Annotated in this window: 45 protein-coding genes, 1 rRNA gene and 1 pseudogene (1 of these 47 running past the window's edge); 29 read left to right on the top strand and 18 right to left on the bottom strand. The window is 74.1% G+C overall.

Annotation, left to right across the window (positions count from 1 at the left end; translation table 11 throughout):
* Positions 1 to 78: ribosomal RNA gene (gene rrf / locus OMK64_RS21270) — 5S ribosomal RNA — on the top strand; the annotation flags it as partial.
* A gap of 225 nt (positions 79 to 303) precedes the next feature.
* A complete protein-coding gene (locus OMK64_RS05025) occupies positions 304 to 729 on the top strand; it encodes an HIT family protein (protein ID WP_272726989.1) in 426 nt (141 codons plus the stop codon).
* A gap of 60 nt (positions 730 to 789) precedes the next feature.
* On the opposite strand, the gene glgB is transcribed toward OMK64_RS05025, so the two are convergent.
* From glgB to OMK64_RS05040, 3 genes are all read right to left on the bottom strand, one after another.
* The gene (gene glgB / locus OMK64_RS05030) at positions 790 to 2982 is read right to left on the bottom strand and encodes a 1,4-alpha-glucan branching protein GlgB (RefSeq protein ID WP_272726990.1); all 2193 of its coding nucleotides are present in this window, start codon (positions 2980 to 2982) and stop codon (positions 790 to 792) included.
* Between the two features lie 323 nt (positions 2983 to 3305).
* Positions 3306 to 4157 (bottom strand): LacI family DNA-binding transcriptional regulator, encoded by an 852-nt coding sequence (locus OMK64_RS05035; protein ID WP_272726991.1) that lies wholly within the window; start codon positions 4155 to 4157, stop codon positions 3306 to 3308.
* Positions 4158 to 4188: 31 nt separating this feature from the next.
* Complete coding sequence (locus OMK64_RS05040) at positions 4189 to 6720, bottom strand: glycoside hydrolase family 2 protein (protein WP_272726992.1); 2532 nt, start codon at positions 6718 to 6720, stop codon at positions 4189 to 4191.
* A 289-nt stretch (positions 6721 to 7009) separates the two neighbouring features.
* Between OMK64_RS05040 and OMK64_RS05045 the strand changes: the two genes are divergently transcribed.
* Entirely contained in the window at positions 7010 to 9136 is a 2127-nt protein-coding gene (locus OMK64_RS05045) for an alpha-galactosidase (protein ID WP_272727092.1), read from the top strand.
* 20 nt (positions 9137 to 9156) lie between these two features.
* On the opposite strand, the gene OMK64_RS05050 is transcribed toward OMK64_RS05045, so the two are convergent.
* From OMK64_RS05050 to OMK64_RS05065, 4 genes are all read right to left on the bottom strand, one after another.
* Positions 9157 to 9765 carry a hypothetical protein gene (locus OMK64_RS05050; protein ID WP_272726993.1) on the bottom strand — a complete coding sequence of 203 codons (609 nt, stop codon included), beginning with the start codon at positions 9763 to 9765 and terminating at the stop codon, positions 9157 to 9159.
* A gap of 86 nt (positions 9766 to 9851) precedes the next feature.
* Positions 9852 to 10676 carry a carbohydrate ABC transporter permease gene (locus tag OMK64_RS05055; protein WP_272726994.1) on the bottom strand — a complete coding sequence of 275 codons (825 nt, stop codon included), beginning with the start codon at positions 10674 to 10676 and terminating at the stop codon, positions 9852 to 9854.
* Positions 10673 to 11647 carry a carbohydrate ABC transporter permease gene (locus tag OMK64_RS05060; RefSeq protein WP_272726995.1) on the bottom strand — a complete coding sequence of 325 codons (975 nt, stop codon included), beginning with the start codon at positions 11645 to 11647 and terminating at the stop codon, positions 10673 to 10675. The genes OMK64_RS05055 and OMK64_RS05060 overlap by 4 nt, the downstream gene beginning before the upstream one ends.
* An 11-nt stretch (positions 11648 to 11658) precedes the next feature.
* A complete protein-coding gene (locus tag OMK64_RS05065; protein ID WP_272726996.1) occupies positions 11659 to 12984 on the bottom strand; it encodes an ABC transporter substrate-binding protein in 1326 nt (441 codons plus the stop codon).
* A 207-nt stretch (positions 12985 to 13191) separates the two neighbouring features.
* On the opposite strand from OMK64_RS05065, the gene OMK64_RS05070 reads away from it, so the two are divergent.
* Positions 13192 to 14430, top strand: a complete 1239-nt coding sequence (locus OMK64_RS05070; protein ID WP_272726997.1) for an ROK family transcriptional regulator — start codon at positions 13192 to 13194, stop codon at positions 14428 to 14430.
* A gap of 44 nt (positions 14431 to 14474) precedes the next feature.
* Here the strand turns inward: OMK64_RS05070 and OMK64_RS05075 are convergent, their stop codons facing one another.
* The 5 genes and pseudogenes from OMK64_RS05075 to glgX form a co-directional block, all read right to left on the bottom strand.
* Positions 14475 to 15824, bottom strand: a complete 1350-nt coding sequence (locus OMK64_RS05075; RefSeq protein WP_272726998.1) for a maltokinase N-terminal cap-like domain-containing protein — start codon at positions 15822 to 15824, stop codon at positions 14475 to 14477.
* Positions 15824 to 17602: a maltose alpha-D-glucosyltransferase gene (treS, locus tag OMK64_RS05080; RefSeq protein ID WP_272727093.1), complete on the bottom strand. Its 1779-nt coding sequence runs from the start codon at positions 17600 to 17602 to the stop codon at positions 15824 to 15826. The genes OMK64_RS05075 and treS overlap by 1 nt, the downstream gene beginning before the upstream one ends.
* Positions 17603 to 17664: 62 nt before the next feature.
* Positions 17665 to 19626, bottom strand: coding sequence for an alpha-1,4-glucan--maltose-1-phosphate maltosyltransferase (locus OMK64_RS05085; RefSeq protein ID WP_374694059.1), 1962 nt, complete (start codon positions 19624 to 19626; stop codon positions 17665 to 17667).
* 334 nt (positions 19627 to 19960) lie between these two features.
* Positions 19961 to 21583 (bottom strand): annotated as a pseudogene (locus OMK64_RS05090) (FAD-binding dehydrogenase); the annotation flags it as partial.
* Positions 21584 to 21623: 40 nt separating this feature from the next.
* Positions 21624 to 23840 carry a glycogen debranching protein GlgX gene (gene glgX, locus OMK64_RS05095; RefSeq protein WP_272726999.1) on the bottom strand — a complete coding sequence of 739 codons (2217 nt, stop codon included), beginning with the start codon at positions 23838 to 23840 and terminating at the stop codon, positions 21624 to 21626.
* Between the two features lie 131 nt (positions 23841 to 23971).
* On the opposite strand from glgX, the gene OMK64_RS05100 reads away from it, so the two are divergent.
* A complete protein-coding gene (locus OMK64_RS05100) occupies positions 23972 to 24769 on the top strand; it encodes an electron transfer flavoprotein subunit beta/FixA family protein (RefSeq protein WP_272727000.1) in 798 nt (265 codons plus the stop codon).
* 62 nt (positions 24770 to 24831) lie between these two features.
* The gene (locus tag OMK64_RS05105) at positions 24832 to 25827 is read left to right on the top strand and encodes an electron transfer flavoprotein subunit alpha/FixB family protein (protein ID WP_272727001.1); all 996 of its coding nucleotides are present in this window, start codon (positions 24832 to 24834) and stop codon (positions 25825 to 25827) included.
* A gap of 93 nt (positions 25828 to 25920) precedes the next feature.
* Here the strand turns inward: OMK64_RS05105 and OMK64_RS05110 are convergent, their stop codons facing one another.
* Positions 25921 to 26769 (bottom strand): hypothetical protein, encoded by an 849-nt coding sequence (locus OMK64_RS05110; protein ID WP_272727002.1) that lies wholly within the window; start codon positions 26767 to 26769, stop codon positions 25921 to 25923.
* Between the two features lie 36 nt (positions 26770 to 26805).
* On the bottom strand, positions 26806 to 27792 hold the full coding sequence (locus tag OMK64_RS05115; protein ID WP_272727003.1) for a phosphotransferase family protein: 987 nt from the start codon (positions 27790 to 27792) through the stop codon (positions 26806 to 26808).
* A gap of 118 nt (positions 27793 to 27910) precedes the next feature.
* Between OMK64_RS05115 and OMK64_RS05120 the strand changes: the two genes are divergently transcribed.
* From OMK64_RS05120 to OMK64_RS21020, 6 genes are read left to right on the top strand one after another with little or no spacing between them, the layout of a single operon-like run.
* The gene (locus tag OMK64_RS05120; RefSeq protein WP_272727004.1) at positions 27911 to 29113 is read left to right on the top strand and encodes a cysteine desulfurase family protein; all 1203 of its coding nucleotides are present in this window, start codon (positions 27911 to 27913) and stop codon (positions 29111 to 29113) included.
* Positions 29113 to 30252, top strand: coding sequence for a tRNA 2-thiouridine(34) synthase MnmA (gene mnmA, locus OMK64_RS05125; protein ID WP_272727005.1), 1140 nt, complete (start codon positions 29113 to 29115; stop codon positions 30250 to 30252). Before OMK64_RS05120 ends, mnmA begins: the two co-directional genes overlap by 1 nt.
* A complete protein-coding gene (locus OMK64_RS05130; RefSeq protein ID WP_272727006.1) occupies positions 30249 to 31277 on the top strand; it encodes a uroporphyrinogen decarboxylase/cobalamine-independent methonine synthase family protein in 1029 nt (342 codons plus the stop codon). Before mnmA ends, OMK64_RS05130 begins: the two co-directional genes overlap by 4 nt.
* A complete protein-coding gene (locus tag OMK64_RS05135; protein ID WP_272727007.1) occupies positions 31274 to 31699 on the top strand; it encodes a hypothetical protein in 426 nt (141 codons plus the stop codon). The genes OMK64_RS05130 and OMK64_RS05135 overlap by 4 nt, the downstream gene beginning before the upstream one ends.
* A 45-nt stretch (positions 31700 to 31744) precedes the next feature.
* Positions 31745 to 34198 (top strand): NAD-dependent DNA ligase LigA, encoded by a 2454-nt coding sequence (gene ligA / locus OMK64_RS05140; protein ID WP_272727008.1) that lies wholly within the window; start codon positions 31745 to 31747, stop codon positions 34196 to 34198.
* Positions 34195 to 35478, top strand: a complete 1284-nt coding sequence (locus tag OMK64_RS21020; protein ID WP_272727009.1) for a GNAT family N-acetyltransferase — start codon at positions 34195 to 34197, stop codon at positions 35476 to 35478. Before ligA ends, OMK64_RS21020 begins: the two co-directional genes overlap by 4 nt.
* Positions 35479 to 35518: 40 nt before the next feature.
* On the opposite strand, the gene OMK64_RS05150 is transcribed toward OMK64_RS21020, so the two are convergent.
* Positions 35519 to 36700, bottom strand: coding sequence for an ROK family transcriptional regulator (locus tag OMK64_RS05150; RefSeq protein WP_272727010.1), 1182 nt, complete (start codon positions 36698 to 36700; stop codon positions 35519 to 35521).
* A gap of 107 nt (positions 36701 to 36807) precedes the next feature.
* Between OMK64_RS05150 and OMK64_RS05155 the strand changes: the two genes are divergently transcribed.
* The 10 genes from OMK64_RS05155 (at position 36808) to OMK64_RS05200 (ending at position 47525) form a co-directional block, all read left to right on the top strand.
* Positions 36808 to 38358 (top strand): sugar ABC transporter ATP-binding protein, encoded by a 1551-nt coding sequence (locus OMK64_RS05155; protein ID WP_272727011.1) that lies wholly within the window; start codon positions 36808 to 36810, stop codon positions 38356 to 38358.
* Positions 38355 to 39428 (top strand): ABC transporter permease, encoded by a 1074-nt coding sequence (locus OMK64_RS05160; protein WP_272727012.1) that lies wholly within the window; start codon positions 38355 to 38357, stop codon positions 39426 to 39428. Before OMK64_RS05155 ends, OMK64_RS05160 begins: the two co-directional genes overlap by 4 nt.
* A gap of 66 nt (positions 39429 to 39494) precedes the next feature.
* Positions 39495 to 40544, top strand: a complete 1050-nt coding sequence (locus tag OMK64_RS05165) for a substrate-binding domain-containing protein (RefSeq protein WP_272727013.1) — start codon at positions 39495 to 39497, stop codon at positions 40542 to 40544.
* 104 nt (positions 40545 to 40648) lie between these two features.
* Complete coding sequence (locus OMK64_RS05170; protein ID WP_272727095.1) at positions 40649 to 41830, top strand: Gfo/Idh/MocA family protein; 1182 nt, start codon at positions 40649 to 40651, stop codon at positions 41828 to 41830.
* 2 nt (positions 41831 to 41832) lie between these two features.
* The gene (locus tag OMK64_RS05175; protein ID WP_272727014.1) at positions 41833 to 42834 is read left to right on the top strand and encodes a sugar phosphate isomerase/epimerase family protein; all 1002 of its coding nucleotides are present in this window, start codon (positions 41833 to 41835) and stop codon (positions 42832 to 42834) included.
* A gap of 163 nt (positions 42835 to 42997) precedes the next feature.
* Positions 42998 to 43420, top strand: a complete 423-nt coding sequence (locus OMK64_RS05180; RefSeq protein WP_272727015.1) for a pilus assembly protein CpaE — start codon at positions 42998 to 43000, stop codon at positions 43418 to 43420.
* 48 nt (positions 43421 to 43468) lie between these two features.
* Positions 43469 to 43768, top strand: a complete 300-nt coding sequence (gene gatC, locus OMK64_RS05185) for an Asp-tRNA(Asn)/Glu-tRNA(Gln) amidotransferase subunit GatC (protein ID WP_124343015.1) — start codon at positions 43469 to 43471, stop codon at positions 43766 to 43768.
* Positions 43765 to 45273, top strand: coding sequence for an Asp-tRNA(Asn)/Glu-tRNA(Gln) amidotransferase subunit GatA (gene gatA, locus OMK64_RS05190; protein WP_272727016.1), 1509 nt, complete (start codon positions 43765 to 43767; stop codon positions 45271 to 45273). Before gatC ends, gatA begins: the two co-directional genes overlap by 4 nt.
* On the top strand, positions 45270 to 46766 hold the full coding sequence (gene gatB, locus OMK64_RS05195) for an Asp-tRNA(Asn)/Glu-tRNA(Gln) amidotransferase subunit GatB (protein WP_272727017.1): 1497 nt from the start codon (positions 45270 to 45272) through the stop codon (positions 46764 to 46766). Before gatA ends, gatB begins: the two co-directional genes overlap by 4 nt.
* A 210-nt stretch (positions 46767 to 46976) precedes the next feature.
* Positions 46977 to 47525, top strand: coding sequence for a GNAT family N-acetyltransferase (locus OMK64_RS05200; protein WP_272727018.1), 549 nt, complete (start codon positions 46977 to 46979; stop codon positions 47523 to 47525).
* Positions 47526 to 47543: 18 nt separating this feature from the next.
* On the opposite strand, the gene OMK64_RS05205 is transcribed toward OMK64_RS05200, so the two are convergent.
* Positions 47544 to 48137, bottom strand: a complete 594-nt coding sequence (locus OMK64_RS05205) for a TetR/AcrR family transcriptional regulator (protein ID WP_272727019.1) — start codon at positions 48135 to 48137, stop codon at positions 47544 to 47546.
* 95 nt (positions 48138 to 48232) lie between these two features.
* Between OMK64_RS05205 and OMK64_RS05210 the strand changes: the two genes are divergently transcribed.
* The 3 genes from OMK64_RS05210 (at position 48233) to OMK64_RS05220 (ending at position 51157) form a co-directional block, all read left to right on the top strand.
* Entirely contained in the window at positions 48233 to 49297 is a 1065-nt protein-coding gene (locus tag OMK64_RS05210; RefSeq protein WP_272727020.1) for an ABC transporter permease, read from the top strand.
* A 73-nt stretch (positions 49298 to 49370) separates the two neighbouring features.
* The gene (locus OMK64_RS05215) at positions 49371 to 50243 is read left to right on the top strand and encodes an aminoglycoside phosphotransferase family protein (RefSeq protein WP_272727021.1); all 873 of its coding nucleotides are present in this window, start codon (positions 49371 to 49373) and stop codon (positions 50241 to 50243) included.
* Between the two features lie 71 nt (positions 50244 to 50314).
* Complete coding sequence (locus OMK64_RS05220; protein WP_272727022.1) at positions 50315 to 51157, top strand: endonuclease/exonuclease/phosphatase family protein; 843 nt, start codon at positions 50315 to 50317, stop codon at positions 51155 to 51157.
* 34 nt (positions 51158 to 51191) lie between these two features.
* Here the strand turns inward: OMK64_RS05220 and OMK64_RS05225 are convergent, their stop codons facing one another.
* The gene (locus OMK64_RS05225; protein WP_272727023.1) at positions 51192 to 52541 is read right to left on the bottom strand and encodes a cryptochrome/photolyase family protein; all 1350 of its coding nucleotides are present in this window, start codon (positions 52539 to 52541) and stop codon (positions 51192 to 51194) included.
* A 73-nt stretch (positions 52542 to 52614) separates the two neighbouring features.
* Here OMK64_RS05225 and OMK64_RS05230 point away from each other — a divergent pair, with 73 nt between their 5' ends.
* From OMK64_RS05230 to OMK64_RS05240, 3 genes are all read left to right on the top strand, one after another.
* Positions 52615 to 54168, top strand: a complete 1554-nt coding sequence (locus tag OMK64_RS05230) for a peptide MFS transporter (RefSeq protein WP_272727024.1) — start codon at positions 52615 to 52617, stop codon at positions 54166 to 54168.
* Positions 54169 to 54286: 118 nt separating this feature from the next.
* The gene (locus OMK64_RS05235) at positions 54287 to 54958 is read left to right on the top strand and encodes a 4a-hydroxytetrahydrobiopterin dehydratase (RefSeq protein ID WP_272727025.1); all 672 of its coding nucleotides are present in this window, start codon (positions 54287 to 54289) and stop codon (positions 54956 to 54958) included.
* A 242-nt stretch (positions 54959 to 55200) separates the two neighbouring features.
* Positions 55201 to 55926, top strand: coding sequence for a copper homeostasis protein CutC (locus OMK64_RS05240; RefSeq protein ID WP_272727026.1), 726 nt, complete (start codon positions 55201 to 55203; stop codon positions 55924 to 55926).
* A 50-nt stretch (positions 55927 to 55976) separates the two neighbouring features.
* Here OMK64_RS05240 and OMK64_RS05245 read toward each other — a convergent pair whose 3' ends face one another.
* Positions 55977 to 56984 carry a LacI family DNA-binding transcriptional regulator gene (locus OMK64_RS05245; protein ID WP_374694060.1) on the bottom strand — a complete coding sequence of 336 codons (1008 nt, stop codon included), beginning with the start codon at positions 56982 to 56984 and terminating at the stop codon, positions 55977 to 55979.
* 119 nt (positions 56985 to 57103) lie between these two features.
* Between OMK64_RS05245 and OMK64_RS05250 the strand changes: the two genes are divergently transcribed.
* Positions 57104 to 57671 carry the beginning of an extracellular solute-binding protein gene (locus tag OMK64_RS05250; protein ID WP_272727027.1) on the top strand. It continues 731 nt past the right edge of the window, so the window shows 568 of its 1299 coding nt (coding positions 1-568); the start codon lies at positions 57104 to 57106; its stop codon lies off the right edge, out of view.

Genomic DNA, 57671 nt, shown 5'->3' on the forward strand with positions numbered 1-57671 from the left:
CCGAACCCGGAAGCTAAGCCCTTCAGCGCCGATGGTACTGCACTCGCCAGGGTGTGGGAGAGTAGGACGCCGCCGGACACCATTCAGAAAGAGCCACCCCAGCGATGGGGTGGCTCTTTCTGTTTCCTGGATGTCCGCCGCGCTGCGTTCTCTTCTGCTTCCCGCTGCGTTCTCTTCCGCTTCCCGGTGTCCTCGCCGGCTTGCTGCGTTCACGGCGGGGTCGCGTCAGCGTTCGGGCCGGCGTCCCGTGCCGTTCGGGCATTTTCCGTGCGCGGCGTTGCCGAGGTGCGAGAGGGTCCAGGCATGACGGGCGAGGAGTGTCTGTTCTGCGAGATCGTGGCGGGCTCGGCCGAGAGCAGCCGGGTGTACGAGGACGACCGTGTGCTCGCGTTCATGGATCTGCAGCCGGTGACCACTGGCCACGTCCTCGTGATCCCCAAGGCGCACGTCCCGGATCTCGCCGGTCTCGACGATGAGCTCGGCGAGGAGGTGTTCCGCGTCGGGCGGCGGATGGCGGCGGCGCTGCGAGCGTCTGACGTGCCGTGCGACGGGGTGAACATGTTCCTCGCGGACGGGGAGGTGGCGTTCCAGGAGGTGTTCCACCTGCGCCTGCACGTGTTCCCCAGGACGCCCGGCGACGGGTTCGGGCTCGTCGCCGACTGGCGTGTGAGGCCCCGAGACGAGCTCGACGGTGTCGCGGCGCGCGTGCGAGCCGGTCTCGTCGCGTAGAGGAGGCGTCGGGCGAGCGGGGTGGTGCCCCGCGTCGGTTCCGGGCCTGGACCCGGGTGGTCAGGCGGGCGGGGCCTCCTCGGCGATGAAGATGACGGCGCCGAACGGGGGGATGCGGACCGACGCGGAGTACGGGCGGCCGTAGTGCGGGACCGGTTCGGCCTCGATCGCGCCGAGGTTGCCGACGCCGGAGCCCCCGTACGACTCGGAGTCCGAGTTGAAGGCCTCGCGCCAGCGGCCGCCCGACGGGAGGGCCAGGCGGTAGTCCTCGTGCGGGACGCCGGCGAAGTTGATGACGACCGCGGCGGGCGGGCCGTCGACGGCCTTGCGGAGGTAGGCGAGGGTGTTGCGGTCGGCGTCGTTCGAGTCGATCCACTCGAAGCCCTCGGGCGAGTGGTCGAGCTCCCACAGGGCCGGGTTCTCGCGGTAGACGCGGTTGAGGTCGCGGATGCTGTCGCGGACGCCGGCGTGCAGGGAGTCGTCGAGGGCGTGCCAGTCGAGCGACCGGGACTCGGCCCACTCGGTCTGCTGCGCGAACTCGCTGCCCATGAACAGCAGCTGCTTGCCGGGGTGGGTCCACTGGTAGGCGAGGAGCCCACGGACGCCGGCGAGCTTCTGCCAGTGGTCGCCGGGCATCCGCTCGTACAGGGAGCCCTTGCCGTGGACGACCTCGTCGTGGGAGATGGGGAGCACGAAGCGCTCGGAGTAGGCGTACACCATCGAGAACGTGACCTCGTGGTGGTGGTACCGCTTGTGGATGGGCTGCTCCGAGGCGTACCGGAGCGTGTCGTTCATCCAGCCCATGTTCCACTTCAGGCCGAACCCGAGGCCGTTGGCGTCGGTGGGAGCGGTGACGCCGGGCCAGGCGGTGGACTCCTCGGCGATCATGAGGATCCCGGGCGCGCGCTTGTACGCGGTCGCGTTGGCCTCCTGCATGAAGGAGATCGCGTCGAGGTTCTCGCGGCCGCCGTACTTGTTCGGGCGCCACTGGCCCGGGCGGCGCGAGTAGTCGAGGTAGAGCATCGAGGCGACGGCGTCGACGCGCAGGCCGTCGACGTGGAACTCCTCGAGCCAGTAGACGGCGTTCGCGACGAGGAAGTTGCGGACCTCGGACCGGCCGAAGTTGAACACGTACGTGCCCCAGTCCGGGTGCTCGCCGAGCAGGGGGTCGGGGTGCTCGTAGAGCGGCGTGCCGTCGAACTGCGCGAGGGCCCACTCGTCCTTCGGGAAGTGCGCGGGAACCCAGTCGATGATGACGCCGATCCCGGCGCGGTGCAGCGCGTCGACGAGGTACTTGAAGTCGTCGGGGTGCCCGAAGCGGGACGTCGGCGCGAAGTACGACGACACCTGGTAGCCCCACGAGCCGCCGAACGGGTGCTCGGAGACGGGCAGGAACTCGACGTGCGTGAAGCCGAGCTCGAGGACGTACTCGGTGAGCTGGTGCGCGAGGTCCCGGTACGAGAGGCCCTGGCGCCACGAGCCGAGGTGCACCTCGTAGATGCTCAGCGGGCCCGTGTGAGGGTCGCGCTGGGTGCGGGCGGTCATCCACTCGTCGTCGGACCAGGCGTGGCTCGACTCGACGACGACCGAGGCCGTGGCCGGGGGGACCTCCGTGCCGCGGGCCATTGGGTCGGCCTTCTGCCGCCAGGAGCCGTCGCGGCCGAGGATCTCGAACTTGTAGCGGGAGCCGGCACCGACGCCCGGCGCGAAGATCTCCCACACGCCGCTGTCGCCGAGCGAGCGCATCGCGTGCGTCGCGCCCTGCCAGTAGTTGAAGTCGCCGACGACGCGCACGGCCTGGGCGTTGGGCGCCCACACCGCGAACGACGTGCCCTCGACGTCGCCCAGGACGCCGGGGTAGCTGCGGACGCGGGCGCCGAGCACGGTCCACAGCTGCTCGTGGCGGCCCTCGCGGATGAGGTGGCGGTCGAGCTCCTGGACCGTCGGCAGGAAGCGGTACGGGTCGTCGGCGAGGTGCACGTCGTCGCCGTACGTGACCTCGATGCGGTAGTCCGGCACGTCGGTGCCGGGCAGCACGGCGACCCAGATGCCGTCCTGCTCGTGCTGCGCGGGCACGCGCGTGTCCGCGGTGATGATCACGACCTTGTCGGCGAGCGGGCGCAGCGAGCGGATCGTCACGCCACCGTCGCCGACGTGCGGACCCAGGACCCCGTGCGGGTCGTAGTACGCGCCGTGCGCGACCGCGCTCAGCGTGCCGGAGTCGACAGGGACGGGGGCGGGCGCCGTGCTCATCCTCCTACCCAACCACCCGCGCGGTGTCTGCGCAGGTGGACGGCTTGGGGCGCTGGTCACGCGCGGGTCGTGTCTGCTCAGCAGGAGGAGGCAGGGTTCCGTGCGGGTATGGGTGCCGGTGCGGGGCGCGGAGCGCGCGGTGCCGGTCGCGGGGAGCGGTGTGGCGTGGTGCGGGGGCGCCGGTGCGCGGCCGCGGTCGTCGTCAGGGGGCGCGAGGACGGCCGCGGTATGCGGTGCCGGGGAGTGTGGTGCCGGGGAGTGTGGCGGACGACGGGGAGGGCGGTGCGCCCGGGGCTCGTCGACGGCGGGTCAGGCGGGGCGGGTCAGGCAGGGCGGGCGGGCGGTGCTGTCGTGCCGCGCGTGACGAGGCGGGGGAGAGGCGCCGTGTAGGACGTGACCGGGCCGTCGGCGAGGAGGTTGAGCACGCAGTCGGCGACCTGGACGCCCATGGCGTGCACGTCGAGGCTCATCGCGGACAGCGCGGGGCTCGCGAGGCGGCAGAGGGCCGAGTCGTCCCACGCGAGCAGCGACAGGCGCTCGGGGACGGGCACGCCCATCTCCGCGGCGACGCGCAGGCCGGCGATGGCCATGACGTCGTTGTCGAAGATGATCGCGGACGGCGGCGAGCCGCGGCCGAGCAGCGCGCGTGTCGCGCGGGTCGCGGACTCCTCGCCGTAGTCGCCCTCGACGACGCTGCCCTGCGCGCCCAGGCGTGCGCACTCCGCGACGAACGCCTCGGTGCGGGCCTGGGTGTGCGCGAGCGTGCGCGGGCCCGACACACGGGCGAGGCGCAGGTGGCCCAGGCCGACGAGGTGGCCGACGGCGTCGCGCATCGCCTGGCCGTTGTCGATCCAGACGTTGGCGAACGGCAGGTCCGGCGTGGGCCCGCCGACGACGACCGTGGGGATGCCGAGCTCGCCCAGCACCGCGAGGCGGTGGTCCTCGAGCGCGAGGTTCACGACGACGACCGCGTCGACGAGCCTGCCCTCGCCCCAGCGCCGGTAGGCCGCGATCTCCGCGTCGTGGTCGGGCACGACGTGCAGCAGCAACGAGCGCCCCTCCACCGCGAGCGACTCCTCGATCCCGGCGATGAGCTCCATGAAGAAGGGCTCGAGGCCGAGCATCCGGGCAGGCCGGGCGAGGACCAGGCCGACCGCATCCATGCCGTGCGTCACGCCCGCCAGCGTACTGGCGGGCGTGCGCAGGTCAGCGGGACGACTCGAGGTCACGCGCGGCGCCCGCCGCGGTCCGCGGGGCGCGAGGGACGACGACGTCGTTGGCGGTGCGCAGGACGGGCGGTCGGGTCAGTGCCTCCGGGTCGGTGCGGACGGACGTGCGGACGTGGAACGAGACCGTCTCGCCCGCGGGGACGTCGACCAGTGCGGTGTCGACGAGCGCGTCGGGGTCGAACCGGTCGACGTGCAGGGTCACCGAGCGCGCGAACGAGCGGGCGGTGACGTCGACCCGGTAGCCGTCCTGGACCGGCGTGACGCTCGCGGCGAGCGGTGCGGGGTCGAGCGCCAGGTCGACGTCGTCGACCCAGGTGTGCACCGTCTGCACGTCTCCGAGCCGCGCGACGAGCATCTCGCCCGCGGCGTCGTCGGGGGCCGCGACGTCGGCGGGCAGGGCGAACAGGCCGACGGACCAGGCGCCGACGGCGAGGGCGAGCTCGACCTCGGCGAGCGTCGTGCCGTCGAGACGCCGGCGGGACAGGTGCACGACGCCCTGCCAGATGCTCGCGGTGTCGTTGACGACGGCGAGCATGTCGCGGCCGTCGCGCGGCTGGACCGTGAGGAGCCGCGGCGCGTAGGCGCGCCTGAGCGCGTGCCACAGCGGCTTCGGTCGCTCGTCGCCGTCGACCGCGGCCCACGACGTGACCGGCCAGCAGTCGTTGAGCTGCCAGACGATCGCACCGGCCGTCCGCGGCCACCACGAGCGGTAGTGCTCGATCGCGAACGACACCGCACGCGCCTGGTTGAGCTGCGTCGCCCAGTGCCAGTCGGCGAAGTCGTCGGGCACGCCGAGGTGGGGCGCGAGCCCGCGGTCGAGCTTGCCGTTGCCGTCCTCGGCCTTCTGGTGCAGGAGGAACGTCGGGTCGTCCCTGGTGAGCGGGCCGCCGTCGTCGGGGCGGATTGCGCGCGTGAGCGTCGTCCACGTCGGCGGGCCCTGGAATCCGAACTCCGAGCAGAAGCGCGGGACGTCGTCGCGGTAGGCGGTGTAGTCGACGCGGTTCCAGACCTCCCACTCGTGGTGCGTGCCGTGGTCCGGGTGGTTCGGGTGGACCTCGTCGAGCGCGAAGCCCGGCGAGTACGGCGAGCCGTCGGCGTAGGGGCGGGTCGGGTCGAGCTCGGCGACGACGCCCTTGAGCAGCTCGGTCGCGAGGCGGTAGCCCCACGTGCGGCCCTGCAGCTCCTCCTTCCAGCCCCAGTCCACGAAGCCCCAGAGGTTCTCGTTGCCGCCGTTCCAGAGCACGAGCGAGGGGTGCGGGGTGAGGCGCACGACGTTCTCGCGGGCCTCGGCCTCGAGCTCGTCCCAGATCGGCTGCTCCTCGGGGTACGCGGCGCACGCGAGGAGGAAGTCCTGCCAGACGAGCAGGCCGCGCTCGTCGGCGAGCTCGTAGAAGTCCTCCGACTCGTAGATGCCGCCGCCCCACACGCGCAGCAGGTTGAGGTTCGCGTCGACCGCCTGGTCGAGCCGGCGTGCCAGGCGTTCGCGCGTGATGCGGGTGAGGAGGTGGTCGTCGGGGATCCAGTTCGCGCCCTTGACGAAGACCGGGCGCCCGTTGACGCGGAACGTGAAGGGGGTGCCGTCGTCGTCGGGGACCGTGTCCACCTCGACCGTGCGGAAGCCGATGCGTCGGGTCCAGGTGTCGAGCGGTTCGTCGGCGCTCGCGGTGCCGAGGGCGACGGTGAGCTCGGGGCGCGGCTGGTCGCCGTGACCGACCGGCCACCACAGCGGCGCGTGCGGGACCTCGAGGTCGACGACCGCGTCGGTCCGGTCGCCCGGGACGACGACCGTGACGTCGGCGCCGAGGACGCGCGCGCGGACCGTGACGGGGAGGTCGCCGCCCGGCAGCCCCGAGCGCTCGAGGTCGACGTGCACCCGGACGCGGCCCGTGCCGTCGGCGTCGACCGTCACCAGCGGGCGGACCTGCGCGAGCCGCGCGGTGCGCCAGCGCTCGACGCGCACGGGCTTCCACAGGCCCGCGGTCTGCAGGTCCGGTCCCCAGTCCCATCCGAACGAGCAGGCCATCTTCCGGACCATGTTGAACGGCTGCGGGTAGGCGAGCGGGCGAGACCCGAGCCGCTCCGCCTCGGCCTCGGCGTGCACGATCGCCGCGTGCAGGAGGACGCGCAGGCGCTGGGTGTCGGGGCGCACGAGGTCGCGTACGTCGTAGCGGTAGGAGCGGTGCTGGTTGGCCGTGCGGCCGAGCTCGTGACCGTCGAGCGTGACGGTGGCGACGGTGTCGATGCCCTCGAAGACGAGGTCGACGCGCTCGTCGGCAGCGGGGGCCGCCAGGTCGAGCTCGCGCTCGTACGCCCAGTCGGTGCGGCGCATCCACACGAGTGCGTCCTCGTGGCGGTCCAGGTACGGGTCGGGAATGAGGCCCTCGTCGAGCAGCGCGGTGTGGCTCGTGCTCGGCACGCGCGTGCGGACGCGGACGCCGACGAGCTCGGCAGGGACGGGGCCGGCGACGGCCGTCAGCGTCCAGCCGTCGCGGAGGTCCTGGGTGATCATCGACGTGCGCTCCTGGGTCCGCGGGCCCGGCGTGCCCGCCCGCGTCGTCGCGGGCGGCCCGGCGTCTCCGGCGAGGAGTCGCGGGGGCGGCTGGTGCCCGTGCCATTGTTAGGCAACTGAATAAAGTAAGTCAATCACATGCGAGACTGACCGCGTGAGCGAGCAGCCGCGGGACGCCGACGTCCCGACCCCGCGTCCGTCCGACGACTACCGGGCCGGTGACCGCCCGGTCGACGACCACCCGGCCGGCGACCACCCGGCCGGTGACGGCCGGGCCGGGGAGGCCGACCTGCTGCACCTGCGCGCCGGCGGGGTGAGCGTCGTCGTCGACCTCGGCGGCGGGACGCTGCCGCAGGTGCTGCACTGGGGTGCCGACCTCGGCGACCTCGATGCGGCCGTGCTCGCGGACCTGCGGACGGCGTCGCGGCCGATGCCGATCGGCTTCCCCGTCGACGGCGAGGTCGTCACCGCGGTGCTGCCCGAGCAGTCGGCGGGACACCTCGGCACGCCGGGACTGACCGGCAGCCGGGACGGGCGCGACTTCTCGACGGCGTTCCTCGTGACCGGGCACGACGTCGGGCGGAGCGACGACGGGACCCAGCGCCTCACGGTGCAGGCCGTCGACGACGCGGCCGGGCTCGCGCTCGAGCTCGTGCTCGAGCTGACCGCACAGGGGCTCGTCCGCCAGCGCGGCACGCTCACCAACACGGCGCACGACACGTACGCCGTCGACGGGTTGCTGCTCACGCTGCCCGTGCCCGCCGCCGCGACCGAGCTGCTCGACTTCAGCGGACGCTGGGCGCGCGAGCGGAGCCCGCAGCGGACCGCGTTCACGCACGGCACGCGACTGCGCGACAACCGGCGCGGGCGGACGGGCTACGACACCGCGTTCGTGCTCGTCGCCGGGACGCCGTCGTTCGGGCACCGCAGCGGCCAGGTGTGGGGCGTGCACACCGCGTGGTCCGGCAACCACCGCACGCTCGCCGAGCGCAGCCACTACCAGCCCGGCCTGCTCGGGGGCGGCGAGCTGCTGAGCCCGGGGGAGGTACGGCTCGCGACCGGAGAGTCGTACACGAGCCCGTGGGTGTACGGGTCGTGGGGCGTCGGGCTCGACGCGCTCGCGGGCAGGTTCCACCGCTGGCTGCGGGCGCGCCCGCAGCACCCGCGCACGCCTCGACCCGTCACGCTCAACACGTGGGAGGCCGTGTACTTCCACCACGACCTCGCGCGCCTCACCGAGCTCGCCGACGCCGCGGCCGCGATCGGGGCCGAGCGGTACGTGCTCGACGACGGCTGGTTCGGGTCGCGGCGCGACGACACGCGCGGGCTGGGCGACTGGTACGTCTCGGCCGACGTGTGGCCCGACGGGCTGCACCCGCTCGTCGAGCACGTCACCGGGCTGGGCATGCAGTTCGGGCTGTGGGTCGAGCCGGAGATGGTCAACCCCGACTCGGACCTGGCCCGGGCGCACCCGGACTGGATCCTGCGCGTCCCGTCGCGGCTGCCCCGCCCGGCCCGGCACCAGCAGGTGCTCGACCTGGCGCACCCCGGGGCGTACGCCCACATCCTCGAGCGGCTCGACGCGCTGCTCAGCGAGTACGCGATCGGGTACCTCAAGTGGGACCACAACCGCGACCTCGTCGACGCGGGGCACGGCGGCGTCGCGGGCGTGCACGGGCAGACGCTCGCCGTCTACCGGCTGCTCGACGAGCTGCGCTCGCGGCACCCCGGCGTGGAGATCGAGTCGTGCTCGTCGGGCGGCGGGCGCGTCGACCTGGAGATCCTCCAGCGCACCGACCGGATCTGGGGGAGCGACTGCATCGACGCGCTCGAGCGGCAGCAGACCCAGCGCTGGACGAACCTGCTCGTCCCCCTGGAGCTGGTCGGCTCGCACGTCGGGTCCGGCACCGCGCACAGCACCGGGCGACGGCACGCCCTGTCGTTCCGTGCGGGCACCGCACTGTTCGGGCACCTCGGGATCGAGTGGGACCTGCGCGAGGCCGACGCGCAGCGGGCCGAGCTCGCCGCGTGGGTCGCCGCGTACAAGGACCTGCGGGGGCTGCTGCACACCGGCACGTCCGTGCACGCGGACGTCGCGGACCCGTCGCACCACGTGCACGGCGTCGTCGCGCCCGACGGCTGGGACGCGCTGTTCGCCGTCGTCGCCACGGCGACCTCCGAGGCGTTCCCGACCGGACGGCTGACGTTCCCCGGGCTCGACCCCGATGCGACCTACCACGTCCGGCCGCAGCCTCCGGGCGACGTCGTCGAGGGCGTCGGCAGCCCCGGGCTGTCGCTGCCGTGGTGGACCGCCCAGGGCGTGCGGCTCACGGGCCGCGTGCTGGCCGAGGTCGGGCTGCAGGCGCCCGTGCTGTTCCCGGAGCACCTCGTGCTCGTGCGGGCGACGCGGGTCTGACGCGGTTCTGACGCGGCGCCTCAGGGCACGGTCGAGCAGTCGCGCAGGTACTCCGGGCGCTGGTACGGGTAGACCTCGGTGACGTACCGGTCGACCAGCGCGTCCGCCTGCGCGGGCGTGGCGCCCATCCGGCGGGCGACCTCCGCGTCGAGCCGGACCGCACGGCACTCCGCGATCGCCTCGTCGAACTCGCCGGCCACGTGCTGCGCCTCGTGCGAGACGACGTGGACGGCGACGACCTGCGCGAGCGACGGCGCGTGCTTGACGCTCCACAGCCACCCGCCGAGCTGCGCGCACGTCTCCGCCCGCAGCAGCGACGTGTGCGGGTCGTCGTAGCGGACCATGCCGAGCGTGCCGGAGAGGTCCAGCAGGTCGGCGCCGACGCGTCGGCACACGACCTGGGCGTCGGGGACCCCGGACGCGATCCGGGTGGCGTCCGTCGCGACGGCCTGCGCGTGGTGGTGACGGAGCTCGTGGAAGCCCGCGACGCCGGCGACCGCGACCCACAGGACGAGCGCGGTCACGCCGAGCGCGGGGAACGACGCGCGCCCGCGGACGAGGCGGACGACGGCGCGCACCGTCATGGCCGCCGCGCCGACGGTCACCACGGTGAGGGTGCCGACGTCCATGCCGGTGGTGTCGGCACGTGCGGCGCCCGACTGGAGGCGACGCGGGACCCGACCGTCGTGCCGGCCGGGTCCCGCGTCGGCGCGTGCTACTTCGTGGCGCCCGAGGTGAAGCCGTTGTAGATCCAGCGCTGCAGGAACAGGAACAGCACGAGGATCGGGATGATCGTGATGACGACGCCCGCGGAGATGACCTCCCACTGCGCGCCGAACGGCCCCTTGAAGTCGAAGAGGGTCGTCGAGATGGGGCGCAGCGACTTGGTCGGCAGGTAGAGGAACGGCAGGAAGAACTCGTTGTAGATGCCGATGCCCTTGATGATGACGACGGTCGCGATGGCCGGCTTGAGGTTGGGCAGGATGATCTGGAAGAAGATCCGCAGGTGCCCGGCACCCTCGATCATCGCGGCCTCGTCGAGCGACCTCGGGATGGCCCGCACGAACTGCAGGAAGATGTACACCGAGATGATGTCGGTGCCCATGAAGAGCAGGATCAGCGCGAGCTGCGAGTCGTAGAGGCCCAGGCCGTTGATGATCTGGAACGTCGCGACCTGCGTCGTGACGCCCGGGACGAGCGTGGCGAGCAGGAACAGCCTGAGCACCGACGACCGGCCCGCGAACCGGAAGCGGTCGAGCGCGTAGGCGGTCGCGGCGCCGATGAGGATCGTGCCGACGATCGCCACCGCGAAGATGACGACCGTGTTCCCGAACGCGCCGAGCATGTTGCCGCGCGTGAACGCGGTGACGTAGTTGTCGACGTTGAACCAGTCGGCCGGCGGGGTCATCGGGCCCGTCGAGAGGAACTCCTGGTCGGTCTTGAACGACCCGAACAGGATGAGTCCCAGCGGCAGGAGCATCGCGATCGACGCCACGACGAGCGAGACGTACTTGGCGGTGCCGGTGACGGCGCGGATCATGCGAGATCCACCTCCTCGTCGGGGACGACCTTGCGTTGGATCCACGTGATGACCAGGACGATCAGCAGGAGCACCACGGCCATGGCCGACGCCAGGCCGACCATGCTGCGCTCGAAGCCGGTCCAGATCGTGCGGATGACGAACGTCTCCGTGCCGTTCGCGCCGCCCGTCATGACGTAGGGGATCTCGAAGACGGACAGCGCGCCCGAGATCGCGAGGATGAACGACAGCCCGACGATGGGGCGGATGGACGGCAGGATGATGTGCCAGAACTGCTGCCAGCGGCTCGCGCCGTCGATCTCCGCGGCCTCGTAGATCTCCGCGTTGATGGACTGGATCGCGCCGAGGAACATCACGAAGTTGAGGCCCATGTACCGCCACACGGACACCGCGGCGAGCGAGTAGTTCGCGACGTCGGGGTCGCCCGTCCACTGCTGGATGAGGCTCTCCAGCCCCGCCGCCATGAGCACGGTGTCGAGGCCGCCGCCCGGCTTGAGGAAGTTGAGGAAGATCAGGCCGATCGCGACGCCGTTGATGAGGTACGGGAAGAACAGGATGCCCTTCCACAGGTTCGTGAACCGCACCTTGAACGACAGGATCGTCGCGAAGTACAGGGCGAGCGCCATCTGCACGAACGACCCGACGACGTAGTACAGCGAGACGACGAACACCCGCACGTTCGCGGGCTCCGTGAACACGTCGACGAAGTTCTCGAGGCCGACGAAGTTCTTCGTCTTGTCGAGGCCGTCCCAGTCCGTCACCGAGTACCAGAACATGTTGAGCACGGGGACGTACGTGAGGAGAAGCAGGAGCCCGACGGGGACCAGCAGGAAGTAGTACGGCGTGAGCCGGCGGTACCACGCGGTGCCGCGGCCCGCACCGCCCCGGGGCTTCCGGGGGGTGCGGACCGCGTCGGACTGCTGCGCGGCCGCCGTCATCGGGCCGGTCAGGCCCGAGGGAGCGGTCGTCATGGCAGGACCTCTCAGGCGACCGACGCCCGACCCTCGGCCCACTTGGCGTTGAGGTCGTCGAAGATCTGCTCGATGGTGCGGGCGCCCGAGCGCGCGTCGTCGATGGTCTGCTGACGGAACTTCGGGTCCGTGGTGACGATTCCGGACGCCTTGTCGATGTCGCCGAACAGCGCCTCCTTGCCCTCGGGGGCGGGGTTCAGCGTGATGAGCTCGACCTCGGAGACGAAGCCCTCGAGGGCCGCGGGGACCGGGCCGTCGATGATGGGCGAGAGGCCCGCCTGCGACTCCGAGAAGCCGGACTCGTGGTTGAACCAGTCGATCCACGCGCGCGCGGTGGCCTTGTTCTTCGAGTGCACGTTGATGCCGAGGTTGTAGTCACCGCCCGCGACGGAGTGGAACGTGCCGTCGACCTTCACGGGCGTCGGCGCGTACGCGATGTCGGCCGGGTCCTCGCCCGCGGCCTCGGCGGCCGCCTGCATCTGCGGGATGGCCCATGAGCCGAGCACCATCGTCGCGACCTGGCCGGTGCCGAGCAGGCGCTTCGACTCCTCCCAGTTGGTGGTCGTCGGGTCGGCCTCGGTCAGGCCGTCGGCGACCGCCTGGTAGATGAGGCCGTCGACGACGCCGTAGTCGCTGTCCGCGGTCCACGGGGTGTCGGACTCGACGATCTCGTTCTTCCAGTCCGGGTCCGCGGTGACCGCGCCGAGCCAGCCGTCCCACTGCGACAGCGGCCAGCCGTCCTTGTAGTTCGTGTACAGGGGGGCGACCTCGACGCCGTGGTCCTTGATCTTCTGCAGCGCGTCGAGGAAGGCCTCGGGCGTGTCGGGGAACTCGGTGACGCCGGCCTCCTCCCAGACGCGCTTGTTGTAGACGTAGCCCTGGACGTTGCCGACGACCGGGATGCCGTACGACTGTCCCTCGAAGGACTTGTCGTTGATCCACTGGTACTCGGCGCCGATCTCCTCCTGCGTGCCGAGCGGCTCGAAGAAGTCGGCGTACTGGTCGGGGGTCACCGAGCCGGGGATGGCGAGCACGTCGCCGTAGTCGTCGGTGCTCATGCGCGTCTTCACCTCGCCCTCGTAGTCGGTGATGCCCTCGACCTTGACGTCGGTGACCTCGGGGTACTTGGCCTTGAACTGCTCGACGTAGTCGTCGAACGTGCCGTCCTCCACGAGGTCGGTGCGCCACGTCAGGACGGTGAGGGAGCCTGCGGGCTCGCCGTCGTCGTTGGCCTCCTGGCTGCCGCCCCCGCCGCCCGAGCACGCGGCCGTGAGGGCGAGGACCGTGGTGGCGGCCGCGACCGCCAGGACGCGCGTGCGTCGCTTCTGAGGGAACATCGTCGATCCTCTCGTCGGGCCGGCACCTCCGCGTGCCGGCCGGTGTGGAGGGGCTTCGTCACCGCCGGGGTCGTCCGCGAACCCTGCTCCGCGTGGCATTCTTAGGCAAGTGAACAAAGTTAGTCAACGTGCGTGTCGCCGCTGGGGCCCCTCGTACCCGGATCGTTATGGTGAGCGCGCAGGGGAGACGCGAGAGAGGGCGGTGCCGTGAGCAGCCTCCAGTCGGGCCTGGGCGCCGCGCACGCGAGCAGTCGCGCCGCGATCCTGGACCTCATCCGCGCGGCCGGGACCATCAGCCGCGTCGAGCTCACGCGCGCCACCGGGTTCACCGCCGCCACGATCTCGACCGTCGTGCGCCGGCTCATCGACGACGGGCTCGTCCTCGAGGTCGGGCGCGCCGAGTCCACCGGCGGCAAGCCGCGCATGCTCCTGGAGCTCGACCCGTACGCGCGGTTCGCCGTCGGCGTGCACCTCGACCACGCGGGCATCACCTACGTCATCGCCAACCTCGGCGGCGCGATCGTCGCGCGCTGGCGGCGGCCCGGCGCGGGCGCGGACGACCCGCGCGAGGTCGTCGCCCGGATCGCCGCCGAGATCCGCACGACCGTCGCGCGCGTCGGCGTCGACCCCGAGCGCGTGCTCGGCCTCGGCGTCGTCTCGCCCGGCCCCATCACCGCGTCGACGGGCATGACGCTCACACCGCCCGTCATGCAGGCGTGGACCGAGTTCCCGCTCGCCGCCGCGCTCGAGGACGCCGTCGGGCTCCCCGTCCTGCTCGACAACGACGCGACCGCCGCCGCGATCGGCGAGTACTGGTCCGGCGGGATCACCGCGTCCGCGTTCGCCGCGCTCTACATGGGCACCGGCATCGGCTCCGGGATCATCGTCGACGGCACCGTCTTCCGCGGGGCCAGCTCCAACGCGGGCGAGGTCGGGCACATCTGCGTCGACCTCGACGGGCCCGAGTGCTGGTGCGGGAGCCGCGGCTGCGTCGAGGCGCTCGCGGGCCCGGGCGCCGTCGTCGCCGCCGCGCGCGCCGCCGGCATCGAGCTGTCCGGACGCACCGTCGCCGAGGACTTCGCGACGCTCGCCCGCGCCGCGAGCCGTGGGGAGGAGGCGCCCCTGCGGGTCATCGAGCGGTCGGCCCGCTACCTCGGCGTCGCCGCGCAGACCCTCGCGAACGTGCTCGACCTCGAGCTCGTCGTGCTCACCGGACCCGCGTTCGCCATGGCCGGGTCGCTGTACGTGCCCGAGGTCGAGGTGCGGCTCGCGCAGTCGTTCTTCGCGCGCGGGAACCACACCGTGCGCGTCGTCATCTCGTCGAACGCCCCCGAGGCCGCCGCCGTGGGCGCCGCCGCCCTCGTGCTGCAGAGCGAGCTCACGCCGCGGCAGGCGGGCATGCGCATGACCGTCGACCGGTCGCTCGAGGTGCCCACGGGCGCCTGAGGTGCGCGCCGGACGCGGTGCCGTCGCGGTGCGGCGTGCTTCGCTCAGCCGGCGAGGCGCTCCAGCCCCGCGAGCGGGATCGGCAGCCACGTCGGGCGGTTCCGCGACTCGTAGACGGCCTCGTAGAGCGTCTTGTCGAGCTCGAGCGCGCGCAGCAGCACCGCGCGACCGTCCGCGTCGGCGTCGACGGGCTGCGCGACCGCGGCACGCGCGTACCCGTCGAGCAGGGCCGCGCGCGCCGCGTCGGTCCACGACTGGGCCGCGTCGCCGGTCAGACCGGCGACCGCCGCCACGTAGTCGAGCGACCGCAGCATGCCCGCCACGTCGCGCAGCGCGAGGTCCGGTCGGGTCCGGGCGGCCAGCGGGGCCAGCGGCTCGCCCTCGAAGTCGGTGACGAACCAGCGCGCGCCCGACCGCAGGACCTGGCCCAGGTGCAGGTCGCCGTGCACGCGCTGCCGTGGCGGGGCGACGGGGAGGGCGCGGACCTGCGCGACGACCGCCTCGACGCCCGGCGCGAACCGGGTGAGCTGCGGGACGGCGGACACGGCCCACGCGAACCGGTTGGCGACCGCGGCCGCGACCTGCTCGGGCCCGTCCTCGGGGGCCGTCGAGCCGTCGGTGCCGAACGCGCGGACCAGGTCGGCGTGCACGCCCGCCACGACCGCACCCAGGTCGCGGGCCAGGTCGTCGAACGGCTCGCCGCGCCGCGCGACGTCGCACGCGAGCTCGAACCCGTCCTGCGCCTGCGGGACGAACGCGCTCATCGCGCCGAGGTAGCCCTCGACGGTCGCCCCCGACGCGTCCGGCCACCGTGCCTGCAGCCACGCGAGCGGCGCCGGCACGTCGGCCGAGCCGACGTCGACGAGGCGACGCGGCACGTCGACGTCGGGGTTCTCGCCCGCGGCGACCGCGCGCAGGACCTTGAGGATCGCTGCCGGGGCGGGTGCGTCGGGGGCCGTGCGGAGGACGACCGAGGTGTTCGACTGCTCGCCCGAGACCGCACGGGCCGTCGCCGGGTCGACCTGCGCCCCCGGGCCGTCCGCGGCCGCGAGCCACGCGGCCACGAACGCGGGGTGCGCGGCACCGTCGAGCACGGCGCGGCCGTCGACGTGGCCGACGACGTCCGTCGAGCCGGGCCCCGTCGCGTCGGATGCGTCGTCGCCGCCCGTCGCGGGTGCGAGGACGAGCGGGACCTGCAGGACGGCGTCGATCGAGCCGGCCTTCGCGCGCACCAGCAGCACGCGCACGTCGTCGGCGAGCGCGAGGCCGCCGAGCAGCGCGAGCTCGGCCTGCGTGCCCTTCGCGGGGAACCACCGACGGCCGGGGAGCCAGTCGCGCACCGCGTCGAGCAGCGCGACGTCGAGGTCGTCGGGCGGGGTCACGACGAGCGTCATCACACCCCCGCACGGCCGCGTCGGTCGTCGGCACCCGCGTACGCGTCGCCGGCAGCGCCGGGGACGTCGGCCGGCGGGTCGAGCTCGAGCCAGTAGAAGTCGCGCGAGCCGAGCGTGAACAGCGCGGTGCCGTCGTCGCGGACGGCCGGGAACGACGCCCCGCCGAACACGTCGCGCATCGTCCAGCCGACGCGGTCGGGCATCTTCACCGTCGCCGAGCGGGCCGTCGACGCCATGTTCGCGACGACGAGGATCGTCTGGTCCTCGGTCTCGCGCAGGAACGTGAGGACGGACTCGTTGTCCGACGGCACGACGGTGAACTCGCCCTTGCCGAGCGCCGGGTAGCGGCGGCGGACCGTGAGCATGCCGCGCACCCAGTGCAGCAGCGACGTCGGCTGGGCGAGCTGCGCCTCGACGTTCGTGTGGCTGTAGTGGTGCACGAGCGACTGCACCAGCGGGAGGTAGAGCTTGCCGGGGTCGGCCGTCGAGAAGCCCGCGTTGCGGTCCGGGGTCCACTGCATCGGCGTGCGCACCGCGTCGCGGTCCGGCAGCCAGATGTTGTCGCCCATGCCGATCTCGTCGCCGTAGTACAGGCACGGGCTGCCCGGCAGGGACAGCAGCAGCGCGTGCGCGAGCTCGATCTCCTTGCGCGAGTTGTCGAGCAGGGGAGCGAGCCGGCGGCGGATCCCGACGTTCGCGCGCATGCGCGAGTCCGGCGCGTACCAGCCGTACATCGACGCGCGCTCCTCGGTCGACACCATCTCGAGCGTGAGCTCGTCGTGGTTGCGCAGGAACGTCGACCACTGCGCGCCCTTCGGGATGGGCGGCGTGTCCGCGAGGATGTCGACGATCGGCGTCGCCCGCTGGTCGCGCAGCGAGTAGTAGATGCGCGGCATCACCGGGAAGTGGAAGCACATGTGGCACTCGGGCTCGTCCTCGGTGCCGAAGTAGTGCACGACGTCCTCGGGCCACTGGTTCGCCTCGGCCAGCATGATGCGGCCCGGGAACTCCTCGTCGATCATGCGCCGCAGGTCGCGCAGGAAGCCGTGGGTCTCCGGGAGGTTCTCGCAGTTCGTGCCCTCGGCCTCGAACAGGTACGGCACCGCGTCGAGACGGAACCCGTCGACGCCGATCCGGAGCCAGAACCGGGCGACGTCCATCATCGCCTCGACCACGCGCGGGTTCTCGAAGTTGAGGTCCGGCTGGTGGCTGAAGAACCGGTGCCAGAAGTACTGCCGGCGCACGGGGTCGAAGGTCCAGTTCGACGTCTCGGTGTCGACGAAGATGATGCGCGCGTCCTGGTAGCGCGTGTTGTCGTCGCTCCACACGTAGAAGTCGCCGTACGGGCCCTCGGGGTCCGACCGGGACGCCTGGAACCACGGGTGCTGGTCGCTCGTGTGGTTCATGACGAGGTCGATGACCAGGCGCATCCCGCGCGCGTGCGCCTCGGCGATGAGCTCCTGGAAGTCGGCGACCGTGCCGTACTGCGCGGCGATCGCCGTGTAGTCCGCGACGTCGTACCCGCCGTCGCGCAGCGGCGACGGGTAGAACGGCGGCAGCCACAGGCAGTCGATCCCGAGCCACTGCAGGTAGTCCAGGCGCTCGATGAGGCCGCGCAGGTCACCGCTGCCCGCGCCCGACGAGTCGGAGAAGCAGCGGAGCATGACCTCGTAGAACACCGCGGTCCGGTACCAGTCCGGGTCGTCCGACAGGCCCGGGCGTGCCTCGGACGCGGCCGGGACGGCCGGCTGCCGCTTCTGCGGCAGCGCGGTGAGCATGATCTGCCCCGTGTTCGGCGCGGGCTCGCGCAGGCGCACGTCGGGGACGGGCGGGAGCGTCGTCACGCCTCCTCCAGGTGGATGACGTGCGCGGGACGGACGGCCGGGTCGAGGCGCACCCAGGGGTCGGCGCTCCACTCCCACGTCTCGCCGGTCAGCAGGTCGTGCGCGCGCAGCGGGCGGTCCGCCGGAAGGCCGAGCGCGGCGAGGTCGAGGTGCACGACGCCCTCGCGCGCGTTCCAGGTGTCGAGGTTGACGATCGTGACCACCGTGTCGGCGCGGCCCGTCGGGGAGTGCGCGGCGTCGAGGTGGCGCGAGTACGCGACGAGCGCGTCGTCCGTCGACGGGTGCACGACGAGGTTGCGCAGCTGCTGCAGCGCCGGGTGGGCACGGCGGACCGCGTTGAGGTTGCCGAGCAGCAGCGCGATGCCGAGCTCGTCCGCCGCGGCCCAGTCGCGCGGCTTGAGCTCGTACTTCTCGTTGTCGATCTGCTCGTCGACGCCCGGGCGCGGCACGTCCTCGACGAGCTCGTAGCCCGAGTAGATGCCCCACGTCGGCGAACCCGTCGCCGCGAGCACCGCGCGCACGGCGAAGCCGCGACCGCCCGTCGCCTGCAGGTACGGCGGGAGGATGTCGTGCGTCGTCGGCCAGAAGCTCGGCCGCATCCACGCGCCCTGCTCGCCCGAGACCTCCGCGAGGTACGTCTCGAGCTCCTCCTTCGTGTTCCGCCACGTGAAGTACGTGTACGACTGGTGGAACCCGATCTTGGCGAGCGTCTGCATCATCGCCGGACGCGTGAACGCCTCCGACAGGAAGATCACCTCGGGGTGGTCCTTCCGCACGTCGGCGAGCAGCCACGCCCAGAAGTCGAGCGGCTTGGTGTGCGGGTTGTCGACGCGGAACAGCGTCACGCCGTGGTCGATCCACACCTGGATGACACGCCGGACCTCGTGGTAGATGCCCGCGGGGTCGTTGTCGAAGTTCAGCGGGTAGATGTCCTGGTACTTCTTCGGCGGGTTCTCCGCGTACGCGATCGACCCGTCGGCGCGCGTCGTGAACCACTCGGGGTGGTCCTTGACCCACGGGTGGTCCGGCGAGCACTGCAGCGCGACGTCGAGCGCGACCTCGAGGCCGAGCTCGCGGGCGCGCGCGACGAACGCGTCGAAGTCGTCGAACGTGCCGAGGCTCGGCTCGATCGCGTCGTGCCCGCCCGCCTCCGAGCCGATCGCGTACGGCGAGCCCGGGTCGCCCGGCTGCGCGTCGAGCGAGTTGTTGCGGCCCTTGCGGTACGTCGTGCCGATGGGGTGGATCGGCGTCAGGTAGACGACGTCGAAGCCCATGCCCGCGATGCGCGGCAGGTCCTCGGCGGCGGTGCGCAGCGTCCCCGACCGCCACTCGCCCGTGACCGGGTCCTGCGTCGCGCCGTGCGAGCGCGGGAAGATCTCGTACCACGCGCCGGCCAGCGCGAGCGGCCGCTCGACGCGCAGCGGGTACGCGCGCGACGACGTGACGAGCTCGCGGAACGGGTGCGCGGCGAGCGCGTCGCGGACGGCGTGCGACAGGCCGGCGGCGAGCCGGTCGGCCGGCGTCCGGGACGTGTCGCGGAGCCCGGCGACCGCGTCGCGCAGGACCTGGGCCGCCTCCTCGGGGAGCTCGGTCGACGGGCGCGCCGCGGCGCGCTCCAGCAGGCGTGCGCCCTCCGTCAGCATGAGCTCGACGTCGATGCCCGCCGCGACCTTGATCGTGGCGTCGTGCGCCCACGTCGCGAACGGGTCGGACCAGCCCTCGACGCGGAACGTCCACTCGCCCGTGCGGTCCGGGACCAGGCGCGCCTCGAAGCGGTCGAGGCCGGGCGCGATGTCGACCATCGGGGCACGCGCGTGCTCGGCACCGTCCGGGTCCATCAGGATCGCCGTCGCGGCCACCGCGTCGTGCCCCTCGCGGAACACCGTCGCGCGGATCGGCACGGCCTCGCCCACGGTCGCCTTGGCGGGGAAGCGGCCCTCCTCGGCGACGGGGGACACGTCGACCACCGGGATGCGGCCGATCGGGCCGTCGGGGGCGACCCACGGCTGCGCCGCGGGAGCACCACCGTTGGGCGCGGCGCCGGGTGCGTCGCCCGGGCTCGCCCTGGTCGCGGCGCGCGGGGCGGCTGCCGTCGGGGTGCCGGTCGTCGCGGCGTCCGGTGCCGAGGACTCGACCTGGGCGGTGGTCGCGGGGTGGGTGGGCTCGGTCGCGGCGGCGGTACGGGCGCGGGCTCGCGAGCGTGCCGGCGTCGTGGGTGCCGCCGTGCTGACCTGCGCCGCCGCGGAGGCGGCGCGCCGGCCGCGCTTCGGAGGCTCGACGGGGGTGGCGGACGCGGCCGGTGAACAGGCACCCGCCCAGGAACGTCCCCTCGAGCGCGCGGTGCCCGTGCACACCGCCGCCGCCGAAGCCCGACGCCTCGCCGACCGCCCACAGGCCGGGGAGCACGTCGCCGTCGGGCCGCAGCACGCGCCCTTCGAGGTCCGTGTGGAGCCCGCCGAGCGTCTTGCGCGTGAGCACCGACAGGCGGACCGCGAGGAGCGGGCCGTGCGCGGGGTCGAGCAGGCGGTGCGGCTTGGCGACGCGGATGACCTTGTCGACGACGTACCGGCGGGCCATCGCCGTCGCGACGACCTGCAGGTCCTTGCCGAGGCCGGACTCCACCTGGCGGTCGCGCTCGACGATCGTGCGCTCGAGGCGCTCGGCGTCGATCCGGTCGGTGCCCGTGAGCGCGTTCATGCGGCGTGCGAGCTCGGCGGGCGTGTCCGCCCAGAGGAACTCCTCGGACTCGTGCGCGAACGTCTCGACCGGCCCGACCGCGCCCGGCAGCACGCGCTGGAGGAGCTGCGGGACGCTCTTGCCGGTGAGGTCGGGGTTCTGCTCGGACCCGGACAGCGCGAACTCCGAGCCGAGGATCGTCTTGTCGAGCACGAACCACGAGTGGTCGTCGCCGCGGGACGTGATGTGCCGGAGCGCGCCCAGGGAGTCGAAGCCGGGGAACAGCGGCACGGGCAGGCGGTTGCCGTCGGCGTCGAGCCACAGCGACGACGGGCCTGGCAGGATGCGGATGCCGTGCCGGCTCCACACCGGCGAGTGGTTCGTGATGCCCTCGGGGTAGTGCCACGCGCGGTCGGGATGCACGACGGCGCCGCCCGCGTCCCGCGCCGCGGCGACGCCCGAGCCGTCGACGTGGTCGGGCACGCCCGACAGCATCCGCTCGGGGAGCCGGCCCGCGTGCTCGGGCCACGTCGCGCGGACGAGTCCGTGGTTCGCGCCGATGCCGCCCGTCGCGACGACGACCGCGGCCGCGTCGAGCTCGAAGGGGCGCGCGACCTCGCGCGAGCTCGGCACCGCCCGGGCGACGCCGTCGTCGACGAGCACGTCGCCGCGCACGCCCGTGACGCGGCCGTCGGTCGTGACGAACGACGTCACGCGATGGCGGAAGCGCACGTCGACGCGGCCGTCCTTGCGCGCGTCGAGGAGCGTCCGGACGAACGGCTCGAGGATGCCCGGGCCGGTGCCCCACGTGACGTGGAAGCGGGGGACCGTGTTGCCGTGCCCGCCCGCGGTGTACCCGCCGCGCTCCGCCCACTGCACGAGCGGGAACCAGCGCACACCCTGCGCGTGCAGCCACGGCCGCAGGTCGCCCGCCGCGAAGTCGACGAACCCCTCCGCCCACGCGCGGCCCCACCGGTCGGAGCCGTCGTCGGCGAACTCCGCGGAGCCCAGCCAGTCGGCGAGCGCGAGCTCGGCCGAGTCCTTGATCCCCAGTCGCCGCTGCTCGGGCGAGTCGACGAGGAAGAGCCCGCCGAACGACCAGAACGCCTGCCCGCCCAGGCTCGCGGGGTTCTCGGCGTCGAGGAGGACGACGCGGCGGCCCGCGGCGAGGAGCTCGGCGGTGGCGACCAGGCCCGCGAGGCCCGCGCCGACGACCACGACGTCGTGGGAGTGCGTCATGTCGCGACGGTACACGGCTGGACGGGCGTCCAGAAGGCCGTCACTCCGTGCGGTCGAGGACGTACACCCGCATGCTCAGCGGCTCCAGGACGGTGGACTCGCCCGGCTCCGCGTGCAGGCTGCCCGCGATCGCCTCGGCCCGCTCGTCGCCCGGACGCTCCCACACCGAGTCCCACGCGAGCCGCCACCGGCCGCCGTGCTCGTCCGCGAGGACCACGGTCACCGAGTCGAGCGCGCCGTTCACGACGAGCATGACGGTGTCGTCGTCGGGCGGGGGAGCCGTGCGCACCATCTGGAGCGTGCGCACCGACGGGTCGTGCCAGCGTGCGTGGTCGAACGGGGTGCCGAGCGCGTCGTACCAGGCGAGGTCGGGGCGTCGGTCGGGCAGCAGCGGCCGGCCCGAGTAGAACCGCTCCGCGCGCAGCGCCGGGTGCTCGCGCCGCAGCAGCAGCAGCCAGCGGGCCGTCGCGAGCAGGTCCTTGCGCCACGGCGCGAGGTCCCACCTCACCCACGACGTCTCGTTGTCCTGGCAGTACGCGTTGTTGTTGCCCTGCTGCGTGCGGCCCAGCTCGTCGCCCGCGGTGATCATCGGGGTGCCAGCCGCGAGCACGAGCGTCGCGAGCAGGTTGCGGATCGAGCGGCGGCGCAGCGGCACGATGTCCGCGCCCGGCCCCTCGACGTGGACCGGTCCCTCGAGCCCGTGGTTCCAGGACCGGTTGTCGTCGGTGCCGTCGCGGTTCTGCTCGCCGTTCGCCGCGTTGTGCTTGTGGTCGTACGCCACCAGGTCCGCGAGCGTGAAGCCGTCGTGCGCCGTCACGTAGTTCACCGACGCGGCCGGCCCGCGCATGAGCGGGGGGTCCGTGTGGCCGAACAGGTCGACCGAGCCCGCGAGGCGCGTCGCGAGGTCGCGGACGCGGTGACCGGGCAGGCCGTGCGCGGCGCGCGCCGGGTCGGCCAGCCAGAACGACCGCGTCGCGTTGCGGAACCGGTCGTTCCACTCGGCGAAGGGCGGCGGGAACTGCCCGGTGCGCCAGCCGCCCGGGCCGACGTCCCACGGCTCGGCGACGAGCTTGAGGCCGTGCAGGCTCGGGTCGACCTGCGCCGCGACGAGCAGCGGGTGGTCGGGCGTGAAGCCGTCCGCGTCGCGGCCCAGCGTCACCGCGAGGTCGAACCGGAAGCCGTCGACGCCGACGACGTCCGCCCAGTAGCGCAGCGAGTCGAGCGTCATGCCGACGACCGCCGGGCGGCGGAAGTCGAGCGTGTTGCCGGTGCCCGTGACGTCCGCGAGCCGCGCGGGCACGCCGCCGTCGTGCGCGTAGTAGAGCGTCGGGTCGAGCCCGCGCCACGACAGGTGCTGACCCGGCAGGCCGCCCTCGCACGTGTGGTTGTAGACGACGTCGAGCAGCACCTCGAGCCCGGCCTCGTGCAGGTCGTGCACCGCGCGGCGGACCTCCTGCAGCACCGCGTCCGGCCCGAGCGCGCGCGCCTCCTTGGTCGCGTACGCCGCGTGCGGCGCGAAGAAGCCGAGCGTCGAGTAGCCCCAGTAGTTCGTGAGGCCCTTCTCGACGAGGTGCGGCTCCGACGAGAAGGCGTGGATCGGCAGCAGCTCGACCGCGGTCACCCCGAGCCCCAGCAGGTGGTCGACGACCGCCGGGTGCGCGAGCCCCGCGTACGTGCCGCGCAGCTCGGCGGGGAGCGCGTCGTGCAGCGCGGTGAGCCCCTTGACGTGCGCCTCGTAGACGACCGTGCGCGACCACGGCGTCCACGGGCGGTTCGCCGCCGGGTCCGGGCCGGGCAGGTCGCGCGTGTCGACGACCACCGAGAACGGCACGTGACCCGCGGAGTCGCGGTGGTCGGCGGGACCGTACGGGTCGCCGTGCAGCTCGGCGTCGACGACGTGCCCGTACGTCTGCGGGACGTGCTCGACGTCGCCGACCAGCCCGCGCGCGTACGGGTCGACCAGCAGCTTGCGCGGGTTGTAGCGCAGGCCCGCCGACGGGTTCCACGGCCCGTGCGCCCGGAACCCGTAGCGCTGCCCCGGGCGGATGCCCGGCACCGACGCCGAGAACACGCCGTGCACCGGGCCGGACAGCGTGATCCGGCGCTCCGTCAGCGTCCCCTCGACACCGTCGAACAGGCAGAGCTCGACCGCGGTCGCGTGCGACGCGAGCACCGCGACGTCGACCCCCTCGTCGGTCACGTGGACACCGAGCCGGGGCGGCCGTCGGGACGGGGCGGTCGCACTCACACCCGTCATTGTGCTGGACGGACGTGACGCCCGTGCGTCGTGCGTGCTTCGGGGTGGCGTCACGCGTCGCCCGTCCGCCGGCCTTCCGCTCCTCGACACGGCGGACCGGGGCGGGTGTCGCGGGCGGTAACGTCTCCGCCGTGAGGATCGTCGTCTGCGTCAAGCACGTCCCGGACATCCAGTCGGAGCGGGCCCTCGGCCCCGACGGTCGCGTGGTGCGCGACGGCGGGGACGGCACGCTCAACGAGCTGGACGAGAACGCCCTCGAGGCGGCGCTCGCGCTCGTCGAGTCCCTCGGTGAGGGGTCCGTCGTGGCCCTGACCGTCGGCCCGGACGACGCCGCCGACGCGGTGCGCAAGGGCCTGCAGATGGGCGCCGACGAGGCCGTGCACGTCGTCGACGACGCGATCGCCGGGTCCGACGCGATCGGCACCGCACGCGTGCTCGCCGCCGCCGTCCAGCACCTCGCCGCGCAGGAGCCCGTCGACCTCGTCGTCACCGGCATGGCGGGCCTCGACGGCCTCACGTCGCTGCTGCCGACGGCCCTCGCGACGCTGCTCGACCTGCCCGCGCTCCCGCTGGGCGCCGAGCTCACGGTCGACGCCGCGGCCCGCACCGTGCGCGTGCGCCGCAACCTCGACCACGCGACCGAGGTCCTCGAGGCCCCGCTGCCCGCCGTCGTGTCCGTAACTGACCAGGCCAACGAGCCGCGTTACCCGAACTTCAAGGGCATCATTGCCGCCCGCAAGAAGCCGATCGCGACGCTCACGCTCGCGGACCTCGGTCTCGACGCGTCGGACGTCGGCGCCGCGGGTGCCCGCACCCAGGTCGTGTCCGCCGCCGCCCGACCCGCGCGCGAGGACCGCGTGCTCGTCACCGACGACGGGGAGGCCGGCGTGAAGCTCGCGCGCTACCTCGTCGAGCACAAGCTCGTCTGAGCCCCCCGTCCGTACCGCCCGGACGCCCGGGCTCCTCGCACCACCCGAGAATCGAGAACGCCGTGACCGGAACGACAGCGCCCGTCCTCGTCCTGCTCGACCACACGCCCGAGGGCGCGCTGCGCAGCCCCGTCCGTGAGATCGCGACGCTCGCCGCGTCCCTCGCGGGCGGTGCCGGCGTGCACGGCGTGTGGCCGGCCGACACCGAGCCGTCGGCCGACGTCCTCGCCGAGCTCGGCACGCTCGGCGTCACGCAGGTGCACCGCGTCGTCGCCGACGCCGACCTGCACCTGTCGGCCGTCCTGGCCGAGTCGCTCGGCTCGCTCGTCGCGGCGACCGGGGCCGGCCTCGTGCTGCTCGTGTCGTCGTTCGAGAACAAGGAGGCCGCGGCGCGCCTCGCGGTCGCCACCGGTGCCGGGGTCGTCACCGACGCCGACGGGCTCGCGGTCGAGGACGGCCGCTACGTCGCGTCCAAGACCGTCTTCGCCGGCACCTGGAACACGCGCTGCGCGGTCACCGCGCCCCTCGCCGTCGTCACCGTCAAGGCGAACTCCGTCGTCGTCGACGCGTCCGCGACCGGGGGAGCGCCCGCGGTCGTCGAGCACGCCGTGACGGCCTCCGAGGGGGCGCGCCGCGTGACGCTCGTCGAGCGCACCGAGCGGCCCACCAGCGGGCGGCCCGACCTGGGCAGCGCGCACGTCGTCGTCGTCGGCGGGCGCGGCACCGAGGGTGACTTCAGCCCCGTCGAGGAGCTCGCCGACGTCCTCGGCGGTGCCGTCGGCGCCACCCGCGTCGCGACCGACGAGGGCTGGATCGGCCACGACGCGCAGATCGGCCAGACCGGCGTCACCGTCTCGCCCCGCCTCTACATCGGCGCGGGCGTCTCCGGGGCCGTGCACCACCGCGGCGGCATGCAGGCGTCGGGCACGATCGTCGCGATCAACTCCGACGCCGACGCGCCCATCTTCGAGATCGCCGACTTCGGCGTCGTGGGCGACCTGTTCACGGTCCTCCCGCAGGCCGCGGCGGAGCTCCGCCGCCTGAAGTCCGAGGGCTGAGCCGGAGCGCGGCGGAGGTCGGGGGTGCGCAGCGGCGCCCGCCCGCAGCGGGGCGCAGGGTCGGCCCGACCACGAGGTTCCGCGGGCTGAGCGTCAGAGGCGCGCGGCCGCCACGGCCGACGCGACCTCTCGGGGCAGGAGCTCCCAGATGACGAACGGCGCTCGGTCGTCGAGCGCCAGCAGCGTCCCGTCGACCGTCCGCGCGGCTGCGCCACCCTCGGCCAGGACGGCGGCGAGCAGCTCCCGGTCCGCGTCGGCACCCGCCGTGGCGGCCCGGTCGTCGGGCTGTCCCGGCGTCGTGCCGACGCGGACGAGCCCGACGTCCGACCAGTCGGGCTCCCTGCTGTGGTTCTTCGCCACGGACCATCGCTCGGGGCGTCCGGTGCGCGGGTGACGAGCCGCGGGCAGGTCCGAGAGCTCGCCCGCGCGCCCGTCGGCCGCGAGGAGCTCGACCAGGACGAAGTCGCTGAACCGGTCGTGCTCGACGCCCACGACGCGGAGCAGCGCGCGCCGCTCGTCCTCGACGGGCAGCGCGAGCACGTCGCCCGGCACCAGGTCGGTGCGGTACTTCCACTCGCGGCGCACGGGGCGCGGCTCGGGCTGCGGCCCGACGAGCTGCGCGCGGAGCCGGGCGAGCGCGGTCGCGCGCCGGCGCCGGTCGCCCGGATCGGCGTCCGCCCACGCGTCGAGATCGGCACCGCTGTCGATCAGGTGGAGGGCGCGGCCGCGGGTCGTCTCGCTGAGCCGACCGCTGCGGCTCTGCGTCGCGGCGAGCGCGAGCCAGACGGTCGACGGGACGCTGCCCTCCTCGTCACGGAACTCCTCGAGGACGCGCTGCTCGGCCTCGTCGTCCGGGACACCGTCGCCGAGCAGGTCGCGATAGACGTCACGGACGTCGCACGCCTCGTCGTTCGCGAAGATCCCGGCTCCCCAGGTGCCCATGGCCGGGATCATGGCACCCCGGGAACCTGACGGATGTCAGGAGAGGTCGCGGAGCCAGCGGAGGGCGGCGACGCCCTGCGCGGCCTGGAAGCGGCGCAGGTTCGGGATGCCCGGGGGCGGCGGCTGGAGCGACGAGGCGACGAAGTAGCCGGACAGGCCGGCGAGGACGGCACGCAGGTCGTCGTCGGTGACGCCCTCGCTCACGGCGGACGCGCGGAAGACGGTGTGCGGGTCGCCGCCGCCCTGCAGCGACACGCTCGGCAGCATGAACGCCCAGTCGAGCCACGGGGCGCCGATCGCGGCGTGCGGCCAGTCGATGAGCCACACGCGGTGCTGGTCGTCGATCATGACGTTGTCGGCGCGCAGGTCGCCGTGCACGAGCGCGTCGCCCGCGCAGACCCGCAGGGCCTCCTGCTCCCACAGCACGAGCTTCTCGTGGTGGTCCCGCGCCCACTGGCCCAGGTCGCCGGCCCGGGCGACGACGCCCTCGCGGGTGGCCTCGTCGAGGTCGACGAGCCGGCGCCAGCCGGTGAAGTCCTCGGCGAGCACGTCGTCGATGCGCGGCAGATCGTGACCGGGAAGCGGCTCGACGTCCGCAAGCGCTCCCACGGCGTCCGCGACGGCGGCCAGGTCGGCGGCCCGCCAGGGCAGCTCGGGGGAGCGGCCGTGCACGACCTGGAAGCCGAGGATCACCCAGTCGCCGTCGTCGTCGGACCACAGCATGCGGGGCGCGGACACCTGCGTCGGCAGCGAGGCGGCGACGCGGATCTCCGCGCGTGCGAGGTACGGCGAGACCGGGTTCTGCTCGCCGGAGACGGCCTTGACGAACACGCCCCGGCCGTCGGCGAGCTCGAGGACGGCGGCGAAGCCGGGGCTGAACCCGCTGGTCGCGCTGATCTCGGCGGTCACCTGGGAGCCGGCGAGGGCGCTGATGCGCTCGCGGACGTGCCGGGGCAGGTCACGCCAGTCCAGCCGCTGGCCGCTGAACGCGGGCGGCAGGGCGATGACCTCGTCGGCACTCACGGCGCACATCCTGCCAGGCCGCGCCAGGGGCTCCGAGGGTGAGACCACGCACCGGGCCGTCCTCCCGTGCACGGTGACGGCGCGGGAGTGGCGTGCGGCCGTTCGTAGACTGGTGCGGATGACTGCGTACCTCGACCACGCGGCGACCACGCCGATGCTCCCGGAGGCCGCGCGCGTGCTCACCGAGCAGCTCGCGCGCCCGGGCAACCCGTCGTCGCTGCACGGGTCCGGGCGGGCGGCGCGACGCGTCGTCGAGGAGGCCCGGGAGACGGCGGCGGCGGCGCTCGGGGCGCGCCCGAGCGAGGTCGTCTGGACGTCGGGCGGGACCGAGGCGGACAACCTCGCGGTCAAGGGGCTCTTCTGGGCGCGGCGCACGCAGGACCCGGCGCGGCGGCGGATCCTCGTGTCGGCGGTCGAGCACCACGCGGTGCTGGACCCGGCGTTCTGGATGGCGGAGCACGCGGGCGCCGAGCTCGTCCTGCTCCCGGTCGACGCCGACGGCGTGGTGGACGTCGACGCGCTGCGCGACGAGCTCGACCAGAACGGCGCGCAGGCGGCGCTGCTCTCGGTCATGTGGGCGAACAACGAGGTCGGCGCGCTGCAGCCGCTCGACGACGTCGTCGCGCTCGCGCGGCGCCACGGGGTCCCGGTGCACGCCGACGCGGTGCAGGCCGTCGGGCAGGTGCCGGTCGACTTCGCGGCGTCGGGCCTCGACGCGATGACCGTCTCGGGGCACAAGCTCGGCGGGCCCGGCGGGGTCGGGGCGCTGCTCGCGCGGCGCGGGCTCGACCTCACGCCCGTGCTGCACGGCGGCGGGCAGGAGCGCGGCGTCCGGTCGGGCACGCTCGCGGCACCGCTGATCGCGTCGTTCGCGGCGGCGCTCGACGAGGCCGTGCGCGAGCGACCGGCGTACGCGGCACGCGTGGGCGCGCTGCGCGACCGGCTCGTCGCGGGCGTGCGGGCCGCCGTGCCGGACGCGGTCCTGCGCGGTCCGGCCGACACCGGCCGGCGCCTGCCCGCGAACGCGCACTTCACGTTCCCCGGCTGCGAGGGCGACTCGCTGCTGTACCTGCTCGACTCCGCGGGGGTCGAGGCGTCCACCGGGTCGGCGTGCCAGGCGGGCGTGCCGCGGCCGAGCCACGTGCTGCTCGCGATGGGGGTCGACGAGGACGACGCGCGCGGCGCGCTGCGGTTCTCGCTCGGGCACACGTCGACCGACGCGGACGTCGCGGCGCTGCACGCGGCCCTCCCGGCGGTCGTCGAGCGCGCGCGGGCCGCGGGGCTCGCCGGTCGGGGGAGCACCCCGGCGGTGATGGCCTGATGCGCGTGCTGGCCGCCCTGTCCGGCGGCGTCGACTCCGCGGTCGCGGCCGCGCGCGCGGTCGACGCCGGGCACGACGTCGTCGGCGTGCACATGGCGCTGTCCCGCACGCGCGACCAGTTCCGCACCGGCTCGCGCGGGTGCTGCTCGATCGAGGACGCGGGCGACGCGCGCCGGGCCGCGGACGTCCTCGGCATCCCGTACTACGTGTGGGACCTGTCCGAGCGGTTCGAGGACACCGTCGTCGCCGACTTCCTCAGCGAGTACGAGGCAGGCCGCACCCCCAACCCGTGCGTCCGGTGCAACGAGCACATCAAGTTCGCGGCGCTGCTCGACAAGGCCCTCGCGCTCGGCTTCGACGCCGTCTGCACCGGGCACTACGCGCGCATCGAGGTCGGCGACGACGGCACGCGCGAGCTGCACCGCGCGCGCGACGCCGCGAAGGACCAGTCGTACGTGCTCGCCGTGATGGGGCCCGAGCGGCTCGCGCGGTCGCTGTTCCCGCTCGGCGACGTCGCGTCCAAGGAGGCGACGCGCGCCGAGGCCGCCGCGCGGGGGCTGTCGGTGTCGGCCAAGCCGGACTCCTACGACATCTGCTTCGTCGCCGACGGCGACACCCAGGGCTTCCTGCGCGACCGGCTCGGGTCCCGTGAGGGCGAGATCGTCGACACGTCCGGCGCGGTCGTCGGGCGGCACGACGGCGCGTACGCGTACACCGTCGGGCAGCGCAAGGGGCTCGCGCTGGGACGGCCGGCGCCCGACGGGAAGCCGCGGTACGTGCTGTCCGTCGAGCCGGTGCGGAACCGGGTCGTCGTGGGCTCGGCCGAGGAGCTGGCCGTCGGGACGGTGGACGCCGACCGTGCGGTGTGGTTCGACGCGCCCGGACGTGCGCCGTTCGCGTGCGAGGTGCAGGTGCGTGCGCACGGGGTGCCGGTGCCTGCGGTCGGGACGGCGACACCGGAGGGCACGCTGCGCGTCGACGTGGACGCGAGCGCGGGCCTGCGCGGCGTGGCACCGGGGCAGTCGCTCGTCGTGTACGACGGCACGCGCGTGCTGGGGCAGGCGACCGTGACGGGCACGCGCCGGCCGGCGTCGGCGGGCCCAGCGCTCGGCACGGTCGCCGCGGGCGTGCGCCGGTGAGCGGCCGTCCCGGGGTCAGCGGCACGGGGCCCTGGCCGGGCACGGACGCCCTCGAGGCGCAGTCGACGGTCGTCGGCGACCTCGTCGAGGCCCCGTCCGAGGTGCAGGGCCTGCCGTTCACGGTGCTGCTGCCCGCACGCGGGCCGTGGGGCGACCGGGCCGGTCACGCGGCGGCGGTGCTCGAGGAGCTGCCCACCGAGCTCGGGCCGCACGGGTGGAAGCTCGCCGACCGGCCCGGAGGCGACCTCGCCCGGGCGCGCGCGTTCGTCCGCGAGGACCTCGACGCGCTCGCGGTCGCCGCGCACGGGTACACCGGACCGCTCGTGGTGCCCGTCGCCGGCCCGCTGACGCTCGCCGCGAGCCTCTACCTCGCGCGCGGCGACCGTGTGCTGTCCGACGCCGGCGCGGTCCGCGAGCTCGCGGAGTCGCTCGCGCTCGGTGCGGGCCAGCACGTCGCCGCCGTCCGGCGCGTCGTGCCCGGTGCCGAGGTCACCGTGCTGCTGCACGAGCCGCTGCTCGCGCAGGTCGTCGCGGGCGTCCTGCCGACGTTCTCCGGGTACGCGGCGCTGCGCGCGGTGCGCGGGCCCGTCGCGGCCGAGCGGGTCGGGACCGTCGCGGCCGGCGTGCGGGCCGCCGGGGCCTCCGCCGTGGCGGTGCACGGCGGGACGGCCTGGGCGGCGGTGCCCGCGATCCGTGCGGCGGGGGTCGACGGGCTCGCGCTCGCGGTCGGCGGGATCGGCGAGCAGGGCTGGGAGCGGGTCGCGGAGGCCGTGGAGGGCGGGCTGCGGCTGTGGGCCGAGCTCCCTCCGCAGGCGTCGTCGCAGTGCGCAGGACCCGACGTCGTCGGGCAGGCGGACGTGCTCACGCGGCCGTGGCGGTCCGTCGGGCTGCCGCAGGCGGGGCTCACGGACGTGGTGCTGCTGGCCGGCGAGGCGCCCGGGCGGTCGTCGCCCGACGACGCGCGCGCGGCCCTGGCCGGGCTCGTGCGGGCCGGCCGGATCGTGGCGGAACGAGCGGAGGCATGAGCGAGGCGATGACCGGACCGACGAACGAGCCGCTGAGCACGGGCCCCACCCCGCGGCGGCCGCTGCTGCACTCACGCCGCCAGGCCCTCGGGGTGCTGGTCGCGACCGGCGCCGCGATCGTGGGCATCGTCGTGCTCGTGGTGCTCTGGTCGTCCGTCGGGGCGCGGACCCTGGAGGCGTCGGCCGCGGGCGGCGAGCCGTGCCTCGAGGCGTACGCGGCGGACGACGCCGGCGCCGAGGTGTCGTACGGGGCGATGCCCCCGCAGGCGGTCTGCTCGTGGGAGGTCGACGGCGAGCGGCAGGAGGTCGTCGTCACGGCGGCGCCCACGGCGCTCGCGGTGACCGCGACGGTGCTGGCCGTCGGGGGCGTGATCGGCGCGGTGGCGCTGCTCGTCGTGCCGCGGGTGCGCGACGCGCGCTGACGGGTCCTGGCGGCGCGTGTCGGCGGTCGGCGCGATGATGTGCGGGTGACCGACGCCGCCGACGACGCCCTCGCGACCGCGCCCGACCAGGAGATCCCCGCCGATGCCCGGCACCGGTGGACCGAGCTCGCGGAGCGCATCGACGCCGACCAGTTCGCCTACTACGTGCTCGACGCACCGCCGTCGTCGGACGCCGACTACGACGCCCGCATGCGTGAGCTCCAGTCGCTCGAGGAGCAGTACCCGGGGCTGCTGACGCCGGACTCGCCGACGCAGCGCGTGGGCGGCACGTTCTCGACGGACTTCGCGACGGTCGACCACGTCGAGCGCATGCTGTCGCTCGACAACGCGTTCTCCGACGAGGACGTCGCCGCGTGGGCGGACCGCGCGCTGCGCGACCTGGGCGGCGCGACCCCGCACTACCTGTGCGAGCTCAAGATCGACGGCCTCGCGATCGCGCTGCTGTACGAGAAGGGCCGACTGGTGCGGGCCGCGACGCGCGGCGACGGTCGGACGGGCGAGGTCGTGACGCTCAACGTCCGGACGATCTCCTCGATCCCCGACGTGCTCGCGGGCGACCCGTCGACGCACCCCGACCTCATCGAGATCCGCGGCGAGGTGTTCCTGCCGGTCGAGGCGTTCGAGCGGCTCAACGAGGCGCAGGTCGCCGCGGGCAAGCCGCCGTTCGCCAACCCGCGCAACGCCGCGGCGGGCTCGCTGCGGCAGAAGGACCCGCGCGTGACGGCGACGCGCCCGCTCGGGATGTACGCGCACGGCATCGGCGCGCTGCGGTGGGGGTCCGGTGGTGGTCCCGGGATCACGCGGCAGTCGCAGGTGTACGACCTGCTGGCGTCGTGGGGGGTCCCGACGTCGTCCCACACGCGCGTGGTCGACGACCTCGACGGTGTGCGGGAGATGATCGCGTACTACGGCGAGCACCGGCACGACGTCGAGCACGAGATCGACGGCATCGTCGTCAAGGTCGACGAGATCGACCTGCAGCGCCGCCTGGGCTCGACGAGCCGCGCGCCGCGCTGGGCGATCGCCTACAAGTACCCGCCCGAGGAGGTCGTGACGCGGCTGCTCGCGATCGAGGTCGGCATCGGCCGGACGGGGCGCGCGACGCCGTTCGCCGTCATGGAGCCGGTGTTCGTGTCGGGCAGCACCGTGCGGCAGGCGACGCTGCACAACCAGGACGTCGTCAAGGCCAAGGGCGTCAAGGTCGGTGACATGGTCGTGCTGCGCAAGGCGGGCGACGTCATCCCCGAGATCGTCGGCCCGGCGCCCGCGGCTCCCGACGACACCGTCGAGCGCATCGAGTGGCAGATGCCCACGGACTGCCCGGTGTGCGGCACGCCGCTGCGCCCGATGCGTGAGGGCGACGTCGACCTGCGCTGCCCGAACGCGGAGTCGTGCCCGGCGCAGGTGCTGGGCCGTGTCGAGCACATCGGCTCGCGCGGCGCGTTCGACATCGAGGCGCTCGGCGAGGTCACGGCCGCCGCGCTCACGCAGCCCGTCGTGCCCGAGGTGCCGCCGCTGCGCACCGAGGCCGACCTGTTTGGGCTGGTCGGGTGGAAGCGCGATGCGCCGGCGGATGTGCGAGAGGAGATCCGGACGGCCAGCCTGGAGAAGCTGGCGCAGATCGAGGTCGTCGTGCGTGATCCCGAGACGGGCCTGCCGCGCGAGGACGAGGATGGCAACGTGCGTCGCCGCGCGCCGTTCCGCCGGCAGCTCACCTGGACCAAGGCGGAGCGGGCACGGGCCGAGGCTGAGGGCCGGACGCTCGACGCGTGGGAGCCGTCCGCCGCCGCGCGCACGCTGCTCGACGAGCTCGACCTCGCGAAGGAGAAGGAGCTCTGGCGCGTGCTCGTCGCGCTGAGCATCCGCAACGTCGGGCCGACGGCTGCGCGGGCGCTCGCCCAGGAGTTCCGCTCGATGAAGCAGCTGCGGGCGGTCGTCGAGGGCGACCCCGCCGTCGCGGCCGAGCGGCTGTCGGGCGTCGAGGGCGTCGGACCGACGATCGTGCAGTCGCTCGTCGACTGGTTCGCGGAGCCCTGGCACGCCGCGATCGTCGACGCGTGGCGCGACGCGGGCGTGCGCATGGAGGACGCGGCGGCCGAGGGCGTGACGCGCACGCTCGAGGTCACCGACGAGAGCGGGACCGTGCGGGGCCTGACGGTCGTCGTCACCGGCGGGCTCGAGCGGTTCAGCCGCGACGAGGCGAAGGAGGCGATCCTGTCCCGCGGCGGGAAGGCGTCGGGCAGCGTCTCGAAGAAGACCGACTTCGTCGTCGTCGGGGAGAACGCGGGCAGCAAGGAGACCAAGGCGCGCGAGCTCGGGCTGCGGATCCTCGACGAGGCCGGCTTCGAGGCGCTGCTGGCCGGCGGTCCCGACGCGGTCCCCGCGCCCGCCGGGGACGACGGCGACGCGGCGGCGCGCGACGGCGCGGACACGGGCGACGCCGTGGCGGACGACGGTGCGCGCGGGGGTGACGCGTGAAGGTCGCCGTCGACACCGGGCCCGTCGTCCGGCGCGCGACACCCGAGGACGTCGACGACGCCGGCGCGCTGACGGCCGAGGCGTACGTGGCCGACGGGCTGCTGCGCGACGAGGACGACTACACGGCCGAGCTGCGCGACGCGCGTCGCCGGGCGCGCGAGGCGATCCTGCTGGTCGCGGCGGTGCCACGCGCACCCCGCGGCGAGGACGCCCCCGCGAGCTCCGGCGACGTCGTCGTGGGGACCGTGACGCTCGCGCCCTACGGCACGTCGTACGCCGAGGTCGCCGAGCCCGGCGAGCTCGAGATCCGGATGCTCGCGGTCGCGCCCGAGGCGCGCGGACGCGGCGTCGCGGAGGCGCTCATGACGCACGCGCTGCGGCACGCCGTCGCCGAGGGTGCGCGCCGGGTCGTGCTGTCGACGAGCGACGCGATGCGCGCCGCGCAGCGGCTCTACGACCGGCTCGGGTTCGTGCACGACGAGCCGCGCGACTGGGACCATCACGGCCTGTGCGTGCGGGTGCGCACGTGGACTCCGCCGGACGCACCGGGTGCGGTGATCGAGGCCGCGACGTGGCCGCCGCTGCGCACGACCGTGACGTCGGACGGGTGGCGCGTGGGTGAGTCGGGCGGGCTGACCCGCCGCGCGAACAGCGCGCTGCCGCTGACGCGGGCCGCCGACCTCGGCGCGGCGGTCGACGAGGTCGAGGGGGTGTACCGCGCGGCGGGGCTGCCGTCGACGTTCCGGGTCGGCCCGACGACGGGCGGCCCGGCGCTGCACGACGCGCTGCTCGCGCGCGGGTACGTGGCGGTCTCGGGTGCCGACGTGCTGGTCCGTGACGTCGGCGGCCCGTCGGAGCACACGAGCGGCGGTGTCGACGTGCGGGTCGCGGCGCACCCGGACGACGCGTGGCTCGCCGCGTGGCTCGGCGTGAAGAGCGCGGGCGCCGACGTGGGGACCGCGCGCGCGATCCTCGACGGCTCGCCCGGGGTCTACCTGACCGCGCTCGACGGGGGTCGTCCGCTGGGCGTGATCCGGGCGGCGTTCGCGGAGGACTGGGTGGGCCTGTCATGCCTCGTCGTGGTGCCCGAGGCGCGGCGGCGCGGGCTCGCACGGACGCTCACGCTGCGGGCGCTGGACGCCGCCCGGACGCGTGGCGCTCGTCGCGCGTTCCTGCAGGTGGAGCCGCACAACACGGCGGCCGCGCGGCTGTACACGGGCCTCGGGTTCGCACCCGCGGACCGCTACCTGTACCTCGAGCGGGCGTTCGCGACCTCCTGAGCCTCACGAACACCACGCGGCACGGGGTCGCGAGCGCGCGTCAGCCGACGAGCGCGTCGATCGCCGTCGGTGACAGGACGTGCTCGGCGGCCATCGCGGCCGCGCCGAGCACGCCCGCGCGCACGCCGGTGCGGGTCGTGACGATCCGCAGGTGCTGCGTGGCGAGCGGGAGGGACCGGCGGTAGACGATCTCGCGGATCCCCGCGAGCAGGTGCTCACCGGCCTCGGCGACGATGCCGCCGACGACGATCATCGACGGGTTGAGCAGGCTCACGCACGCGGCGAGCACCTCGCCGATGTGCCGGCCCGCCTCGCGCACCTCGCGCCCGGCGGCGACGTCCCCGGCGCGGACGAGTGCGACGACGTCGGCGCTGCTGCCGGCGGCGAGCCCCTGCTCGCGCAGCGCCGTCGCGATCGCGGGCCCGGCGGCGACGGCCTCGAGGCAGCCGGTGTTGCCGCACCGGCAGGGCAGGTCCAGCCCGCCGGGGACCGCGATGTGGCCGAGGTCGCCCGCGGCGCCCTGCGCACCTCGGCGGATCTCGCCGTCGGAGATGATCCCGGCGCCGATGCCGGTCGCGACCTTGACGAACAGCAGGTGGTCGACCGTGCGCCACGCCGTGGCGTGCTCGCCGAGCGCCATGATGTTGACGTCGTTGTCGACGAGGACGGGCACGCCGAGCAGGCGCGTGAGGTGGCCGGGGACGTCGGCGTCGTCCCAGCCGGGCATGATCGGCGGGTTGATCGGGCGGCCCGTGGAGTGCTCGACCGGGCCGGGCAGGCCGACGCCGACGCTGACGAGGTCGTGCGGGTCGCGTCGGGCGCTCGCGAGCAGCTGCCGGCCGAGCTCGGCGACGCGGTCCAGCACGGGCGTCGGGCCGTCGGCGATGGCGATGGCCTCCCCGTGCTCGGCGAGGACGGTGCCCGCGAGGTCCGTGACCGCGAGGCGGGCGTGCGTGGCGCCGAGGTCGACGGCGAGGACGACGCGCGCCGCGGGGTTGAACGCGAACGTGGCGGGGGGCCGGCCTCCGGTCGAGGTGGCCTCGCCCGCGGGGGACACGAGGCCGGAGCCGAGGAGCGCGTCGACGCGCGCGGCGATGGTCGAGCGGGCCTGACCGGTGAGGGTGGCCAGGTCGGAGCGGGTGCGGGGCTGCCCGTCGCGGAGGAGCTGGAACATCTCGCCGACCCCGGTCGGACGTGGTGCGGTCCGGGTCAGCTCGTCCATGCGCACAGTGAACCATCCCGTCTTTCGTCGATCACGTTCGCATAACTGTGCCACGCCGCAGGCAACTTTTGCTTGACCATCGTCAAAAGTGCCCCTAGGTTCGCCGCATGGTCACCGACGACCGACAGACCGACCGACCGGGCGCCACCTCGCCCGACCGTCCGATCCTCCAGATGCGCGGCATCGTCAAGCAGTTCCCCGGTGCCCGCGCCCTCGACGGCGTGGACCTCGACGTCCGCGCGGGCGAGGTCCACTGCCTCCTCGGCCAGAACGGCGCCGGGAAGTCCACGCTCATCAAGGTGCTCGCGGGCGCGCACCAGCCCGACGACGGGGAGATCCTCGTCGACGGCGCGCCCGTCACCATCGCCAACCCCGTCGCGGGCCTGCGCCTCGGCGTCGCGACGATGTACCAGGAGCTCGACGTCGTCGACGGCCTCTCGGTCGCGGAGAACGTGTACCTGGGGCACGAGCTCGCGAGCGGCGGCTTCACGCAGCGCCGGGCCGCCACGCAGCGGACGCGTGAGGTCCTGCGCCGCCTGGGCCACGGCGACGTGTCCCCGCACCGCGAGGTCGGGTCGCTGCCGGCCGCGGGCAAGCAGATCGTCAGCATGGCGCGCGCGCTCTCGCACGACGCGCGCGTCATCGTCATGGACGAGCCGTCCGCGGTGCTCGACAGCGAGGAGGTCGCCAACCTCTTCCGCGTCGTGCGCGAGCTCACCGCGCAGGGCGTCGCCGTCGTGTACATCTCGCACCGGCTCGAGGAGATCCGGCAGATCGGCGACCGCATCACGGTGCTCAAGGACGGCCGCACGGTCGCGACGGGGCTGCCCGTCGCGAGCACGCCGACCGACGAGCTCATCCGCCTCATGACCGGCCGCACGGTCGAGTACGCGATCCCGCGCCGCCCGGCGGTCGCCGCCGACGCGCCCGTCGTGCTGTCCGTCGACGGGCTCACCGTGCGCGGCGAGTTCCAGGACGTCTCGTTCGACGTCCGCGCGGGCGAGGTGGTCGGGCTCGCGGGGCTCGTCGGGTCGGGCCGGTCGGAGGTGCTCGAGACCGTCTTCGGCGCCCGCCGCCCCACCGCCGGCACCGTCACCGTCGACGGGAAGCGGGTCCGCCCCGGGACGGTCGGCGCCGCGGTCCGCGCCGGCATCGGCCTGTGCCCCGAGGAGCGCAAGAGCCAGGGTCTGCTGCTCGACGAGCCCGTCTACCGCAACATCACGCTGTCCACGTTCGCCCGGACCGCCCGTGCCAGCTTCCTCGACGAGGTCACCGAGAAGCGCACCGCGCGCGAGCAGATCGAGGCGCTCGACCTGCGCCCGGCCGACCCCGAGCGCACCGCCCGCACCCTGTCCGGCGGCAACCAGCAGAAGGTGCTGCTCGCGCGCTGGCTCGTGCACGGCTGCCGGGTGCTGCTGCTCGACGAGCCCACGCGCGGCGTCGACGTCGGCGCACGCGCCGAGATCTACGGGATCGTCGCCGACCTGACCGCCCAGGGCGTCGCCGTCGTCGTCGTGTCCAGCGAGATCGAGGAGGTGCTCGGCCTGGCCGACCGCGTCCTCGTGCTGTCCGAAGGCAGGGTCGTGCACACCGGCCCCGCGTCCGAGATCGACGAGCACCGCGTGCTCGACCTCGTCATGGAAGGAAGTGCCGCGTGAGCGAGCAGGGAACCTCCGCCTCGGCCTCCGCGCGTGTCCCCGCGGCGGACGAGTCCGCGCGCATCGAGAAGACCGGCGGAGCGACCGCCGTCGACCGCCGCGCCCGCAACCCGCTCCGAGGTGCGGCAGGCCGCAACCTGGGCCTCGTCATCGCGCTCGTGCTGGTGTGCCTCGTCGGCGTCATCACCGCGGGGGAGCGGTTCGCGAGCATCGACAACCTCATGACGATCCTGCGGCTCGCCGCGGTGCTCGGCGTGATCTCGATCGGCATGACCTTCGTCATCACCGGCGGCGGCATCGACCTGTCCGTCGGGTCCGTCATCGGGCTGTCGTCCGTGTGGGCGTCGACCCTCGCGACGCAGACGATGGCGCAGAACTTCCACTGGTCCGTCATGGTGTTCACCGCGCTCGCCGTCGGCCTGGGCGCCGGCCTCGTCAACGGGGTGCTCATCGCGTACGGCAGGGTGGTCGCGTTCATCGCGACGCTCGCGATGATGGTCGCCGCCCGCGGGCTCGCCGAGATGATCGCGAACCGCCAGACGCAGGTCGTCCGGGTCCCCGCCTTCTCCGACGTCTTCCGCCTCCAGCCTCTCGGCGTGCCGATGCTCGTCTGGATCTTCGCGGTCGTCGCCGTCGTCGGCTGGGTCCTGCTCAACCGGACCACGTTCGGCCGCCGGACGGTCGCGGTCGGCGGCAACCCGGAGGCCGCACGCCTGGCCGGGATCAACGTCAAGCGTCACACGATGTACCTGTACGCGCTGGTGGGCCTCACCGCCGGCATCGGCGGCGTCATGTTCCTCGGCCGCACGACGGCCGGCTCGTCCACCAACGGCCTCTACTACGAGCTCGACGCCATCGCCGCCGTGGTCGTCGGCGGCACGCTCCTCGCGGGCGGCCGCGGCACGATCGTCGGCACCGTCCTCGGTGTCCTCATCTTCACGACGCTGCGGAACGTCTTCACGCAGAACAACCTGTCCATCTCCGCGCAGGCGGTCGCGATCGGCGTGATCATCGTCGCCGCCGTCATGCTGCAGCAGCGCATCGCGGAGCGGTCGCGCGCCGTCACGTAGACCCCGCTGTCCCCGTCCCTCGCACCCCCTGACAGCACCGCAGCATCCCGATCAAGGAGGATCGTCATGTCCGCACCCCTGCGCCGCCGCTGGCTCGCCCTCGCCGGCACCGCCGCAGCCCTCGCCCTCGTGGTGGGCTGCACGTCCAACACCCCGCAGGACACGTCCGGCGACAGCACAGGCGCCGCCGCCGTCCCGGGCACCGAGAACGACGAGCCGGGCGACACCGTCACCATCGGCTTCTCCGCGCCCGCCGCCGACCACGGCTGGATGGCGGCCATCACCAAGGCCGCCGTCGCGGAGGCCGGCAAGTACGAGGACGTCGAGCTCGTCCAGGCCGAGGCCACGAACGACGTGAACCTGCAGATCAGCCAGATCGAGCAGTTCATCAACGACGGCGTCGACGCGATCGTGCTGCTGCCGTTCGACGGTGCCGCGCTCACCGAGGTCGCGACGCAGGCCATGGAGGCCGGCATCGTCGTCGTCAACGTCGACCGCGAGTTCGACGACCCGAACGCCGCCCGCACGACCGTGCTCGGCGACAACTACGGCATGGGCGTCTCGGCCGGCCACTACATCTGCGAGCAGCTCGGCGGCACGGCCGGCGCCAAGGTCGCGGAGATCGCCGGCATCGACTCGCTGCCGCTCACGCAGGACCGCAGCCGCGGCTTCTCCGACGCGCTCGCCGACTGCGGGCTCGAGGTGAGCAACCGCGTGGCCGCCGACTTCACCGTCCAGGGCGGCGAGGCCGCCGCGGCGAACCTGCTGCAGGCCGCGCCCGAGCTCGACGCGATCTGGAACCACGACGACGACCAGGGCGTCGGCGTCATGGCGGCGATCGAGAACGCGGGCCGCGACGAGTTCTTCATGGTCGGCGGCGCCGGCTCGAAGAACGTCATGGACGCGATCAAGGCCGACAACTCGGTGCTCAAGGCCACGGTCATCTACCCCTCGACGCAGGCCGCCGACGGCATCAAGCTCGCGCGTCTGCTCGTGCAGCAGAAGGCGATGAGCGACCTGGTCGAGGTCGAGGTGCCGCGCACCGTCCAGCTGTACGCGCCGGTCGTGACGAAGGAGAACGTCGACCAGTACCTGCCGACGGCCTTCGAGTCCTGACCGACCCCGCGCCGGGCGGGCGATCCGCACGCCCGCCCGGCGCACCCTCGACGCAAGGAGGAACCGTGTCCGCACCCGACACGCTCCCGCGGCTCGGCATCGGCATGGTGGGGTACGCCTTCATGGGCGTGGCGCACTCGCAGGCCTGGCGCAACGCCCCGCGCTTCTTCGAGCTCCCGATGCACCCGGACCTCGCCGTCGTGGCGGGCCGGAACGCCGACGCCGTGCGCGCCGCGGCCGACCGGCTGGGCTGGCGCGACACCGAGACCGACTGGAAGGCGCTCGTCGCGCGGGACGACGTCGACCTCGTCGACGTGTGCACGCCCGGCGACACGCACGCCGAGATCGCGGTGACCGCCCTGGAGGCGGGCAAGCACGTGCTGTGCGAGAAGCCGCTCGCGAACACCGTCGCGGAGGCCGAGGCGATGGTCCGCGCGGCCGACGCGGCCCGCTCGTCCGGCGCGCTCGCCATGGTCGGCTTCACCTACCGGCGCGTCCCGGCGATCCAGCTCGCGCAGCGGCTCGTCGCCGAGGGGCGCATCGGGACCGTCCGGCACGTGCGCGCGCAGTACCTGCAGGACTGGATCGCCGACCCGCAGGCGCCGCTGTCGTGGCGCCTCGACAAGCAGAAGGCCGGGTCGGGGGCGCTCGGGGACATCGGCGCGCACGTCGTCGACCTGGCGCAGTTCATCACGGGCGAGCACCTCACCGGGGTGTCCGCGCTGCTGGAGACGTTCGTCAAGGAGCGCCCGCTCGCGGGCCAGTTCAGCGGGCTGTCGGGCAGCGGTGACGCGAGCGGCGCGACCGGCCCGGTCACCGTCGACGACGCCGCCGTCTTCCTCGCGCGGCTGTCCGGCGGCGGCCTCGCGACGTTCGAGGCGACCCGGTTCGCGTACGGCCGCAAGAACGCGATCCGTGTCGAGGTCAACGGCTCGGCCGGCTCGCTCGCGTTCGACTTCGAGGACATGAACGTCCTGCACTACTTCGACGCGCGCCAGGACGCGTGGGAGGCCGGGTTCCGGCGCATCGTCGTGACCGAGCCCGAGCACGCCTACGTCGGCGCGTGGTGGCCCGCGGGCCACGGGCTCGGGTACGAGCACGCGTTCACGCACCAGGCCGTCGACCTGGTGAACGACGTCGCCGCGCACCGCCAGCCCCGCCCGTCGTTCGCCGACGGGCTGCAGGTGCAGCGCGTGCTCGACGCCGTCGAGCGCTCGGCCGCCGACCGCAGCACCTGGACCGACATCCCCGCACCGGCCCCCGCGCCGGCAGAGACGGAGGCCTGACGATGACCCGACCCATCACGCTGTTCACCGGCCAGTGGGCCGACCTGCCGTTCGAGGAGGTCGCGCGCCTCGCCGCCGGGTGGGGCTACGACGGTCTCGAGATCGCCTGCTGGGGCGACCACCTGGACCCGTGGCGGTGGGACGACGACGCCTACGTCGACTCGCGCCGCGAGATCCTCGACCGGCACGGCCTCAAGGTCTGGGCGATCTCCAACCACCTCAAGGGCCAGGCGGTCTGCGACGACCCCATCGACCAGCGGCACCGCGACATGCTGTCCGACCGCGTGTGGGGCGACGGCGACCCCGAGGGCGTCCGGAAGCGTGCGGCGGAGGAGATGCAGCACACCGCGCGGTTCGCCGCGAAGCTCGGCGTCGACACCGTCGTCGGGTTCACCGGGTCGTCCATCTGGAAGTACGTCGCGATGTTCCCGCCCGTCTCGCAGGAGGCCGTCGACGCGGGCTACCAGGACTTCGCCGACCGCTGGAACCCGATCCTCGACGTCTTCGACGAGGTCGGCGTGCGGTTCGCGCACGAGGTGCACCCCAGCGAGATCGCGTACGACTACTGGACGACCGTGCGGACCCTCGAGGCCATCGGCCACCGCGAGGCGTTCGGCCTCAACTGGGACCCGAGCCACTTCGTCTGGCAGCAGCTCGACCCGGTCGACTTCATCCTCGAGTTCCGCGACCGGATCTACCACGTCGACTGCAAGGACGTGAAGCTCCGGCTCGGCAACGGCCGCAACGGCCGCCTGTCGTCGCACCTCGCGTGGGCCGACCCGCGGCGTGGCTGGGACTTCGTGTCGACCGGGCGCGGGGACGTGCCGTGGGAGGCGTCGTTCCGGGCGCTCAACCACATCGGGTACGACGGGCCGATCTCGGTCGAGTGGGAGGACGCGGGCATGGACCGGCTGCTCGGTGCGCCCGAGGCGCTCGAGTTCGTCCGCCGCAACGCGTTCGACCCACCCGCGGCGGCGTTCGACGCGGCGTTCAGCACACGCTGACCTCACCGCGGAGGAGTGGGAGAGGGGCCGGTCGGGTCGTCACCGGGGAGGGGGCGACCCGACCGGCGAGCCTGTGCCGGGACGCCGCCCGCGCCGGTGCCGGCGTCCGGCCGTGCGCCCTCGGCCGCGTGCCCTCGTCGGGTGCGCGGACGATACTGGGCGCATGATCTCCGTCGACCTCGCGCTCCTCCTGCGGGGGGCCGGCCTGCGCTGGCACCCCGCGTCCGGCGACCGCTTCGCCGTGATCCAGCCCGAGATGGCGGGGGAGGTGTTCACGATCTCCGAGATGACGATCGAGGCGCACCACTACCCGACGGGCACGATCCTGGGCTTCAACGGGACGACGGAGTGGGCGCTCGACTCGGTCGCGCAGGAGGACGCCGTGTGGCTCCCGCGCGAGGACCAGATGCGCGAGCTGCTCGGCGGCACGTTCCGCAGCCTCGCCCGGTCGACCGACGGCACCTACCAGGTGCTCGTCGAGCGCCCGGGCCACCCCGAGCAGGTGTTCACCGCCGACTCGGCCGAGGAGGCCTACGCGGACGCCCTGCTGTCCCTCGTGACGGCGGCGGTCGAGCGGGTGGGGTAGCGCTGCGCGCGCGTCTGCCGGGATGCCTCAACGTCTAGACTCTCGGGCATGTCCACCCTCTCTCGCGACGAGGTCGCGCGCGTGGCGGGGCTGGCCCGGATCGACCTGACGCCGGCGGAGATCGACCGCCTCGCCGGCGAGCTCGACGTGATCGTCGAGTCGGTCGCCCGCGTGAGCGAGATCGCCACGCCCGACGTGCCGGCCACCAGCCACCCCCTGCCGCTGACGAACGTGTTCCGCCCCGACGTGCCGGTCGCCCCGGTGGACCGCGACGCGGTGCTCGCCGCCGCGCCGGCGTCCGAGGACGGCAAGTTCCTGGTGCCCCAGATCCTGGGGGAGGACGCGTGAGCGCCGACCTGACGCGGCTGTCCGCCGCGGACCTCGCGGACCGGCTCGCCGCCGGGGACGTGTCGAGCGTCGAGGCCACGCAGGCGCACCTCGACCGCATCGCGGCCGTCGACGGCGCGGTGCACGCGTTCCTGCACGTCAGCGCGGACGAGGCGCTCGCGACGGCCGCCGACGTGGACGCGCGGCGATCTTCCGGCGAGGAGCTGCACGCGCTCGCGGGCGTGCCGATCGCGGTCAAGGACGTCGTGGTGACGAAGGGCCTGCCGACGACGGCCGGCTCGAGGATCCTCGAGGGCTGGGTGCCGCCGTACGACGCGACGCTCGTCGAGCGGATCAAGGCCGCGGGCCTGCCGATCCTCGGCAAGACGAACATGGACGAGTTCGCGATGGGCTCGTCGACCGAGCACTCGGCGTTCGGCAACACGCACAACCCGTGGGACCTCGACCGCATCCCCGGCGGCTCGGGCGGCGGTTCGGCGGCGGCGGTCGCCGCGTTCGAGGCGCCGCTCGCGATCGGCACGGACACGGGCGGCTCGATCCGCCAGCCGGGTGCCGTGACGGGCACGGTCGGCGTGAAGCCGACGTACGGGTCGGTGTCGCGCTACGGGCTCATCGCGATGGCGTCGTCGCTCGACCAGGCCGGCCCGGTGACCCGCACGGTCCTCGACTCGGCGCTGCTGCACGAGCTCATCGGCGGGCACGACCCGCTCGACTCGACGTCGATCGCGGAGCCGCTGCCGCCGCTCGTCGAGGCCGCCCGCCAGGGCGCGACCGGCGACCTGACGGGCGTGCGCGTCGGCGTGATCCGCGAGCTGCAGGGCGAGGGCTACCAGCCGGGCGTGCTCGCGCGGTTCCACGAGTCGCTCGACCTGCTGCGCGCGGCGGGTGCGGAGATCGTCGAGGTCTCCTGCCCGCACTTCGAGTACGCCCTGGGCGCGTACTACCTGATCATGCCGAGCGAGGCGTCGAGCAACCTGGCGAAGTTCGACGGCATGCGCTTCGGTCTGCGCGTCGTGCCGGAGGACAACCCGACGGCCGAGCGCGTCATGGCGGCGACGCGCGGCCAGGGCTTCGGCGACGAGGTCAAGCGCCGCATCATCCTCGGCACGTACGCGCTGTCGGCGGGCTACTACGACGCGTACTACGGCTCGGCGCAGAAGGTCCGCACGCTCATCCAGCGGGACTTCGACGCGGCCTTCGCGCAGGCGGACGTCCTGGTCTCGCCGACCGCGCCGACGACGGCGTTCAAGCTCGGCGAGAAGCTCGACGACCCGCTCGCGATGTACCTCAACGACGTCGCGACGATCCCGGCGAACCTCGCGGGCGTCCCCGGCCTCTCGCTGCCGAACGGCCTCGACGACGGCCTGCCCGTGGGCTTCCAGGTGCTCGCGCCCGCGAAGGCGGACGACCGCCTGTACCGGGTCGGCGCCGCGCTCGAGACGCTGCTGGAGAAGGAGTGGGGCGGCCCGCTGCTGGCGCAGGCCCCGGAACTGGAGACCCGATGACCACGCTCGTGGACTACGACGAGGCCGTCACGCAGTTCGACCCGGTCATCGGCATCGAGGTGCACGTCGAGCTCGGGACGCGCACCAAGATGTTCGACGGCGCGGCGGTGACGTTCGGCGCGGAGCCGAACACCGAGGTCACGCCCGTGTCGCTCGGCCTGCCCGGTGCGCTCCCCGCGGTCAACGGCACCGCGGTCGAGTACGCGATCCGCATCGGCCTCGCGCTCAACTGCTCGATCGCGGAGTCCTGCCGGTTCGCGCGGAAGAACTACTTCTACCCGGACGTCCCCAAGAACTTCCAGACGTCGCAGTACGACGAGCCCATCGCGTACGAGGGGTACGTCGACGTCGAGCTCGAGGACGGGTCGACCTTCCGCGTCGAGATCGAGCGCGCGCACATGGAGGAGGACGCGGGGAAGAACACCCACGTCGGCGGCTCGACGGGCCGCATCCACGGCGCCGAGTACTCGCTCGTCGACTACAACCGCGCGGGCATCCCCCTCGTGGAGATCGTGACGAAGCCGATCACGGGTGCGGGGGAGCGGGCGCCCGAGGTCGCGCGCGCCTACGTGCAGACCCTGCGTGACCTGTTCCGCGCGCTGGGCGTGTCCGAGGCCCGTATGGAGCGCGGCAACGTGCGGGCGGACGTCAACGTGTCGCTGCGGCCGACGCCCGAGTCGGCGCTCGGCACCCGCACCGAGACGAAGAACGTCAACTCCTTCCGCTCGATCGAGCGCGCGGTGCGCTACGAGATCTCCCGGCAGGCGGGCGTGCTCAACGACGGTGGCACGATCGTCCAGGAGACGCGGCACTGGCACGAGGACACGGGCACGACGACGTCGGGCCGCGTGAAGTCGGACGCCGAGGACTACCGCTACTTCCCGGAGCCCGACCTCGTCCCGATCGCCCCGGACCGCGCGTGGGTCGAGGAGATCCGCGCCTCTCTGCCCGAGCTGCCCGCGGCACGTCGCCGTCGCCTGCAGACGGAGTGGGGCTACGCCGACGCCGAGATGCGCGACGTCGTCAACGCCGGCGCGGTCGAGCTCATCGAGGCGACCGTCGCGGCGGGTGCGTCGCCCGCGGCCGCCCGGAAGTGGTGGATGGGCGAGCTCGCCCGCACCGCCAAGCAGCAGGAGGTCGAGCTCGAGGCGCTGCCGATCACGCCCGCGCAGATCGGCGCGCTGCAGAAGCTCGTCGACGACGGGCGGATCAACGACAAGCTCGCGCGCCAGGTGCTCGAGGGCGTCCTGGCCGGCGAGGGCGAGCCGGAGGCCGTAGTCGTCGCGCGCGGGCTCGAGGTCGTCTCCGACGACGGTCCGCTGCTCGCCGCGATCGACGACGCGCTCGCGGCCCAGCCCGACATCGCCGAGAAGATCCGGTCCGGCAACCTCGGCCCGGTCGGCGCGATCATCGGCGCCGTCATGAAGGCCACGCGCGGCCAGGCCGACGCCGGGCGCGTGCGCGAGCTCGTGCTGGAGCGCGTGCAGGGCTGAGCACCACGACGTCCGCGGGGCCGGTCCGGTGCACACCGGGTCCGGCCCCGCGGCGCGTGCGGGCCGCGTCCCCGCGGGGCGGTGCGACCGGCGCGGGGCGACGTCGTGCGGCACCATGCGGCGGCGCGCTGCAACACGGGGGTCACACGGCCTCCCTACGATGCGAGAGACGCGCCGGGACGCCCGGCGCAGACGGGAGACGACCGGGCGATGGAGAAGCCGACGCTGCAGGGCGAGATGATCGTGCTCCGGCCGATCCGCGCGGACGACTCCGACGCGATGTGGGACATGCTGGCCGACCCCGAGGGCAACCGGCTGACGGGCACCACCGCGACGTTCACGCGCGAGCAGGTCGACGCGTGGGCCGCGAGCCGTGCGACGGCCGAGGGGCGCTACGACTTCGCCGTCACCGCCAACGGCAGCGACGAGTTCCTGGGCGAGATCGTGCTCAACGACATCGACGACGTCGTCCGCAGCGCGAACCTGCGGCTGTCCATGCGGCCCGCCTACCGGGGCCGGGGCTACGGGACCGAGGGCATCCAGCTGGTCCTCGGCTTCGCGTTCGACGGGCTCGGGCTGCACCGCGTCGAGCTCGACGTCCTCAGCATCAACGCCCGCGCGAAGTCGCTGTACGAGAACATCGGCTTCCGCGTCGAGGGGCGGCGTCGTGACGCGTACCGCGACGGCGACGGCTGGTGCGACGCGATCGTCATGTCGATCCTCGAGGACGAGTACCGCGCGACGCAGATCGCGCCCTGACCCGGCTTCAGGGCGCGGTCAGCGCGGCAGGTAGCGCTCGACGGCCGCGAGGTACGCCTCGCCGTCGAAGTCGCGCGCGACGGTCGACTGGATGACGTAGCCCTGGACGGCGGCGAGCAGCAGCGGGACCTGCTCGGTGCCGAGCGCGTCGGCCTCGTCGGGCGGGACGCCGTGCGTCCGCTGGTGCCACAGCGACACGTATCCGCGCAGCGCCGCGGCGAGCCGGTCGACGGTGCCCACGGCGAGGTCCGCGATGTCGGGGTCGGTGACGGCCTCGCCCCAGAGCTGCAGGAGCACGGCGGGGTCGCCGACCTCGCGCCGGATCGCCTCGACGAGGACGCGGACGACGCCGGGCGGGGGAGTCATGGGTGTCGCGCTCGCGAGCGCCTCGATGTCGCCGAGCCGCGCGCCGACGATGCGCGACGCGACGCCGACGACGAGCGCGCTCTTGCTCGGGTAGTGGCCGTAGATGGCGCCGGCGGACAGGCCGGACTCGGCGATGATGTCGGCCATCGACGTCGCCTGGAAGCCGGTGCGGCGGAATGCGCGCAGGGCGGCGTCCGCGATCTCGTCGCGGCGGGCGGCGCGGTACTCCTCGGTCACCTTGGGCACGCCCGAGCATAAAAACGAACGAACGTTCTTGACAAGGCGGACGGACGGGGTCCAGGCTCAACAACGAACGAACATTCGTTTTTGAGGAGCCCACCATGTCCCGCACCGGCCCCACCCCGCACACCCCGTGGGGGCACGTCGCCGCCGTCGGCGCCGCGCTCGCCGCCGTCCTCACCGTCGTCGCGCTCGCCTTCCTCTGGCCGTCGGTCACCGCCGAGCCGCACGACCTCCCCGTCGCGGTCGCCGGCCCGCCGGCCGCGGCCGAGCCGTTCGCGCAGGGGGTCGAGGCCCAGGCGCCCGGCGTCTTCGACGTCGTCCCCGCCGCCGACCGCGCCGCCGCCGTCGAGCTGATCGAGACCCGCGAGGTCTACGGCGCCGTCGTGCTCGGGGCGCAGCCCGAGGTGCTCACCGCCTCCGCCGCCAGCCCGATGGTCGCCCAGCAGCTCGCGACGCTCGCGCCCACCCTCCAGGCGCAGCTCGCCGCCGCGACCGGCGAGGCCGTCACCGTCGGCGTCACCGACGTCGTGCCCCTCGGTGCGGGCGACCCGCGCGGCATCGTCCTCGGCGCCGCGACGTTCCCCCTCGTGCTCGGCGGCATGATCGGCGGCATCGGGATCGCGCTCACGGTCGTCGGCGCCCGTCGCCGCGTCGCGGCCGTGCTCGGGTACGCCGCGCTCGGTGGCCTCGCGACCACCGCGGTCCTCCAGACCTGGTGGCACGCGCTCGGCGGCTCGTTCTGGGTGACCAGCGGCGTCGTCGCCCTCACGATCCTCGCCATCGCGTCCGTCGTCGTCGGGTTCACGTCGCTCGTCGGCCGGCGCGGGCTCGCGATCGGACCGGTGCTGTTCCTGCTCGTCGCGAACCCGATCGCGGCCGCGGCGATGCCGTGGCAGATGCTCCCCGCGCCGTGGGGTGCGATCGGCCAGTGGCTGCCGCCCGGTGCCGGCGCGACGCTGCTGCGCGACACCTCCTACTTCCCGGCCGCGGACACGTCTGCCCTGTGGCTCACGCTGACCGCGTGGGCGGTGCTCGGACTGAGCCTCGCGCTGCTCGGCCACCTCCGTGACGCGGGCGCCGCGACCCGAGCGGCCGTGGCCGAGGCCGAGGCCGACGCTGCCTCCGTCGACGGGGACCGCGCCCCGCAGGTCGTGCCCGCCTAGCGAGGGCCCCGCGGGCCCCCTGCCCCGGGAAAAGCCGCTGCTTCGTCGTCGTGCGCCGTCCTACCGTCGGGCGGTGCACGACGACGAGCTGACCATCACCGTCGACCAGGTCCGTGCGCTCGTCGCGGACCAGCACCCGCACTGGCGCGACCTGCCCGTGCACGCCCTCCCGCACCGCGGCACCGACCACGCGCTGTTCCGGCTCGGGGAGACGCTCGCGGTCCGGATGCCGCGCATCGCGTGGGCGCGTGAGTCCGTCGACCGCGAGCACGCGTCGACCGAGCGGCTCGCCGCGCTCGCCGAGGTCGAGGCACCCGTGCCCGTCGCGGCCGGTCGGCCGGGGCACGGCTACCCGTGGCGGTGGTCGGTGGTCCGGTGGGTCGCCGGGGAGACGCCGTCGCAGCCCACCCCTGACCTCGCGCTCGACCTGGCCCGCGTCGTCCGGCGCCTGCGGGCGCTCGACCTGCCGGGGCGACGCAACGAGCGTCGGGGGCACCCGCTCGGCGACCTCACCGACCAGGTCGCCGCCGACGCCGAGGCCGTCCGCGACGAGGTCCCCGTCGACCTCGTCCTGCACGCATGGCAGGAGTCGTGCGCCGCCGACCCGTGGGACGGGCGCGGCGTCTGGCTGCACGGCGACCTGGCGCCCGGCAACCTCGTCGTGCGGGACGGGCGGCTGGTCGGGCTGCTCGACTGGGGCGGGGCCGGGCTCGGCGACCCGGCCGGCGACCTCGGACCCGCGTGGAACTTCTTCGACGCGCCGTCCCGGGCGGCATTCCGGGCCGCGCTCGGCGACGACGACGCGACGTGGCTCCGCGGACGCGGCTGGGCGCTGCGGCAGGCGCTGCTGCAGCTCCCGTACTACCGGACGCGGTACGTGCCGCTCGCCGACCACGCCCGTGCGACGATCCGCGCGGTGCTCCAGGACGCCGACCTCACGGCGTGAGGCGGAGAGGCGGGGCGACGGGCTTCCGACGTCACCGGGCCGGCCCCGGGTCGGTCGGGCAGCATGGGGCCATGTCGCCGACGTCCGACGCACCCCCGGACTTCTACGGCGCTCTCATCGAGTCGACCGTGCGCGTCGTCACGTGGAACGTGTGGGGCCGGTACGGCGACTGGGAGGCGCGCGAGGCGGCAGTGGTCGCGACGCTCGCGGGGGCGCGACCCGACGTCGTCGTCCTCGCCGAGTCGTGGGCCACGGCGACCGACAGCCAGTGCGCGCGGCTGGCCGGTCCGCTGGGGCTTCCGCACCACACGTTCAGCGGGGTGCCCGCGCAGGAGGACGACGCGGCGCTGTCCGGCGTCGCGGTCCTCTCGCGGTGGCCGATGACCCGGCGCGCGAGCCGCACCTGCGGCGCGGCGCGCGTCGAGGAGGTCGAGCTGTCCGGACCGCGCGGCCCCCTCCAGGTCTGCGGCGTCGTGCTGGACGCCTGGTGGCTCGACGAGAGCGCAGCGCGGCAGGCGGCGGTGCGCGACCTGCTCACGCACCTGGCCCGGACGGCGGACGAGTCCGTCCCGCTGGTCGTGTGCGGCGACTTCAACTGCGACGCGGACAGCGACGAGATCCGCATGCTCACCGGCCGCACGGCCGTGCCGGTCCCGGGTCTGTCGTTCTACGACGCGTGGGAGGTCGCAGGCGCGCGGGACGGCCCGGACCCGTCGGGCGCGACGTGGTCGAACGCCAACCCGCACGCCGCCACGCTCCTGTGGCCGGACCGCCGCATCGACTACGTGTTCTCCGCGACCCGGCGACGCGGGGGTGCCGGTCACCCGGTGCGTGCGCGCCTGCTCGGCACCGACCCGGTCGCGGGGACGTACCCGTCGGACCACCGGGCGGTCCAGGCCGACCTCCGGTACTGACGCCACCCGTCGCCGAGCCGTCCGCGTGCGCGGGTCAGCGCATCCGGCCGAACGCCTCGAGGGCGACCTCGCGCTCGGCGGCGTGGTCGACGACCCGGGCCGGGTAGTCGGGCGCCGCGGCGGACGGGAGACGCCAGGGCTCGTGCACCGCGGCACCGGGGACGTCGCGCAGCTCGGGCACCCACTGCCGCACGTAGCGGCCGTCGGGGTCGAACTTCTTGCCCTGCAGCACCGGGTTGAAGACGCGGAAGTACGGCGCCGCGTCCCGGCCGGTCCCCGCGACCCACTGCCAGTTGAGCTGGTTCTGCGGCACGTCGCCGTCGACGAGCCACGCGAGGAAGTGCGCCGCGCCGCGCTGCCACGGCAGGTGCAGGTCCTTGACCAGGAACGACGCGGTCACCATGCGCACGCGGTTGTGCATCCAGCCGATCGCACGGAGCTGGCGCATCCCGGCGTCGACGAGCGGGTAGCCGGTGCGCCCCTCGCGCCACGCGTCGAACAGCGCGTCGGCCGCCGGGCCGCTCGCCCACGCGTCGTCCGGCACCACGTCCCGCAGGGACGTACGCGCGGCGTCGGGCCGGTGCCACAGCACATCGGCGTGGAACTCGCGCCAGGCGAGCTCCGAGCGGTACGACCCGACGGCCGCCGACCCGCCCGTGAGGTCCGCGAGCAGGGTGCGCGGGTGCAGCTCGCCGTACTTGAGCGGGACGGACATCGTCGACGTGCCGTCGAGGTCGGGGCGGTCGCGGTCCGTCGGGTAGGTCGCGAGGTCGTCCGCGACGAACTCGGCCCACCGGTGCCGGGCCGCGGCCTCACCCGCCGGCGGCAGGTCGACGTCCGTGTCGGGCGGGGTCGGCGGCCCGTCGGACGGCAGCGTCGCCCACGGCACCGAGCGCGGTCGCGGCGCGGGTGCCGACCAGCCGTGGTCGAGCCACGCCCGGCGGAACGGCGTGAACACCTCGAAGGGCGTGCCCTTGCCCGTGCGCAGCCGTCCGGGCGCGACCGCGTACGGCGAGCCCGTCGGGACGAGCGGCACGTCGCCGAGCGCGCGCTCGACGGCCTCGTCGCGCCGGCGGCCGAAGGGCTCGGTCGCGGCGGTCACGTGCACCGCGGACGCCTCGACCTCACGGGCGACCGCCGGCACGACGTCGGCGGGCCGGCCGCGCCGGACGACCAGCCGCCCGTCGGTCGCCTCGTCGAGCGCGCGCAGCGACCGGGCCAGGTACGCGAGACGCGGAGCGCCGGCCGCCGACCACAGGGCCGGGTCGACCACGAACAGGGCCACGACCTCGTCGTCCGCACCGCGTGCGGCCTCGACCGCGGCGACGAGCGACGGGTTGTCCGCGAGCCGCAGGTCGCGGCGGAACCAGTGGATCGTGGGCACCCGGCGACGGTAACGGCGGCCGACCCCGGAGGCGACCGCTGGTGCGGTCGGTCCGACGGCGGTTCCATGAACCATGAGCGAGCAGACGGAGCCGTCCGGCGCGAGCGCGCTGCGCAAGCCGTCCGAGGAGCCGCACCGCCCGGAGGTGCCGCGGGACCGCGCGTTCTTCGGCCACCCGATGGGCCTGTTCACGCTCTTCAACACCGAGCTGTGGGAGCGGTTCAGCTACTACGGCATGCGCGCGATCCTGCTGTTCTACCTGACGGACTCGGTCGCGAACGGCGGGCTCGGCCTCGACGACACGCTCGGCGCCGCGATGGTCGCCGCGTACGGGACGGGCGTCTACCTGCTGTCCGTCGTCGGCGGCTGGCTCGCCGACCGCGTGATCGGTGCGCGCCGGTCCGTCCTGTACGGCGGCATCGTCATCGCGGCCGGCCACGTCGCGCTCACGATCCCGTCGGCCGGGTTCTCCTACCTGGGCATCGGGCTCGTCGCGCTCGGCACGGGGCTGCTCAAGCCCAACGTGTCGAGCATGGTCGGCGAGCTGTACGGCCGGGAGGACCCGCGGCGCGACTCCGCGTTCTCGATCTTCTACATGGGCATCAACATCGGGTCGCTCGCGGCGCCGCTCGTCGTCGGCCTGGCCCGGTCGATCGGCGGGTACCACGCCGGGTTCGCCGTCGCGGCCGTCGGCATGGGCATCGCGCTCGTGTTCTTCGTGCTCGGGCACCGGCTGCTCGGCGGTGCGGGCGAGGTCGCCCCGAACCCGCTGACCCCCGCCGACCGTCCGGCCGTCACGCGCATGGTGCTCGTGGTGGTCCTGGGCGTCCTCGTCGCGGTCGCGGTCGCCTGGGTCGTCAGCGGCGGCTTCGGCCCGGCGACGTTCGTCGACGCGCTGTCCTACCTGGCCCTCGTGGCACCGGTCGCGACGCTCTGGGTCATGTTCCGCTCGCCCAAGGTGACCGACCACGAACGGTCCCGGCTGCGCGCCTACGTCCCGCTGTTCGTCGCCGCGACGCTGTTCTGGATGATCTTCGAGCAGGCCGCGAGCACGCTCGCGCAGTACGCCGAGAGCCGCACCGACCTCGAGGTCCTGGGCACGACGCTCTCGCCCGAGCTGTTCCAGTCGATCAACCCCGCGCTCATCATCCTCCTGGCGCCCGTCTTCGCGTGGCTCTGGGTCAGGCTCGACGACCGGCCGCCCACCGCGGTGAAGTTCGCGATCGGGCTGACGTTCGCCGCGCTGAGCTTCGTGTTCCTCGCCGGCATGTCCGCGGTGTTCGCGGACACGAAGTCGCCGCCGTGGGTGCTCGGCGGCGTCTACCTGCTGCAGACGATCGGCGAGCTGTGCCTGTCACCCGTCGGCCTCGCCGCGACGACCCTGCTCGCGCCGAGGGCGTTCCGCGGGCAGGCCATGGCGCTGTGGTTCCTCGCGCCGGCGGCGGGCAACGCGATCACCGCGCAGCTCGTGCAGGCCACCGAGGGTGCGAGCGACACCGCCTACTTCGGCGGCATCGGCCTGGTCGCGCTCGTCTTCGCCGGCGCGATGTTCGCGATCGCCCCGTGGGTGACCCGCCACATCCGCGCGGGCGCCGAGTCGGAGGCCGAGGCGGCGCTCCAGCACTGACCGGCCCGCGCCCGGCTCCCTCCGCCGCTGGCGACCCCGCACTGAGGCCCGCGAGGGGTCCCCGGGCGGGCGCCAGGACGGGGTCGTGCGCGTCGTCCGCCGGTGGGAGGGTGGCCGCATGGGTGGAACCGAGAAGCTCCCGCACTCCGTCGTCACCGACGCCGTCGACGCGCGGCACTGGCGCGTCCTGCTCGGTCGGCTCCGCGCGACGTTCCGCACCGACGACTTCGCGCAGGGTGCGGCGTTCGTCGCCCGGGTCGCGGAGGCCGCCGACGCCGCGAACCACCACCCCGACGTGCTGCTGCGCTGGGGGCAGGTCACCGTCACGACGTCGAGCCACGACGTGGCCGGCCTGACGCAGCGTGACGTGGACCTCGCGGCGACGGTCACCGCGCTCGCGGACGAGCTGGGCCTGACCGGGGACGTGCCGCGCAGCGAGCTGCTCGAGGTCGCGATCGACGCGCTCGACATCCCCGCGGTCCGCCCCTTCTGGAAGGCCGTCCTGGCCTACGAGGACGAGCCCGGCGACGACGGGAACGGCCTCGTCGACCCCGCGGGCGAGGGCCCTGCGTTCTGGTTCCAGCAGATGGACGAGCCGCGGCCGCAGCGCAACCGCATCCACCTCGACGTCACCGTGCCGCACGACCAGGCGCAGGCGCGCGTCGAGGCGGCGGTCGCGGCCGGCGGGCGGCTGCTCGCGGACACCCGTGCGCCCGCGTTCTGGGTGCTCGCCGACCCCGAGGGCAACGAGGCGTGCGTCTGCACGTGGCAGGCGCGGCCGTCGTCCTGACCGGTGGCGCGGGACGCGGCGCGAGGACCGCGGGCGTCGCCCGCCGCGGGCCGTCGCCGGACCCGACCGACCGTGCGTGCTCGACCACGACCGGCCGGCGGTGGCCGCGTCCTAGGATCGCTGGGCGGCCGCCGAGCCGCCGGAGCGCACGGTCCCCGTCGGGGCGTGCCTGCCCGGCCCCGGGGACCGTGGACCTCGTCGGCTCGGCCGACGCGACGACGACGACGCGGGAGTGAGGGCCGATGCGGCTGGAGATCGCCGTGCAGGACGTGGCCGGTGCGACGACGGCGGCCCGGCTCGGTGCCGACCGGCTGGAGCTGTGCGCGGCGCTCGCGGCGACGGGCGGGCTCACGCCGAGCCGCGGTCTCCTCGAGGCGACGCTCGACGCCGTGCCGACGGAGGTCGGCGTGCACGTCCTCGTGCGGCCGCGCGCGGGCGGGTTCGTCTACGACGCCGACGAGCTCGACGTCCAGGTGCGCGACGTCCGGGCGGCCGTCGCGGCGGGCGCCGCGGGCGCGGTCGTCGGCACGCTCACGCCCGACGGCGGGATCGACGTCGACGCGCTCCGGAGGCTCGTCGACGCCGCCGACGGACGCGAGACGACGTTCCACCGCGCGCTCGACACCGTCCCGGACCTCGCGCGCGCGATCGACGACCTCGCGCGCGCCGGGGTCACGCGCGTCCTCACCTCGGGCGGTGCGGCCCGGTCGATCGACGGCACGACGAGGCTCGCGGAGACGGTCGGGTGGTCGGCGGGCCGGGTCGAGGTCATGGCCGGCGGGGGAGTCCGGCCCGACGACATCCCGGCGCTCGTCGCGACGCGTGTGGACGCGGTGCACCTGTCCGCGAGCCGGGTGGTCGCGAGCACGGGCGGTCCCGGCGGCGGCGCGGGTGGGTACACGACGACGGACCCCGAGGTGGTCGCCGCCGCGGCGGCCGCGCTCGGCCGCGGCGTGCGCGTGCGCTGAGTGCCCGACGTCCACCCGGCCGGGTGCAGCCGGACGGGGGAACCGCCGGGTCAGCGGGTGCGCGGGGGCGCGGTCGACGCGCGCTCGACGAGCTCGGTGGGCAGCCGCACGTGGACGCCGCGCTCGCGGCCGTCGATGAGGTCGACGAGCAGCCGGAGCGCCTCGGCGCCCATCTGCTGCAGCGGCTGGCTGATGGTCGTGAGCGGGGGAGTGGCGAGCGCGGACTCGGGGACGTTGTCGAACCCGATGACGGACAGGTCGTCGGGGACGCGCAGGCCGAGCGAGCGGGCGACCTCGACGACGCGGATCGCCGACAGGTCGTTCGCCGCGAACACGGCGGTGGGCGGCTCGGTCCGCGCGAGCAGCTCGTTCGCGGGCTGGTCGGCGGTCTCCGGGCGGTAGCCACCGACCCGGACGAGGTCCTCGTCGACGCTGACGCCCGCGGCGGCCATCGCGTGCCGGAAGCCGTCCTCGCGGAGCCGGGCGGACTCGAGGTCGGGGCGGCCGCCGAGGAACGCGATGCGGGTGTGGCCGAGCCCGAGCAGGTGCTCGGTGGCGAGGACCGCGCCCGCGAACGAGTCGGCGTCGACGGTCGGCAGGCCGGAGGGGCCGGTGTGCGGGTCGACCGCGACGACGGGGACGCCGGGGTGCGCCTCGACGACCGTCGGGGTGACGATCACGGCGCCGTCGATGAGCGTCCCGGCGAGGCGCGACAGGTAGCGCCGCTCCCACCCGACGCTGCCGCCGGCGCCGCCGCCGGAGTAGGCGAGCAGCTCGTAGCCGGTGGCCCCGACCGCGCCCGACGCGCCCTTGAGCAGCTCCGTGGAGTAGGGCTCGAACTCGGCGACGAGGATGCCGAGGACGTTGGTGCGGTGGCTGCGCAGGGAGCGCGCGCCGAGCGACGCCTCGTACCCGAGCTCCTCGATGACCTCCTGCACGCGGGAGAGCGTCGCGGCGGCGACGCCGTAGCGGCCGTTGACGACCTTGGAGACGGTGGCGACGGAGACGCCGGCGGTTCGGGCGACGTCGGCCATCTTCACGCGAGGTGCGGGGTCCACGTGGGTGATCGTAGAGCATCGATTCGATAACGTTATCGACATCGATTGACATCACCCGTGGCGGGCTGCATATGCTCCTCGCCGTCCCTCCCCTTCAGTGACGACGAGGAGCTTCAACGATGAACCGGACCCGCGTCCTCCGCGGCGTGGCCGTCGCCGCAGGTCTCGCCCTGCTCGGTGCCTGTGGCACCGGTGGCGGCGGCGACGACGACAGCACCAACGCCGACGGCTCGACCGAGATCACCTGGTGGCACAACTCCAACACCGGTGACGGCAAGGAGTACTACGACCAGGTCGCCAAGGACTTCGAGGCGGCCAACCCCGGCGTGACCGTCAAGGTCAGCGCCATGCAGCACGAGGACATGCTCACCAAGCTCGACGCGGCCTTCCAGGCCGGCGACGCTCCCGACATCTACATGGAGCGCGGTGGCGGCGAGCTCGCCGACCACGTCGAGGCGGGCCTGACCAAGGACATCTCCGAGGCCGCGTCCGAGGAGATCGACAAGATCGGCGGCTCCGTCGCCGGCTGGCAGGTCGACGGCAAGACCTACGCCCTCCCGTTCTCGGTCGGCGTCGTCGGCTTCTGGTACAACAAGGCGCTCTTCGAGCAGGCCGGCATCACCGAGGCTCCTGTCACGCAGGAGGACTTCAACACGGCCGTCGACAAGCTCAAGGCCGCGGGCATCG

The organism is Cellulomonas fimi, from assembly GCF_028527925.1.
GTDB classification, from domain to species: Bacteria; Actinomycetota; Actinomycetes; order Actinomycetales; family Cellulomonadaceae; genus Cellulomonas; species Cellulomonas fimi_C.

Bases quoted from the DNA above. Each gene is read 5' to 3' on its own strand.
- OMK64_RS05075 (WP_272726998.1), bottom strand. From the start codon at position 15,824: ATGACGCTCGTCGTGACCCCGCCCGACGACCTCGACGTCGCGCTGCTC.
- glgX (WP_272726999.1), bottom strand. From the start codon at position 23,840: ATGACGGGTGTGAGTGCGACCGCCCCGTCCCGACGGCCGCCCCGGCTC.
- OMK64_RS05240 (WP_272727026.1), top strand. From the start codon at position 55,201: ATGCGGCTGGAGATCGCCGTGCAGGACGTGGCCGGTGCGACGACGGCG.
- OMK64_RS05110 (WP_272727002.1), bottom strand. From the start codon at position 26,769: ATGGGCACCTGGGGAGCCGGGATCTTCGCGAACGACGAGGCGTGCGAC.
- OMK64_RS05230 (WP_272727024.1), top strand. From the start codon at position 52,615: ATGAGCGAGCAGACGGAGCCGTCCGGCGCGAGCGCGCTGCGCAAGCCG.
- treS (WP_272727093.1), bottom strand. From the start codon at position 17,602: ATGCTCACCGCGCTGCCGCAGAAGCGGCAGCCGGCCGTCCCGGCCGCG.
- OMK64_RS05220 (WP_272727022.1), top strand. From the start codon at position 50,315: ATGTCGCCGACGTCCGACGCACCCCCGGACTTCTACGGCGCTCTCATC.
- OMK64_RS05200 (WP_272727018.1), top strand. From the start codon at position 46,977: ATGGAGAAGCCGACGCTGCAGGGCGAGATGATCGTGCTCCGGCCGATC.
- glgB (WP_272726990.1), bottom strand. From the start codon at position 2,982: ATGAGCACGGCGCCCGCCCCCGTCCCTGTCGACTCCGGCACGCTGAGC.
- gatB (WP_272727017.1), top strand. From the start codon at position 45,270: ATGACCACGCTCGTGGACTACGACGAGGCCGTCACGCAGTTCGACCCG.
- OMK64_RS05055 (WP_272726994.1), bottom strand. From the start codon at position 10,676: ATGATCCGCGCCGTCACCGGCACCGCCAAGTACGTCTCGCTCGTCGTG.
- OMK64_RS05165 (WP_272727013.1), top strand. From the start codon at position 39,495: ATGTCCGCACCCCTGCGCCGCCGCTGGCTCGCCCTCGCCGGCACCGCC.
- OMK64_RS05135 (WP_272727007.1), top strand. From the start codon at position 31,274: ATGAGCGAGGCGATGACCGGACCGACGAACGAGCCGCTGAGCACGGGC.
- OMK64_RS05170 (WP_272727095.1), top strand. From the start codon at position 40,649: ATGGTGGGGTACGCCTTCATGGGCGTGGCGCACTCGCAGGCCTGGCGC.
- OMK64_RS05050 (WP_272726993.1), bottom strand. From the start codon at position 9,765: ATGGACGTCGGCACCCTCACCGTGGTGACCGTCGGCGCGGCGGCCATG.
- OMK64_RS05175 (WP_272727014.1), top strand. From the start codon at position 41,833: ATGACCCGACCCATCACGCTGTTCACCGGCCAGTGGGCCGACCTGCCG.
- mnmA (WP_272727005.1), top strand. From the start codon at position 29,113: ATGCGCGTGCTGGCCGCCCTGTCCGGCGGCGTCGACTCCGCGGTCGCG.
- OMK64_RS05155 (WP_272727011.1), top strand. From the start codon at position 36,808: ATGGTCACCGACGACCGACAGACCGACCGACCGGGCGCCACCTCGCCC.
- OMK64_RS05150 (WP_272727010.1), bottom strand. From the start codon at position 36,700: ATGGACGAGCTGACCCGGACCGCACCACGTCCGACCGGGGTCGGCGAG.
- OMK64_RS05120 (WP_272727004.1), top strand. From the start codon at position 27,911: ATGACTGCGTACCTCGACCACGCGGCGACCACGCCGATGCTCCCGGAG.
- OMK64_RS05060 (WP_272726995.1), bottom strand. From the start codon at position 11,647: ATGACGACCGCTCCCTCGGGCCTGACCGGCCCGATGACGGCGGCCGCG.
- OMK64_RS05210 (WP_272727020.1), top strand. From the start codon at position 48,233: ATGTCCCGCACCGGCCCCACCCCGCACACCCCGTGGGGGCACGTCGCC.
- OMK64_RS05180 (WP_272727015.1), top strand. From the start codon at position 42,998: ATGATCTCCGTCGACCTCGCGCTCCTCCTGCGGGGGGCCGGCCTGCGC.
- OMK64_RS05040 (WP_272726992.1), bottom strand. From the start codon at position 6,720: ATGATCACCCAGGACCTCCGCGACGGCTGGACGCTGACGGCCGTCGCC.
- OMK64_RS05025 (WP_272726989.1), top strand. From the start codon at position 304: ATGACGGGCGAGGAGTGTCTGTTCTGCGAGATCGTGGCGGGCTCGGCC.
- OMK64_RS05235 (WP_272727025.1), top strand. From the start codon at position 54,287: ATGGGTGGAACCGAGAAGCTCCCGCACTCCGTCGTCACCGACGCCGTC.
- OMK64_RS05065 (WP_272726996.1), bottom strand. From the start codon at position 12,984: ATGTTCCCTCAGAAGCGACGCACGCGCGTCCTGGCGGTCGCGGCCGCC.
- gatC (WP_124343015.1), top strand. From the start codon at position 43,469: ATGTCCACCCTCTCTCGCGACGAGGTCGCGCGCGTGGCGGGGCTGGCC.